Origin of the sequence: Actinoplanes sp. NPDC026619 (genome assembly GCF_040638295.1) — a bacterium.
Taxonomy (GTDB): domain Bacteria; phylum Actinomycetota; class Actinomycetes; order Mycobacteriales; family Micromonosporaceae; genus Actinoplanes.
Genome location: NZ_JBEZYA010000046.1, coordinates 1 through 56,346, shown reverse-complemented (window position 1 = coordinate 56,346; position 56,346 = coordinate 1). Strand labels below are relative to the sequence as shown.

General features: G+C 70.8%; 51 protein-coding genes and 1 pseudogene (1 of these 52 only partly in view). 34 read left to right on the top strand and 18 right to left on the bottom strand.

The features are described 5' to 3' along the window. Nucleotides 1-760 carry the 5' portion of a DUF2855 family protein gene (locus AB0E90_RS48685; protein ID WP_360420135.1) on the bottom strand. The gene continues 308 nt to the left of window position 1, outside the view, so only the first 760 of its 1,068 coding nucleotides appear in the window; its start codon is at nucleotides 758-760; its stop codon lies off the left edge, out of view. 88 nt (nucleotides 761-848) lie between these two features. Between AB0E90_RS48685 and AB0E90_RS48680 the strand changes: the two genes are divergently transcribed. Then, on the top strand, nucleotides 849-1,361 hold the full coding sequence (locus tag AB0E90_RS48680) for a GNAT family protein (protein ID WP_360420133.1): 513 nt from the start codon (nucleotides 849-851) through the stop codon (nucleotides 1,359-1,361). Nucleotides 1,362-1,368: 7 nt separating this feature from the next. Here AB0E90_RS48680 and AB0E90_RS48675 read toward each other — a convergent pair whose 3' ends face one another. After that, nucleotides 1,369-1,581, bottom strand: a complete 213-nt coding sequence (locus tag AB0E90_RS48675) for a hypothetical protein (RefSeq protein WP_360420131.1) — start codon at nucleotides 1,579-1,581, stop codon at nucleotides 1,369-1,371. 223 nt (nucleotides 1,582-1,804) lie between these two features. On the opposite strand from AB0E90_RS48675, the gene AB0E90_RS48670 reads away from it, so the two are divergent. Together AB0E90_RS48670 and pstS are read left to right on the top strand one after the other, a co-directional pair. Further along, a complete protein-coding gene (locus AB0E90_RS48670) occupies nucleotides 1,805-3,115 on the top strand; it encodes a hypothetical protein (RefSeq protein WP_360420129.1) in 1,311 nt (436 codons plus the stop codon). Between the two features lie 6 nt (nucleotides 3,116-3,121). Then, the gene (gene pstS, locus AB0E90_RS48665; RefSeq protein WP_360420127.1) at nucleotides 3,122-4,171 is read left to right on the top strand and encodes a phosphate ABC transporter substrate-binding protein PstS; all 1,050 of its coding nucleotides are present in this window, start codon (nucleotides 3,122-3,124) and stop codon (nucleotides 4,169-4,171) included. Between the two features lie 96 nt (nucleotides 4,172-4,267). On the opposite strand, the gene AB0E90_RS48660 is transcribed toward pstS, so the two are convergent. Then, the gene (locus AB0E90_RS48660; RefSeq protein WP_360420125.1) at nucleotides 4,268-5,008 is read right to left on the bottom strand and encodes a helix-hairpin-helix domain-containing protein; all 741 of its coding nucleotides are present in this window, start codon (nucleotides 5,006-5,008) and stop codon (nucleotides 4,268-4,270) included. A gap of 169 nt (nucleotides 5,009-5,177) precedes the next feature. Beyond that, nucleotides 5,178-5,537 carry a hypothetical protein gene (locus AB0E90_RS48655; RefSeq protein ID WP_360420123.1) on the bottom strand — a complete coding sequence of 120 codons (360 nt, stop codon included), beginning with the start codon at nucleotides 5,535-5,537 and terminating at the stop codon, nucleotides 5,178-5,180. A gap of 167 nt (nucleotides 5,538-5,704) precedes the next feature. Between AB0E90_RS48655 and AB0E90_RS48650 the strand changes: the two genes are divergently transcribed. Next, nucleotides 5,705-6,181 (top strand): transposase, encoded by a 477-nt coding sequence (locus tag AB0E90_RS48650; protein WP_360420121.1) that lies wholly within the window; start codon nucleotides 5,705-5,707, stop codon nucleotides 6,179-6,181. On the opposite strand, the gene AB0E90_RS48645 is transcribed toward AB0E90_RS48650, so the two are convergent. Next, nucleotides 6,134-6,841, bottom strand: a complete 708-nt coding sequence (locus AB0E90_RS48645; RefSeq protein WP_360420119.1) for a helix-turn-helix domain-containing protein — start codon at nucleotides 6,839-6,841, stop codon at nucleotides 6,134-6,136. The genes AB0E90_RS48650 and AB0E90_RS48645 overlap by 48 nt on opposite strands. A gap of 50 nt (nucleotides 6,842-6,891) precedes the next feature. Here AB0E90_RS48645 and AB0E90_RS48640 point away from each other — a divergent pair, with 50 nt between their 5' ends. Then, nucleotides 6,892-7,773 carry an NmrA family NAD(P)-binding protein gene (locus AB0E90_RS48640; RefSeq protein WP_360420117.1) on the top strand — a complete coding sequence of 294 codons (882 nt, stop codon included), beginning with the start codon at nucleotides 6,892-6,894 and terminating at the stop codon, nucleotides 7,771-7,773. A 719-nt stretch (nucleotides 7,774-8,492) separates the two neighbouring features. Beyond that, the gene (locus AB0E90_RS48635) at nucleotides 8,493-8,783 is read left to right on the top strand and encodes a zinc ribbon domain-containing protein (protein ID WP_360420115.1); all 291 of its coding nucleotides are present in this window, start codon (nucleotides 8,493-8,495) and stop codon (nucleotides 8,781-8,783) included. Here the strand turns inward: AB0E90_RS48635 and AB0E90_RS48630 are convergent. Then, nucleotides 8,725-9,102, bottom strand: a complete 378-nt coding sequence (locus tag AB0E90_RS48630; RefSeq protein ID WP_360420113.1) for a YccF domain-containing protein — start codon at nucleotides 9,100-9,102, stop codon at nucleotides 8,725-8,727. The genes AB0E90_RS48635 and AB0E90_RS48630 overlap by 59 nt on opposite strands. A gap of 113 nt (nucleotides 9,103-9,215) precedes the next feature. On the opposite strand from AB0E90_RS48630, the gene AB0E90_RS48625 reads away from it, so the two are divergent. Both AB0E90_RS48625 and AB0E90_RS48620 read left to right on the top strand, forming a co-directional pair. Then, nucleotides 9,216-13,253 (top strand): bifunctional nitrate reductase/sulfite reductase flavoprotein subunit alpha, encoded by a 4,038-nt coding sequence (locus AB0E90_RS48625; RefSeq protein ID WP_360420111.1) that lies wholly within the window; start codon nucleotides 9,216-9,218, stop codon nucleotides 13,251-13,253. Between the two features lie 92 nt (nucleotides 13,254-13,345). Next, entirely contained in the window at nucleotides 13,346-13,891 is a 546-nt protein-coding gene (locus AB0E90_RS48620; RefSeq protein WP_360420109.1) for a hypothetical protein, read from the top strand. Between the two features lie 13 nt (nucleotides 13,892-13,904). On the opposite strand, the gene AB0E90_RS48615 is transcribed toward AB0E90_RS48620, so the two are convergent. Then, a complete protein-coding gene (locus AB0E90_RS48615; protein ID WP_360420107.1) occupies nucleotides 13,905-14,132 on the bottom strand; it encodes a hypothetical protein in 228 nt (75 codons plus the stop codon). A 31-nt stretch (nucleotides 14,133-14,163) separates the two neighbouring features. Here AB0E90_RS48615 and AB0E90_RS48610 point away from each other — a divergent pair, with 31 nt between their 5' ends. After that, nucleotides 14,164-15,561: an endo-1,4-beta-xylanase gene (locus AB0E90_RS48610; protein WP_360420105.1), complete on the top strand. Its 1,398-nt coding sequence runs from the start codon at nucleotides 14,164-14,166 to the stop codon at nucleotides 15,559-15,561. 68 nt (nucleotides 15,562-15,629) lie between these two features. Beyond that, nucleotides 15,630-16,982, top strand: a complete 1,353-nt coding sequence (locus AB0E90_RS48605; RefSeq protein WP_360420103.1) for a PHB depolymerase family esterase — start codon at nucleotides 15,630-15,632, stop codon at nucleotides 16,980-16,982. Between the two features lie 2,035 nt (nucleotides 16,983-19,017). Here AB0E90_RS48605 and AB0E90_RS48600 read toward each other — a convergent pair. After that, nucleotides 19,018-19,974, bottom strand: a complete 957-nt coding sequence (locus AB0E90_RS48600; protein ID WP_360420101.1) for an alpha/beta hydrolase — start codon at nucleotides 19,972-19,974, stop codon at nucleotides 19,018-19,020. Nucleotides 19,975-20,082: 108 nt separating this feature from the next. Between AB0E90_RS48600 and AB0E90_RS48595 the strand changes: the two genes are divergently transcribed. Together AB0E90_RS48595 and AB0E90_RS48590 are read left to right on the top strand one after the other, a co-directional pair. Beyond that, nucleotides 20,083-20,427: a hypothetical protein gene (locus tag AB0E90_RS48595; RefSeq protein ID WP_360420099.1), complete on the top strand. Its 345-nt coding sequence runs from the start codon at nucleotides 20,083-20,085 to the stop codon at nucleotides 20,425-20,427. A gap of 197 nt (nucleotides 20,428-20,624) precedes the next feature. Beyond that, entirely contained in the window at nucleotides 20,625-21,629 is a 1,005-nt protein-coding gene (locus tag AB0E90_RS48590) for an SGNH/GDSL hydrolase family protein (protein ID WP_360420097.1), read from the top strand. 10 nt (nucleotides 21,630-21,639) lie between these two features. Here the strand turns inward: AB0E90_RS48590 and AB0E90_RS48585 are convergent, their stop codons facing one another. From AB0E90_RS48585 to AB0E90_RS48575, 3 genes are all read right to left on the bottom strand, one after another. After that, the gene (locus AB0E90_RS48585) at nucleotides 21,640-22,749 is read right to left on the bottom strand and encodes a hypothetical protein (RefSeq protein ID WP_360420094.1); all 1,110 of its coding nucleotides are present in this window, start codon (nucleotides 22,747-22,749) and stop codon (nucleotides 21,640-21,642) included. 111 nt (nucleotides 22,750-22,860) lie between these two features. Then, the gene (locus AB0E90_RS48580) at nucleotides 22,861-23,619 is read right to left on the bottom strand and encodes a TIGR03943 family protein (protein ID WP_360420091.1); all 759 of its coding nucleotides are present in this window, start codon (nucleotides 23,617-23,619) and stop codon (nucleotides 22,861-22,863) included. Next, nucleotides 23,616-24,578, bottom strand: a complete 963-nt coding sequence (locus AB0E90_RS48575) for a permease (protein WP_360420158.1) — start codon at nucleotides 24,576-24,578, stop codon at nucleotides 23,616-23,618. The genes AB0E90_RS48580 and AB0E90_RS48575 overlap by 4 nt, the downstream gene beginning before the upstream one ends. Nucleotides 24,579-24,764: 186 nt before the next feature. Here AB0E90_RS48575 and AB0E90_RS48570 point away from each other — a divergent pair, with 186 nt between their 5' ends. After that, nucleotides 24,765-25,910 carry a YibE/F family protein gene (locus AB0E90_RS48570; RefSeq protein WP_360420088.1) on the top strand — a complete coding sequence of 382 codons (1,146 nt, stop codon included), beginning with the start codon at nucleotides 24,765-24,767 and terminating at the stop codon, nucleotides 25,908-25,910. Here AB0E90_RS48570 and AB0E90_RS48565 read toward each other — a convergent pair. Further along, nucleotides 25,843-27,000: a 4-hydroxybenzoate 3-monooxygenase gene (locus tag AB0E90_RS48565; protein WP_360420085.1), complete on the bottom strand. Its 1,158-nt coding sequence runs from the start codon at nucleotides 26,998-27,000 to the stop codon at nucleotides 25,843-25,845. The two genes, AB0E90_RS48570 and AB0E90_RS48565, sit on opposite strands and share 68 nt — an antisense overlap. 40 nt (nucleotides 27,001-27,040) lie before the next feature. After that, nucleotides 27,041-27,784 carry an IclR family transcriptional regulator gene (locus tag AB0E90_RS48560; protein ID WP_360420082.1) on the bottom strand — a complete coding sequence of 248 codons (744 nt, stop codon included), beginning with the start codon at nucleotides 27,782-27,784 and terminating at the stop codon, nucleotides 27,041-27,043. Nucleotides 27,785-27,858: 74 nt separating this feature from the next. Here AB0E90_RS48560 and pcaH point away from each other — a divergent pair, with 74 nt between their 5' ends. The 10 genes and pseudogenes from pcaH to AB0E90_RS48510 all read left to right on the top strand — a co-directional run bounded on the left by pcaH (nucleotide 27,859) and on the right by AB0E90_RS48510 (nucleotide 37,280). Continuing rightward, nucleotides 27,859-28,596, top strand: a complete 738-nt coding sequence (gene pcaH / locus AB0E90_RS48555) for a protocatechuate 3,4-dioxygenase subunit beta (protein ID WP_360420156.1) — start codon at nucleotides 27,859-27,861, stop codon at nucleotides 28,594-28,596. Between the two features lie 85 nt (nucleotides 28,597-28,681). Next, nucleotides 28,682-29,236 carry a protocatechuate 3,4-dioxygenase subunit alpha gene (gene pcaG, locus AB0E90_RS48550; protein WP_360420079.1) on the top strand — a complete coding sequence of 185 codons (555 nt, stop codon included), beginning with the start codon at nucleotides 28,682-28,684 and terminating at the stop codon, nucleotides 29,234-29,236. Continuing rightward, nucleotides 29,233-30,402, top strand: coding sequence for a lyase family protein (locus AB0E90_RS48545; RefSeq protein WP_360420076.1), 1,170 nt, complete (start codon nucleotides 29,233-29,235; stop codon nucleotides 30,400-30,402). The genes pcaG and AB0E90_RS48545 overlap by 4 nt, the downstream gene beginning before the upstream one ends. A gap of 49 nt (nucleotides 30,403-30,451) precedes the next feature. After that, nucleotides 30,452-31,150 (top strand): annotated as a pseudogene (locus tag AB0E90_RS48540) (alpha/beta fold hydrolase); the annotation flags it as partial. 240 nt (nucleotides 31,151-31,390) lie between these two features. Then, complete coding sequence (gene pcaC, locus AB0E90_RS48535; protein ID WP_360420154.1) at nucleotides 31,391-31,735, top strand: 4-carboxymuconolactone decarboxylase; 345 nt, start codon at nucleotides 31,391-31,393, stop codon at nucleotides 31,733-31,735. Nucleotides 31,736-31,909: 174 nt separating this feature from the next. After that, entirely contained in the window at nucleotides 31,910-33,544 is a 1,635-nt protein-coding gene (locus AB0E90_RS48530) for an ABC transporter substrate-binding protein (protein WP_360420073.1), read from the top strand. Next, nucleotides 33,541-34,488 carry an ABC transporter permease gene (locus AB0E90_RS48525; protein WP_360420070.1) on the top strand — a complete coding sequence of 316 codons (948 nt, stop codon included), beginning with the start codon at nucleotides 33,541-33,543 and terminating at the stop codon, nucleotides 34,486-34,488. The genes AB0E90_RS48530 and AB0E90_RS48525 overlap by 4 nt, the downstream gene beginning before the upstream one ends. Before the next feature lie 40 nt (nucleotides 34,489-34,528). Further along, nucleotides 34,529-35,368 (top strand): ABC transporter permease, encoded by an 840-nt coding sequence (locus AB0E90_RS48520; protein ID WP_360420067.1) that lies wholly within the window; start codon nucleotides 34,529-34,531, stop codon nucleotides 35,366-35,368. Beyond that, a complete protein-coding gene (locus AB0E90_RS48515) occupies nucleotides 35,365-36,513 on the top strand; it encodes an oligopeptide/dipeptide ABC transporter ATP-binding protein (protein WP_360420064.1) in 1,149 nt (382 codons plus the stop codon). The genes AB0E90_RS48520 and AB0E90_RS48515 overlap by 4 nt, the downstream gene beginning before the upstream one ends. Continuing rightward, complete coding sequence (locus AB0E90_RS48510) at nucleotides 36,510-37,280, top strand: ATP-binding cassette domain-containing protein (protein ID WP_360420062.1); 771 nt, start codon at nucleotides 36,510-36,512, stop codon at nucleotides 37,278-37,280. Before AB0E90_RS48515 ends, AB0E90_RS48510 begins: the two co-directional genes overlap by 4 nt. Before the next feature lies 1 nt (nucleotide 37,281). On the opposite strand, the gene AB0E90_RS48505 is transcribed toward AB0E90_RS48510, so the two are convergent. Next, nucleotides 37,282-37,860, bottom strand: coding sequence for a TetR family transcriptional regulator (locus AB0E90_RS48505; RefSeq protein WP_360420059.1), 579 nt, complete (start codon nucleotides 37,858-37,860; stop codon nucleotides 37,282-37,284). Nucleotides 37,861-37,930: 70 nt separating this feature from the next. Between AB0E90_RS48505 and AB0E90_RS48500 the strand changes: the two genes are divergently transcribed. The 4 genes from AB0E90_RS48500 (at nucleotide 37,931) to AB0E90_RS48485 (ending at nucleotide 42,720) form a co-directional block, all read left to right on the top strand. After that, a complete protein-coding gene (locus tag AB0E90_RS48500) occupies nucleotides 37,931-38,380 on the top strand; it encodes a DUF3237 domain-containing protein (RefSeq protein ID WP_360420056.1) in 450 nt (149 codons plus the stop codon). 1 nt (nucleotide 38,381) lies between these two features. After that, nucleotides 38,382-40,001 (top strand): CocE/NonD family hydrolase, encoded by a 1,620-nt coding sequence (locus AB0E90_RS48495; RefSeq protein ID WP_360420053.1) that lies wholly within the window; start codon nucleotides 38,382-38,384, stop codon nucleotides 39,999-40,001. A gap of 10 nt (nucleotides 40,002-40,011) precedes the next feature. Further along, nucleotides 40,012-41,421, top strand: a complete 1,410-nt coding sequence (locus tag AB0E90_RS48490; RefSeq protein WP_360420050.1) for an amidase family protein — start codon at nucleotides 40,012-40,014, stop codon at nucleotides 41,419-41,421. A 63-nt stretch (nucleotides 41,422-41,484) separates the two neighbouring features. Continuing rightward, entirely contained in the window at nucleotides 41,485-42,720 is a 1,236-nt protein-coding gene (locus AB0E90_RS48485; protein WP_360420048.1) for a family 1 glycosylhydrolase, read from the top strand. A 14-nt stretch (nucleotides 42,721-42,734) separates the two neighbouring features. Here the strand turns inward: AB0E90_RS48485 and AB0E90_RS48480 are convergent, their stop codons facing one another. The 3 genes from AB0E90_RS48480 to AB0E90_RS48470 all read right to left on the bottom strand — a co-directional run bounded on the left by AB0E90_RS48480 (nucleotide 42,735) and on the right by AB0E90_RS48470 (nucleotide 47,205). Then, nucleotides 42,735-44,855 carry a transglycosylase domain-containing protein gene (locus tag AB0E90_RS48480; protein WP_360420045.1) on the bottom strand — a complete coding sequence of 707 codons (2,121 nt, stop codon included), beginning with the start codon at nucleotides 44,853-44,855 and terminating at the stop codon, nucleotides 42,735-42,737. Between the two features lie 118 nt (nucleotides 44,856-44,973). After that, nucleotides 44,974-46,176 carry an MFS transporter gene (locus AB0E90_RS48475; RefSeq protein ID WP_360420042.1) on the bottom strand — a complete coding sequence of 401 codons (1,203 nt, stop codon included), beginning with the start codon at nucleotides 46,174-46,176 and terminating at the stop codon, nucleotides 44,974-44,976. Between the two features lie 96 nt (nucleotides 46,177-46,272). Continuing rightward, nucleotides 46,273-47,205, bottom strand: coding sequence for a LysR family transcriptional regulator (locus tag AB0E90_RS48470; RefSeq protein WP_360420040.1), 933 nt, complete (start codon nucleotides 47,203-47,205; stop codon nucleotides 46,273-46,275). A gap of 115 nt (nucleotides 47,206-47,320) precedes the next feature. On the opposite strand from AB0E90_RS48470, the gene AB0E90_RS48465 reads away from it, so the two are divergent. The 6 genes from AB0E90_RS48465 (at nucleotide 47,321) to AB0E90_RS48440 (ending at nucleotide 53,668) form a co-directional block, all read left to right on the top strand. After that, the gene (locus tag AB0E90_RS48465) at nucleotides 47,321-48,451 is read left to right on the top strand and encodes an FAD-dependent monooxygenase (RefSeq protein WP_360420037.1); all 1,131 of its coding nucleotides are present in this window, start codon (nucleotides 47,321-47,323) and stop codon (nucleotides 48,449-48,451) included. 10 nt (nucleotides 48,452-48,461) lie between these two features. Then, complete coding sequence (locus AB0E90_RS48460) at nucleotides 48,462-49,400, top strand: VOC family protein (protein ID WP_360420034.1); 939 nt, start codon at nucleotides 48,462-48,464, stop codon at nucleotides 49,398-49,400. Beyond that, nucleotides 49,400-50,311, top strand: a complete 912-nt coding sequence (locus AB0E90_RS48455; RefSeq protein WP_360420031.1) for a fumarylacetoacetate hydrolase family protein — start codon at nucleotides 49,400-49,402, stop codon at nucleotides 50,309-50,311. Before AB0E90_RS48460 ends, AB0E90_RS48455 begins: the two co-directional genes overlap by 1 nt. A 5-nt stretch (nucleotides 50,312-50,316) precedes the next feature. After that, nucleotides 50,317-51,462, top strand: a complete 1,146-nt coding sequence (locus AB0E90_RS48450) for an alpha/beta fold hydrolase (protein ID WP_360420029.1) — start codon at nucleotides 50,317-50,319, stop codon at nucleotides 51,460-51,462. After that, nucleotides 51,459-52,424 (top strand): cyclase family protein, encoded by a 966-nt coding sequence (locus AB0E90_RS48445; protein ID WP_360420026.1) that lies wholly within the window; start codon nucleotides 51,459-51,461, stop codon nucleotides 52,422-52,424. The genes AB0E90_RS48450 and AB0E90_RS48445 overlap by 4 nt, the downstream gene beginning before the upstream one ends. 125 nt (nucleotides 52,425-52,549) lie before the next feature. Then, on the top strand, nucleotides 52,550-53,668 hold the full coding sequence (locus AB0E90_RS48440; RefSeq protein ID WP_360420024.1) for a phosphatase PAP2 family protein: 1,119 nt from the start codon (nucleotides 52,550-52,552) through the stop codon (nucleotides 53,666-53,668). A gap of 18 nt (nucleotides 53,669-53,686) precedes the next feature. Here AB0E90_RS48440 and AB0E90_RS48435 read toward each other — a convergent pair whose 3' ends face one another. Beyond that, a complete protein-coding gene (locus AB0E90_RS48435; RefSeq protein WP_360420022.1) occupies nucleotides 53,687-55,264 on the bottom strand; it encodes an amidohydrolase family protein in 1,578 nt (525 codons plus the stop codon). A 115-nt stretch (nucleotides 55,265-55,379) separates the two neighbouring features. Between AB0E90_RS48435 and AB0E90_RS48430 the strand changes: the two genes are divergently transcribed. Then, complete coding sequence (locus AB0E90_RS48430; RefSeq protein WP_360420020.1) at nucleotides 55,380-56,066, top strand: TetR/AcrR family transcriptional regulator; 687 nt, start codon at nucleotides 55,380-55,382, stop codon at nucleotides 56,064-56,066. Nucleotides 56,067-56,346: the final 280 nt, after the last annotated feature.

The following is a 56,346-nucleotide window of genomic DNA, read 5'->3' as shown; positions in this document are numbered from 1 at the left end:
CGGCGCGGGTGGCGGGCGCGCCGGACAGGTCGAGGTAGGCGGTCGGCTCGGCCGCCAGTTCGCCGATCCGGTCGTACGGCAGGACCTCGTCGTAGCAGCCCAGCGCCCGCGTGAAGTCGACGTTGCCGGGGGAGGCGAGCCCGATCAGCCGGGGTCCGCGGCCGTGCAGCTCGAACGCGGCGGCGTACGCGGTCTTGCTCGACGCCGACGAGAGCAGCACCGACCGAGCGCCGTAGAAGTCGTTGTCGATCACCTGGTCGGCGAGCATGAACGAGGTGAAGAACAGCGGCCGGAAGAGGATCAGCAGGTCCTCCTGGTCGGTCCGGTAGGCCGGATCACCGGTGGTGGAGCGGTACGAGTTGTACGGCGAGGGCAGGTCGGCGCGGTGCGGGGTGGCATCGCGGAAGCCGGTTCGGTCGACCCGGGCCGGCTGGACGACCAGGTGCATGGCCGGCGGCAGGTAGCCGTACACCCGCTGCCCCTCCTCGACGCCGGGCACGTCCGACGTGACCACCTCGGCGAAGCCCCACAGCGGCACGAGCCCCCACGCCGGCCCGATCCCGCGCGGCTCGCCCGGGAAGAACTGCCAGTAGCGCATCGACTCGCCGAGCACGGCATAGGTCACGTTGTTGGCGGTGAGCCCGACCCGATCGACGCGCAGCAGCGCCTCGCCCGCGCCGATCTCCGGCACCGGCCCGTTGACCAGGGTGGTCCGGCCGATTTCGTCCCGCGCCACGGCGAACGTCCAGGAATTAGGCATGTGGTGACGCTAGATAGGGTGGTCGGGGCCGAACAAGTGCACTGCCAGTGCAAAATTTCACGAACTGACAAAGAGGCAAAATCAACTGATGGATGACGTACGCCTCCGGCCCCTGCTGTTCGATGACTGGCGGGCCGTGCACGGGTGGGCCAAGCTGCCCGAGTCCTCCCGCTACCAGGGATGGGGGCCGAACACCGAGGCGGAGACCCAATCGTTCGTACGGGAGGCGTCGGCGCTCTGGCACAGCCGCCCGCAGACCAGCTTCCCGCACGCGATCCTGGCCGGCGACGACGTCATCGGCATCGCCGACCTGCACGTCCGCAGCGCGGTCGCGGGTGAGATCGGCTACGGCATCCACCCCGGCCGGTGGGGCCACGGCGCGGCCACCGCAGCCGCCCTCGAACTGCTGCGGCAGGCGTTCGGCGCGCACGGGCTGCACCGGGTGTACGCCACCTGCGACCCGCGCAACCTCGCCTCGGCCCGGGTCCTGGTCAAGATCGGGATGAGGTACGAGGGACGGATGCGCGAGACGATGCGGATCGACGACGGCTGGCGCGACTCCGACCTCTACGCCATCCTCGAGCAGGAGTGGCGTTCCTAGGCTTGTTTCAAAAACGGCCGTCGTCGCCGAGTGCGCGGGTGAGCGACGCGGCGTAATCCTCGGCGAGCGTGATGCTCTCCACCGCGATCGCCATCCGGCCGCCCGGGGTGATCCGGCCGCCCGGGCGCAGGCGCTCGCGGATCTGGAGCATCGCGGACAGATGATCGTCCAGCTGGTTCAGCACGAAGACCGACAGATCAGGTTCCGTGTCAAGCGTCATCTGGTCCGGCTCCCCACCTGGCTCTTGTGTCCTGATCCATCTTCGGTCAAGACTCCGGCCCCGGCGGAGGGAAACCGGTTTTCCGTCGGCGTCCGGCCCCTGACCAGGCTCGTCGCCGATCAGCGGGCCTGATTTATTTAACGCCGAATGGACGCCCGGTTAACTGCCGGAATTCCATTCTCCGGGTGGTCAAAGAATTGCACGTGTGCATTACCTTGGCGGCGTGCCCGCAGTTCTCGAGGCGACTCGTTCCTTTACCCGCCGGGCCACCCGGCCCGAAACTCCCGCCCGGCTGCGCCTGTGGGTCGCGGCCACGATCGCCACCGCCGCTACCCTGCTCCTGACGCTCAGCCTGCTCATGGCCCGGGCGCAGGAGCAGGTCCGGATCATCGGCGACGAGGCCGCGCCGCAGGCCGCCACCGCCGCCGACCTCTACTTCGCACTCAGCGACCTGGACGCCCAGGTCGCCCGGATGGTGCTGACCGCCGGCGACGACGACCTGGCCGGCAGCCAGATCGACGCGCTCGGCACCTACCAGGAGCGCAGCCGTCAGGTCGACGCCGACGTGCAGCAGGCGCTGGCCACCGCGACCGACCGGGCCGCCGTCGCCGAGCTGGCCACCCACCTGGCGGTCTACCGCGAGCGGGTCTGGCAGACCCTCACCGCCGGTGACGCCGCCGCCGGCTATTACACCCAGGCCACCAACGTGCTGCACCTCGACCTGCTGCCGGCCGCGCAGGACCTGCGCGACCGCAGCACGGAACGGCTTTCCGACGCGTACGCCCGGAAAAGCGCCACCGAAGCGTGGGCCGTGACCCTGGCCGTCGTGCTCGGCGCCGCGCTGGTGATCCTGCTGTTCGCCCTGCAGGTGTGGCTGGCCCGCCGGTTCCGGCGGGTCCTCAGCCCGGCCCTGCTCGCCGCGACCGTGCTGACCGCCGCCGTGGTCGTCCCGGCCGTCGCCGTGCTGCTCACGCAGAGCGCCACACTGTCCGCTGCCCGCGACGACAGCCTGGCGCCGTTCCTGGCGCTGTCGCAGGCGCGGGCGATCAGCTACGACGCGGCCGCCGACACCAGCCGTTTCCTGATCAGCGACAACCTGGCCTACTACGACGACGACTTCCAGCGGAAGTCGGCGTGCCTGGTCACCGGCTCGGCCTGCGACGTCCCGGGTGGCCTACCGGCGGTGACCGGTGGCCCGGACGTCAGCCCCTTCGGCCGCGACCAGGTGCTGACCCGCTGGCAGGCCTACCAGAAGGACCACGAGCGGATCGTCGGCCTGGCCCGCGGCGGGAAGAACGAGGAGGCGGTCGGCGCCCTGACCGGCATCCGCCGCGGCGACGCGTCGTTCGACTTCGCCTACTTCGACGCCGCCGTCGACGACATCGCGTCCGCCCGCTCGGCCGCCTTCGGCCAGGCGCTGCGCGACTCGAAGACCCTGCTCGCCGGGTGGTCCTGGATCCCGGTCGCCGGGCTCGGCCTGGTGATCGTGCTGATCCCGCCGGCCGTCCGCCGCCGCTTCGCCGAGTACCGCTGAGGGGCCATGATGAAGCTTCGCGCGCTGGGACTGATCGCTCTGCTCGCGCTGGCCGGCTGCGACTCGCCCCGGTCCGAGGCGGCGCCGGCGATCGGGTGCGCCGGCGGGGAGATCGCCGGGCAGGGGTCGTCGGCGCAGGCCAACGCGGTCAGCGCCTGGATCCGGAACTACCAGGTGAGCTGCGCCGACGCCACGGTCGAATACGCCAGCGTCGGTTCCGGGGCCGGGCTGGCCGCGTTCATCGGCGGGACCGGCGACTTCGCCGGGACCGACTCGCCGCTGTCCACCGAAGATCGGCCCAAGGCCGACGCGCGCTGCGCGGGCGGCCCGGCGATCCACCTGCCGATGGTGGCCGGGCCGATCGCGCTGGCCTACAACGTGGCCGGGGCCGGCGACCTGCGGCTGGCGCCGGACACCGTCGCGCGGATCTTCACCGGACGGATCACCTCGTGGAACGACCCGGAGATCGCCCGCGACAACCCGGGGGAGTCACTGCCGGCGACGCCGATCCGCACCGTCCACCGATCCGACAGCTCCGGCACCACCGACAACTTCACGAAATTCCTGGCGGCGACCGCCGCGGCCGACTGGCCGCACGGCTCCGGCAGCGCGTGGCCGGCGCCCGGCGGGCTCGCGCAGAAGGGCAGCAACCGGGTGGTGTCCACGATCGAGCGGTCGGACGGCGCGATCGGCTACGTGGAAGCCTCCTACGCCCGCTTCCACCACCTGCCGACCGCCGCCGTCGGCAACGCGGCGGGGGAGTTCGTCGCGCTGACCGACGCGGCGGCCGGCCGGATGGTCGGCGGCGCGAAGATCACCGGCACCGGCGGCGACCTCCAGCTGGCGATCGACTACCGCAGCGGCACGACCGGCGCCTATCCGCTCGTCCTGGTGACCTACGAGGTGGTCTGCAAGACCGGAGCAAAACCCCTGGTCAAAAGCTTCCTGGCGTACGCGTCGAGCCCGGCCGGGCAACAGGCGGCGACCCGTCTCGGCTACGCCCCGCTGCCCGACGCCCTGCGTGACCGGGTCGCCCAGGCGGTCGCCGCGCTCTGAATCACCCGTCCGAGGCTCGGCAAACCACCGAACGAGCGATGCCCGGCGGGTTGACCACCGGGCATCGCTCGTTCGGCCGTCGGCCGGGAAGAACCGTCAGACGTCGAGACCGACGAGCAGCTTGGCCCGCTCCGGCCAGGTCGGCAGGGTCGGCGCGATGCGCAGGCCGGCGCCGCTGATCGCGGCCTTGAGGGTGACCACATCGGAGTCGGCCAGCTGGCGGAACGTGGTGATGCCGGCGGCCGCGAGGGCCATCGCCATCTTCGGGCCGATGCCGGTGATCTTGGTGAGGTCGTCCGGCTCGGCGATCGCGACGGCAACCGGGGCCGGGGCGGCCTCGACCTGCTCGGGCTCGGCAGCTCCGGGAACCTCGGCGGCGGCGACCAGCTCCGGCTCGGCGACCACGGCCACCGGCTCGGCGGCGACCGCGATCGGCACCGGGGCGGCCTCGATCGTCGGCTCCTCGGCAACGCCGGGAACCTCGGCGGCGACCGGCTCGGGCTCGGCGGCGACCGGCGCCGGCTCCTCCTCGACGGCCAGCTCCTCGGCGGCGGCCGGCGTCGCGGTGACGGGCTCCTCGGTGGCCGGCTCTTCGACGGCGACCGGCTCCTCGACCACGACGGCCTGCTCGGCGATCGCGGCCTCGGTCTCGGCGGGGGTGGACTCGGCGACCGGCTCGGCCTCCGTCGTCTCGACGGCGGGGGCGGCCAAAACGGCCTCGGGCGTAGCAGGGACCGGGGTGGTGGACTGCGTGTCGGCGGTTCGGCGTCCGCGCAGGAGCCAACCGCCGAGCGCGCCGATCACGAGCCCGGCGACGAAAAAGAGAAACGAAGCCATGACGGGCCTCCGGGACAATGAGTGCTGCGGATGTAGCGCGCATGTTTGCACATCCGCTTGTTTGCGCACCATGAGGGTCGCGGCCCGGCGCGTCACAATTCGGTGCCGCGCTCACCTGCCGTCATCCCGCGATTACCGGGTGCCCGATTCGGCGACCGTAAGCTCCCGTTTAGACCAGCCCGTCGAGCTCGGCGGGCGCTCGCATCCGCCATGCGTCGGTAATGAGTTCTTCCAGACGCGCGACCGCCAGCTGGGAAAGCCGGGCCATGACCAGCGGAAGGCCGTCGTATCCGGGCGTCGTGAAGAACAATTCCGGCTCGCCGAGCACCAGTGCCTGTTTTTCCGCCTCGTCACCGACAAAGAGCACCGCGATGTCGGTGCGGATCACCCGCGGCTGTCCCGGCCGACGCTCCGGATAGGACCACACGAATCCTTTGTTGCCCACCCGGAAGTCGAAGCCGTCGCTCTCGAGTTCCACCACCTGCGGCAGCGCGAGCGCCAGCCGCCGCACGTCCCCGGCGTCCGCCATCGGAAAAGGCTACCGGGTTGCGGCCAATGCCCCGCCCGTCAGGGCGGGGGCGGAGGCCCGCGCGGGATGACGGCCAGGTCCGAGCGTGTCCTGGACCGGGTGGTTCTGCTGCTCTATGTGTTGACGCGTGACGCTCAGTGATGCGCCGGCTTCGTTACGACTTCCGGGTGATCACCGAGGCGAAAGCGACCGCGGAGCGGGCGTGGCTGGGCGAGGTTTCCTCGGTCGTGTTGCAGCAGTCCCTCGCGGATTTGAATAACGCGTACCGCAACTTCTTCGCCTCGGTCACCGGCAAGCGCAAGGGCCGTAAAGTGTCTCCGCCCCGGTTCCGGTCCCGTAAGGACAACCGGCAGGCGATCCGGTTCACGAAGAACTCCCCGTTCAAGGTGCCGGACAACGGTCGGCTGCGGCTGCCGAAGATCGGAGACTTGCATGTGCGCTGGTCGCGGAGGCTACCGTCCGAGGCCAGTTCGGTCACGGTGATCAGGGACGCGGTGCCGAGTCCAATCGCGTGGCAGCGGGCCCGAACCATCAAAACCAACCCCGACCACACCCAATTTCCGGTACGGGGTACAGCCGCGAAGTCGTTCCCCAGCTCAGTTCATGAGGCGACGGCGTCGAGCACGCTGGCGGCATGCGGGTGAGCAGTAGACGGCTGGCCGTCCCGCCTTCTTGACGCGCAGCGGGCTGCCGCAAGCCGCGCACGTTTCGGGATGCTCGGCGTCACGTAATCCGACACCTTTCGTGACACCGGGCCGCCGCAGGCTGTCGAGCACCTGCCAGACGAGACGCGTGCCGCGGGCCGGGCTCGGGTGGGCCGAACGCAGCGTCGCGCCGCCCGCGATCAGTGCGTTCAGGTCGTCGACACGCAGGTTCACATCGACCGAACCAGCATGCTTCGCGTTGTGCAGCAAGCGATCCAGCGCCTCGCCGAACCTCCGTGCCGCCGCGGCGAAGGTAGCGTGCGGCCAGCTTCGGTCAGCCACCAGAGCGTCGCAGAGATGCTTTCCCCGGGCGCATTTCTCGATCACCTCGAAGAGAAAGCCGAACAGCGCGTCGTCGGGCGTGGCCTGGGCGGCCCACCGGTCGGCCGCCGACACCAGGTCGTCCAGGTGCTGCGCGAAGACCGCCTCGACCAGGACTGTCTTGCTCGGAAAGTGCCGGTAGACGGTGCCCGCGCCGACACCGGCGCGCTGGGCGACCCGCCCGAGCGGAACGTCCAGTCCCTCGGCGGCGAAGAGTTGAGCGGCGGCACGCAGCACGAGCTTGCGATTCTCGAGGGCGTCGGCACGTGTGGCGGTCATGTCACGCAACTCTTGTCGGCCACTCGGAAACGGGTGGAGCATTCCGCATCATGACAGTATCCACCACAGTCTTGGTCACCGGCGCTACCGGCAGGCAGGGCGGTGCGGTCGCTCGGCGCCTGCTCGCCGAGGGGCGGCCGGTGCGCGTGCTCGTACGCGACGAAACGACGGCATCCGCCGCGGCACTCGCCATGGCCGGCGCTGAGCTCGTGCCCGGCGACTTCGACGATCCGGCGAGCCTGTCGCCCGCCCTCAAGGACGTCGCAGCCGTGTTCGCCATGCCACCGACCGCCATCAGCCCGTCCGGGCCCGACACCGAACGCGAGGTCAGGCGGGGACGGGCACTGATCGACGCCGCCGCCGCGGCCGGAGTCGAGCAGGTCGTCTTCAGCACCGTGGCATCAGGATCGGCGGCGAAGGTACGCATCGAGCGGCACCTCTTCGACACCATCGCGCTTCCGACGGTTCTGCGCCCGGTGCGGTTCATGACCAACTACATCAGTGCCGGGGTGCTGGGTGTCGACGGCATCTCCGGCGGTGCGCACCGCCACCTCTTTCCCCCGGACAAGCCCATGCAGGTCGTAGCGCTGGAGGACATCGCCGACTTCACGGCGCTGGCACTTGCGGCACCGGAGCGGTTCGCCGGCCGCACGCTGGAACTGGCCGGCGACCAGCCGACTCCCGTCGAAGCCGCCGCGGCGATCAGTGAAGCTACCGGCATCCCGGTCCGCTACGAGCAGATCACCGACGACGAGGCCGAGGCGCTCGGGCCGGTCATCGCCCAGACCAAAAAACGCTGGCAGGCCGGCCACCGATGGCACGCCGACATCGAAACGCTACGCGTCATCCACCCCCGGCTACGAACGCTCACCGACTGGCTCAACGATTCCGGCGCTGCGGCGATCCGCGCCCACCTCCTGACCACCCGCTGACGCGCAGCCCGGCGTGACCACGGCCACGCTGGTGGCCACACGCCCTTCCCACGGTCGCCTCGGCACACGCACGTGCCGGGGCGACCGGCGATGGACGCAGGTGGTCCACGCCCGGTTCGTGGAGCGGCGCATCCGCAGAGTCACTCTCTTGCCGCCGATAACGCCCAAACCTCAGGGGGCACGCGTCGCGGGCGACTGCTCTGCCATGGTGCGGCGAGCGGTTGCGGGTACGCGTGATCGTTGATCATCATTTTTCCTGGTCACGCGTCAAAATCGACAGTGCCGAGCACAGGTAGCGGGTCGATCGAGGTCTGCCGGCTTCCGGTTTCACTACCGACCTCCCCTCACGTGAGCAGGGCCGTCGGCCTAAGACCGGAGGCGCTTCGCGTACATAACAGGTGGGTGGAGCCGTCGGGGTGATACGCGCGGCTGCCGATTTTTCCTTCGCCGGTCACCGCGTAGATCACGAACCGGGCAGGCACAGCAAAGCTGGCCGGTGTGGACCAGTTCTGCTGGTCACGTCGGTCTTCAGCACGAGTTTGCAGGGTAAGGGCCGGGCATGACCGGCGCGGGAGAAGAGGATGTCGCTCAGAGGGCAATCCGTGCGCTTTACAGTAGTGACGTTTCGGGTTTGAGCTTGAGTTAGAACTGCTGTTCGCGGGTCATTCGGCGGGGGCGGTGAGGGTGAACTGCCCGGCATCGGTCTCGGTCAGGCCAAGATGGCGTTGAACATCCGAGCGTGGGACTGCCCCTGCGGCAGTCACCACGATCGGGACGTCGACGCTGCTATCAACATCAAGGCCGCCGGACAGGCGGACTTCAACGACCGTGGAGCGCAGGTAGGACCAGGACTCGTCCCGGCACCGCGCAAGGAAGCGGTAACCCGCCCGGACGTTGCGTGCTCGACGCGCAGCGTGGAAGGAATCTCCGTCCGTAAGGACCGAGAGGATGTCAAGACAGGTCGGCGATCTCCCGGCCGAGGGGCCAGAAAGCGGCCGGGACCAGCTTGAAGTTGGCGATGCCGAACGGGATGCCGATGATCGTCACGCACTGGGCGACGCCGGCGGTGAGGTGGGCCAGCGCCAGCCACCAGCCGGCGAGCACCACCCAGAGCACGTTCGCGACGCCGGACGGGACGCCCGCGCCGGGCCGGCTGACGATGGTGCGGCCGAACGGCCACAGCGAGTAGACCGCCAGCCGCAGCGAGGCGACGCCGAACGGGATGGTCACGACCAAAGCGAAGCAGATCAGGGCGGCGATGCCGTACCCGATCGCGAGGATGAGGCCGCTGCCGAAGATGAACCAGAGGACGTTGAGGATCAAGCGCACCTCCTCATCATGACCGACCCTCACAATCGCTCCGGGCGCATGGTGAGACGCGGGTAACCCGGCGCGCACAATCGATTGACGACCGCGAAACCGGCTCCGCCTAGGTTGACGAAATGCAGGTCAGAACGGTGTGCGGCTATTGCGGCGTGGGCTGCGGCATGGTGCTGGACATCGAGCGCGGCCCGGACGGCCGGCGGCGGGCGGTCAAGGCGCGTGGTGACAAGGACCACCCGGCCAACTTCGGGCGCCTGTGCACGAAGGGCGCGACCAGCGCGGACATGCTCGCCGCGCCGGGCCGGCTCGGCACCGCGCTGATCCGCGGCGAGCGCGCGGCCGCGCCCAGGGAAACCCCGGTTGAGCAGGCCATCGCCGAGGCCGGGCGGCGGCTGCGCGAGATCATCGAGCGGTACGGGCCGGACGCCGTCGCCCTCTACGTGTCCGGGCAGATGACGCTGGAGGCCCAGTACCTGTCGAACAAGCTGGCCAAGGGGTTCATCGGCACCAACCAGATCGAGTCCAACTCGCGGCTGTGCATGGCCAGCGCCGGCACCGGCTACAAGCTGTCGCTGGGCGCGGACGGGCCGCCCGGCTCCTACGACGATCTCGATCACGCCGATGTGTTCTTCGTGATCGGCGCGAACATGGCCGACTGCCACCCGATCCTGTTCCTGCGGATGATGGAGCGGGTCAAGGCGGGCGCGAAGCTGATCGTGGTCGACCCCCGGCGCACCGCCACCGCCGACAAGGCCGATCTCTATCTGCCGATCCGCCCCGGCACCGACCTGGCCCTGCTCAACGGGCTGTTGCACCTGCTGGCCGCCGACGGCCGCATCGACGAGGGCTTCATCACCGCGTACACCAGCGGGTGGGAAGCGATGCCGGATCTCCTGGCCGAATACCCGCCCGAGGCGGTAGCCGAGGTGACCGGGCTTCCCGAGGCCGGCATCCGGCAGGCGGCCGAGTGGATCGGCGCGGCCGGCAACTGGGTGTCGCTGTGGACGATGGGGCTGAACCAGAGCACCCACGGCACCTGGAACACCAACGCGATCTGCAACCTGCACCTGGCCACCGGCGCGATCTGCCGCACCGGCAGCGGCCCGCTGTCGCTGACCGGCCAGCCGAACGCGATGGGCGGCCGGGAGATGGGCTACATGGGCCCGGGGCTGCCCGGACAGCGGTCGGTGCTGGTGCCGGCCGACCGTGATTTCGTGGAGAACGCGTGGGGGCTGTCGCCGGGCACGCTGCGCACCGACGTCGGCAAGGGCACCGTCGAGATGTTCGAGCAGATGGCCGACGGCCGGATCAAGGCCTGCTGGATCATCTGCACGAACCCGGTCGCGTCGGTCGGCAACCGCCGCACGGTCATCGCCGGCCTGGAGGCCGCCGAGCTGGTGATCACCCAGGACGCGTACGCCGAGACCGAGACCAACGCGTATGCGGACATCGTGCTGCCGGCCGCGATGTGGTCGGAGACCGACGGCGTGATGATCAATTCGGAACGGACGCTGACCCTGGTCCACGACGCGGTCGATCCGCCGGGGGAGGCCCTGCCGGACTGGCGGCTGATCGCCCTCGTCGCGCGGGAACTCGGTTACGGCGACGACTTCGACTACGCCTCGGCCGCGGAGATCCTCGAGGAGATCAAGAAATTCGCCAACCCGCAGACGGGGTACGACCTGCGTGGCGTCACCTACGAGCGGCTCGAGGCGGGGCCGGTGCAGTGGCCGGCGCCGCCGGGCGCGGGTGACCGCAACCCGATCCGCTATCGCAACGACGGCGCCCGGGAGCGGGCCGACGGCACCCGCCCATCGCTGATCTTCGCGACTCCGGACGGCCGAGCCGTGTTTCATGCCCGCCCGCATATGCCGGCCGCCGAGCTGCCGGACGACGACTTCCCGTTCGTGCTCAACACCGGCCGGCTGCAGCACCAGTGGCACACGCTGACCAAGACCGGCAAGGTCGGGAAGCTGAACAAGCTCAACCCGGGTCCGTTCGTCGAGATCAACCCGGCGGACGCGGCCGGTCTGGGCCTGACCGAGGGCCAGCCGGTGGAGATCGCGTCGCGCCGCGGCCGGGCGGTGCTCCCGGCGGTGCTCACCGACCGGGTGCAGGTGGGCAACTGCTTCGCCCCGTTCCACTGGAACGACCTGTTCGGCGAGTACGTGAGCGTCAACGCGGTCACCAGCGACGCCGTCGATCCGCTGTCGTTCCAGCCCGAACTGAAGGTGTGCGCGGTGTCGCTGACCCCGGTCGCGGTCCCGGCCGCGCCGCCCACCGTGCCGGTTGCGGCGCCGGTGGGCACCACGGGGCCGCTCGGCGCATTGCACGGGATGCTCGGGCTGCCGGCCGCGCCGGTGCTGGACGACGCGGGGCGGCACTACTTGGCCGGCTACATCGCGGCGCTGGCGGCGCTGCCGGCCGACCCGGTCATCCCGCCGTTGCTGCCGGCGAGCGCGCCGTTCGACCCGGCGACGACGGCTTGGCTGAACGGGCTGCTGGCGGGCTCGTTCGCCGGCCTGCCGGAAACGGGTGGCTTCCCCGCCGTACCGCAAGCGGGCTCCTCCCACGCCGTACCGCCGAAAGAGCCGGCGGCGAAATCGCCTGGCCGGAGTCTGCAGGTTCTCTGGGCGTCGCAGACCGGGAACGCGGAGGAGTTCGCGCAGGCCGTCGGGCGGCGGCTGGCCGAGGCCGGCCGGCCCGCCACGCTGCGCGGGATGGATGAGGCCGCGCTCCTCGACGCCGATGCCGATCTGCTCATCGTGACCAGCACTTTTGGTGACGGGGAGGCGCCCGACAACGGGACCGGGTTCTGGGATTCCCTGGCCGGGCCGGAGGCGCCGCGGCTCGACGGGCGGCGCTATGCGGTGCTGGCGTTCGGCGACTCCAGTTACGACGACTTCTGCGGGCACGGGCGGCGGCTCGACGACCGGCTCGCCGAGCTCGGGGCCGTCCGGATCGCGCCGCGGGTCGACTGCGAACCGGACTTCGACGAGGCCGCCAACGGGTGGCTCGACCAGGTCGTCGTCGCGCTGACCGCGCCGCCCGCGCCACCGCAGCCGACCCGCTCGGCGCCGCTGACCGCCGTGCTCTGCGGGAACGAGCTGCTCAGCGGGGCTGGTTCGGCCAAGGAGGTGCGCCGGTTCACGTTCGACACCGGTGGGCGGCTCGACTACTCGGTGGGGGACGCGCTCGGGATCTGGCCGGCGAACTGCCCGGAGCTGGTGGACGAGTGGCTCGCCGTCACCGGGCTGCGGGCCGATCAGGAGGTGCAGCTCGGCGAGGCCCGCGAGCTGGCCGACGCGCTGCGCCACCATCTCGACATCACCCGGATCACGCCGGACCTGCTGCGGTTCCTGGCCGAGCGCAGCGGCGACGCGTTCCTGCGGACCCTGCTGCGGCCGGACAACAAGGGCGAGCTGGCCAAGTTCACCTGGGGCCGGCAGGCCGCCGACCTGATCGCCGAATATCCGGTGCGGGCCGCCGCGCAGGAGTGGGCGGAGGTGCTCAAACGCCTGCAGCCGCGGCTCTACTCGATCTCGTCGACGCCGCTGACCGACCCGGCCAAGGTCAGCCTGACCGTGTCGGTGGTGCGCTTCGACAACCCACGCGGGGCGGGCCGCAAGGGGGTCTGCTCGACGTTCCTGGCCGACACGGCGGGGGAGGTGCCGGTGTTCGTGCAGCGCTCGCCGCACTTCCGGCCGCCGGCCGACCCGGCCACCCCGATGATCATGGTGGGGCCGGGCACCGGGGTGGCGCCGTTCGTCGCCTTCCTGCGGGAGCGGCAGGCGCGCGGCGCGACCGGGGCGAACTGGCTGTTCTTCGGCGAGCAGCGCCGGGCGACCGATTTCTACTACGAGTCGGAGCTGCTGTCGCTGCAGAGCGCCGGCGTGCTCGACCGGCTCGACCTGGCCTTCTCCCGCGACCAGCGCAGCAAGATCTACGTGCAGGACCGGATGCGGGAGCACGGGGCTCAGCTGTGGGCGTGGCTGCGCGACGGCGCCCACCTCTACGTGTGCGGGGACGCCTCGCGGATGGCTCGCGACGTCGACCGGGCGTTGCGGGACATCGCCGCGGCGCACGGCGGCGTCGACCCGGACGAATACGTCAAGCAGCTGTCCGCCGAGAAGCGTTACGTCCGCGACGTCTACTGATCTTTCGCGGTCATGGCGGGGTTTCGCCCTAAGGGGAGGGACCGGGACCTCACCGATATCGGCTCGGGGAGGTGCGTTCCTAGGCTCGGCCCATGAGATTGATGGCCGCCTCCGCGCCGCTGCTTCTGCTGACCTATGGCGTTCTCCGGTGGATCGACGGGCTCGACGGGCACCGCAAGGGCGGCCCCGCCTGGGACCTCGGGCACCTGGCCTTCTTCGGTTCGATGGCGGTGTTCGCGGTGCTGGCGGTGGCGCTGGTCCGGCGTACGCCCAAGGGTCGTGGCATTGCCGTCGTGGCCGCCGCCGCGGCCGTCTTCGGGGCCGGCTGCTTCCTCTGGGTGATCGCCGGGGACCTGTCCGATCGGTTCCGGCAGGAGTGGCCGCTGCCCGGCGCGCTGGAGATCGCCGGCCCGATGCTGTTCGTGCTCGGCATGGTGGTGCTGCTCAGCCTGCAGGTGGCGGCGGGGCGGGCGCCGGTGTGGAGCCCGGTGCTGCTGTTCGCGGGTTACGCGGCGATCACCGTCGACCTCGACCTGCTGCCGCCTGCCGCGCTGGTGATCCTGGCGGCCGTGGCGCCGCTCGGCCGGGCCGCCGCCACTCCGCCGTTCGCGGTGCCGGTGGTGTCCCGACTGCATTGAAATCTGAAACGGTTCATTGATAGATGTCAACGATGTCATTCGAGAAATCCCGAAACTTCCGGAAATCGCGGATTGGCTTTTTGACCGTTTTTAAACCGGTAAAAGCCTGCGAATCGGGCGCGTGGGAGCGCGACCACGGAAAAGTCGACCGTTGAGATTTCCGGAACCTGGCGTTAATGTTTCGATCGATCCGGATCACTTTCTGCTGTTCGTTCGGTTGAGGCGCCACCGCCGCGACCACCCGTCCCCTCCGCAGCTGGAAGGCCTCGGCAATGAACCGTTCCCCCCGGCGGCGCGTCCTCGCCGCCACCCTCTCCACCACCGCCGCGCTCGTCGTTGCCGGCGGTGCCGTGCTCCTGTCCGCGGGCAACGCCTCCGCGGCCACCACCCTCGGCGCCTCGGCCGAGGCCAGTGGCCGTTACTTCGGCACCGCGGTCGCGGCGTACAAGCTGAGCGACAGCGTGTACTCGACCATCCTCGACCGTGAATTCGACATGGTGACGCCCGAGAACGAGATGAAGTGGGACGCCACCGAGCCGTCCCAGGGCTCGTTCAGCTACACCAGCGCCGACCAGATCGTCAGCCACGCCCAGGCGCACAACCAGCGCATGCGCGGGCACGCCCTGGCCTGGCACTCGCAGCAGCCGTCGTGGGCGCAGTCGCTCGAAGGCACCGCGATCCGCAACGCCATGATCAACCACATCACCAACGTCGCGACCCACTACAAGGGCAAAATCTACTCCTGGGACGTGGTGAACGAGGCGTTCGCCGACGGCAGCGGCGGCGGGCGGCGCGACTCGAACCTGCAGCGCTCCGGCAACGACTGGATCGAGGTGGCGTTCAAGACCGCGCGCGCCGCGGACCCGGCCGCCAAGCTCTGCTACAACGACTACAACACCGACGGGGTCAACGCGAAGTCGACGGCCGTCTACAACATGGTCAAGGACTTCAAGGCCCGCGGGGTGCCGATCGACTGCGTCGGGTTCCAGTCGCACATCAACTCCGGCTCGCCCTACACCGCCGACTACCAGTCCAACCTGCAGCGCTTCGCGGACCTCGGCGTCGACGTGCAGATCACCGAACTGGACATCGCCGGCTCGGGTTCGGCGCAGGCCACCACGTACGCGAACGTGGTGAAGTCCTGTCTCGCGGTGACCCGCTGCAACGGCCTCACGGTGTGGGGCATCCGCGACTCCGACTCGTGGCGCGCTTCGGACACGCCCCTGCTGTTCGACGGCAGCGGCAACAAGAAGGCGGCGTACGACTCGGCTCTCGCGGCCCTGAACGGCGGCGGCACCACGACGTCCCCGACCACTCCGACGTCCCCGACCTCATCGCCGACCTCGTCGCCCTCCACCTCGCCTCCGCCCTCCGGCACGGCCGGCTGCACCGCGACCGTGTCGCTCAACCAGTGGACCGGCGGCTTCGTGGCCACCGTCAAGATCACTGCGGGCTCGGCGAAGATCAGCGGCTGGACCACCGGGGTGACGCTGCCCAGCGGCGCCGCGATCACCAACTCGTGGAACGCGACGGCGACCGGCTCGAGCGGCGCGGTGAGCTTCACCAACGTCGCCTACAACGGCGCGGTCAACGCGGGCGCCAGCACCGAGTTCGGCTTCCAGGGCACCGGCGCCGGCCCGTCCGCGACGCCCACCTGCACCGCCCGATGAGTGGCGGCGGCCGCGGAACCTCCCCCGTCCGGTGTTCCGCGGCCGCGCCCCGGTTTTAAGGACCGTCCATGAAGAAACTCCTCGCCGGCCTCGCCGCGGCCGCGGCGATCGTCCTCGGCGTGACGCTCCCGTCCTCACCCGCGGCCGCCGCCTCGCTCACCGAGATCACCGGCTTCGGCACCAACCCCACCGGCCTCAAGATGCACCTGTACGTGCCGGACCAGCTCGCCACCAACCCGGCGCTGCTGGTGGCCGTGCACTACTGCACCGGCAACGGCCCGGCCTTCTACTCCGGCACCGAGTTCGCCACGCTGGCCAACCAGTACGGCTTCATCGTCATCTACCCGTCCGCCACCCGCTCCGGCAACTGCTTCGACAACTCCAGCGCCGGCGCCCTCACCCACAACGGCAACAGCGACCCGGCCGGCATCGTGTCGATGGTCCGCTACGTGCAGTCGCACTACGGCACCGACGTGAACCGCACGTTCGTCACCGGCGCCTCCTCCGGCGGCATGATGACCAACGTCCTGCTCGGCGACTACCCGGACGTGTTCGCGGCCGGCGCCGCCTTCATGGGCGTCCCGTTCGCCTGCTTCGCCGCCAGCGCCGGCGATCCCACCAACCCGGCCAACCAGGCCGGCTGGAACAGCACCTGTTCCGCCGGCCAGTCGATCAAAACCCCCGCCGAGTGGGGCGACCTGGTCCGCGGCGCCTACCCCGGCTGGACCGGCCGGAAGCCCCGCATGCAGCTCTTCCACGGCACCACCGACACCACGCTCTCCTACCCGAACTTCGGCGAAGAGATCAAGCAGTGGACCAACGTGCAGGGCGTGAGCCAGACCCCGGTCTACACGGACACACCGGTTTCCGGCTGGACCCGCACCCGATACGGCACGAACACGGTGCAGGCCCCGGTCGAGGGCATCAGCGTCGCCGGCGTGGGCCACTCACTGCCGCTCTCCGGCCAGGCGAAGCTGGCCATCTCCTTCTTCGGCCTGGACAGCACGTCGACCACCACCCCGCCGACCACCACCCCCACCACGCCACCGACCACTACCCCGACAACCCCACCGACCACCGCCCCCACGACGATCCCGCCGTCCGGCCTCTGCCGGGTAGCCAACTCGATCAGCGCGTGGAACACCGGCCTGACCAACAACGTGACAGTGACCAACACCGGAAGCACAGCGCTGAGCGGCTGGCGGCTGGCGTTCGCCCTGCCCTCCGGCCAAACCATCACGAACGGCTGGAACGCCACCTACAGCCCCGCGTCCGGCACGGTGACCGCGACAAACGTGTCCTACAACGGCAGCATCCCGGCAGGCAGCTCGGTAACCATCGGCTACCAGGCCACCCACACCGGCAACAGCGGCGCCCCAGCCACCTTCACCCTGAACGGCGGCGCCTGCACCGCCAGCTGACCACCCGAACGTCACTCCCACCCGATCGGAGCCACCGCCCGATCGGCCCGACGTCGCCGCGGAGCCAACCCTCCGCGGCGACGTCACGGCAAACCCCTCTCAGCGCCACCGAGACCCTTGCCCGCCGCCCGCCGCCCGCCGCCCGCCGCCCGCCGGGTTTGTCGGGTTTGCCGGTCCGCGGCAAGGCATCGCCTGACACGCCATTCCGCCGGGATCGGAATCGCGTGGTCCGGCCGCCCCCAGGCGAACTCCACCGATGCCGCGCGTGCGTTTCCGCTAACTGCCAGGAAGCGAGTCGTCAGTATCGCGCGAGACTGGCGAAGAATGTAATTCCGACCTGTCACACCAGGTGGTGGTCGCGCGATCATCCGATCAATTTTCCGATCGACCGCACAGCGCGGCCCGCCGGATTGCGGCGTGCTCTTCGGGGATTCGGCGGCGCAGTTGATGCGCGTCCGGCGCGCACCGTGACGTGACGCCGGCGATGGCCAGTCCGTCCGTAGCGCGTCGGCCGCCGCAGGTAGCGCCGCCATGCCGTCCGCCAGTGCGCAGCGTAAGGCGGCTGCCGGTTTCGGGAAGAACCGCAGGCAGCGACCAGGCCCGGCCCGCGCGCCAGGCGCGAACGGTCGACGCCGTTCGCCGCGCACCACAAATCCGGAGAGGCCGCCCGGCTCAAACCAGCGCGCCGGCACCGCATGGCCGGCTCCGTCCGCTTGGTCGGTGGCGTCTGTGCTGGCTACCTTCGCGTGGCGGGCTCCCGCTTCCGCCGATCTGGCTGCGTTCGGCTGGTCGGTCACCTGCCGCCGACCGGTTGCCGGCGCGTGGCACACGCCGTCCGGCCCGTTGGCCCCCTGCGCTTGGTCCGCGGCCGACGCCCGGCCCGCTGGCTCCGGCTGGTCGGGCGTTTGCGTTTGGCTTGTGGCTGGCGTCTGGTCTTCGTCGTTCGGTTGCTCGGGCGTTGATGCGTGGCCTGCGGGCGACGCCCGGCCCGCCGCCTCGGGCTGGTTGGGCGTTTGCGCTTGGCTTGTGGCTGACGCCTGGCCTTCGCCGTCCGGCCGCTCGGGCGCTGACGCTTGGCCTCCGGCTGGGGCTTGGCCTGCGGCTGGGGCTTGGCCTGCGGCTGGGGCTTGGCCTGCGGCCGACGCCCGGTCCGCTGCCTCCGGCTGGTCGGGCGCCTGCGCTTGGCCTGCGGCAAGCGCGTGGCCTACGCCGTCCGGCGGCTTTGGTCCTGATGCCTGGCCTGCGGCTGACGCCCGGCCCGCTGGCTCCGGCTGGTTGGGCGCTTGCGCGTGGCCTGCGGCTGACGCCCGGCCCGCGGCCTCTGGCTGGTCGGTCGTCTCCGCCCGGCCCTTTGCCGAATCCCGGGCGGCTGTTTCCGTCTGGTTGATCGCTCGCGTCTGGTCCGCTGGGGATGGCTGATTGGCTGACTTGGTCTGGCGGGCAGGCTCGGCCTGAGATGCTTTGTCAGCCTTTCCGGCAATCGCCGCTTGATCGGCGAGGCCGGCTCGGCCGGGCTGTTGCTCAGCTCGCGGCGGCACATCCCCCATGAGCCGGACCGCACATTTTGGCGTGCGCCGCACCGCGGTGGTCTCGCCGTCCCAGATCAGGGGCGGAACCTCCTCGCAGAACTCATGCAGACCCACCTCTCCGCACTCGGCCGAGCAGCCCTGCGAGCGGCACAGCTTCCGCGCGTGGCGCCGTGCAAGCCCCCACCGCCGGTGGCGCGCATGCTCACGGCGAAACTCATCCGCCACCGCCGAATAATTGCGAGCCCTGGTTCGGTCACGCATAGCGGCGAGTTCAGAGTTGTTGAATAACTGGAGCTGCCGCTGTCGCATGAATACATTATTCCGTACCGCAGAGAGCCGCCGCCAATGATTGATAATGCCAATCCTGGAAAGGCTCGGCGACAGTTGTATGACCAATCAAGTGGCTATACGGCCGACCAGGGAGGCGCGGTAAAGGACGAAATGCTTCGAATGGCCGGGAGGACAATTTGCGCCATTTGCCGGATGCTTGCACGCCACGCTTTTGATCAGTGTTCATCGGCGCGACGAATGCCGTCTCGCGCGATATCGCCGCGGGGCATGTCGGGGCCGGTGACGTGCTTGTCGAGGGGTGGGCCGCCCGCCGGCGGGTCGGTGGTGAGGAACGCTTCGATTTGGGCGGCGATGGCGGGCCAGTCGGCTCCGAGCCAGACGAAGTGGCTGAGGGCTTGGCTCTCGATCAGCACGGCGTGCTGGATGGTGCTGGTCAGAGACTCGGCGTGGGCGAACGGGACGCCGGCGTCGGTGCGGGTGGCGATCACCAGCGTCGGCTGGGTGATCTGCGGGGTGATGTCTGGCGTGGGGCGTAGGTCGTTGCGGAAGCCTCGGCCGGAGCGCATCTGGCTGAACAGGGTCAGCAGCATGGTGCGGTCCTCGGTGGTCAATGCGGCGACGACCTCGTCCGCCGGGTGGGTCGACAGGCTGCGCAGCATTGTTCGCAGGACGGGTCGGGGTGCGATCCGGGTGAGTGCGTGCACCGTGGCCCAGGTCAGGCGCTCGGTTGCCGGGCCGAATGCCAGGTGTGCTCCCAGGCGGATCCGGCGGGTGGGGTAGGGGAGCCATCCCACGGCGCTGACCAGGATCAGGCGTTCGACGAGGCCGCTATGCCTGGCGGCCATCGTGGCTGCGGTGGGGCCGCCGCCGGAGATGCCGACTACGGCGGCGACCCGGGTGATGCCAAGGCTGGCACACAGGTCTCGGACCACGTCGGCGTATCGCTCCACGGTGGGGCCGGTGGCCAGCGGCGTTCGGCCGTAGCCGGGGCGCGAGGGGGCCAGCACCGTGCAACCGGCCGCCGCGAAGGCGTCCTCGCCCAGAGCCAGCCCGGCCCGCACATGGCCGCCGTGGAACACCAGAACGACGGCGTCGCCGCGTCGATCCAGCCGGTATTCGAGGCGGCCGGCCGGCAGCTGGATGGTGGCCGTCGGTCGCACGAGGTCGGGCATCCCTGCCTCCCTACGGTGGCGAGCGGCGACGAACTTGGCGGCAGCGTAACCGGTTGTACCGCGTACACCATGAGGTGTATCGATATCGGTGTGACGCGAGGGTGGCCGGTGTTTCCGGTCGCGACCATGGCGGCCACCGTCGTTGCCGCGGTGGTCGTGCTCGCGGCCGGCGGGCCGGAGCGGGTGGGCCTCGCGCTGGGTCTGTTGATCGGGGTTCCGCTGCTGATGGCGATGGGCGGCGGTTCCGATCACGCGCTCCCGGACACGCCGCAGCCGCTCGGGATCAGGCTGATCTCCTACGGGCCGCCGATGTTGCTGTATCTGACGGCGGTGGTGGTCCTGGGATGGCAGGCGATCGCCGGCGGCGTGGTGTGCGCGGTCGCGATGGTCCCGCTCGCCATGGTCATGGGCCGGCGCGTTTGGCAGTTCCGCAGGCGGCTCGGCGCGCACTGACGCCGGCGACTCGCTTTGCACCGACGCCGGCGACTCGCTTTGCACCGATGCCGGCGGTTTGCTGCGCACTGATCGGGTCGGGCGGGGGGAAGCACCCGAGCCGCAACCGTTAGCGACTCGGAGGATCACCCGCGCGGGCCGAACCCGATGGCATGACCTCGACTGCCGCTCGCTCCGTCCGTCCGTCGCGTCCCGGGGTGTGGCGTGCCCGCGCCGGCCTCGGAGCCACGGCCATCGCCGCCGGGTTCGCGCTCGCCGGTGCGCTCCCGGCCGCCGCGGCGCCCACCGGCGCCGACGCGGTCAGCACGGCGGCGGTGGGTTCACCGCTGCGTGTCATGCCGCTCGGTGACTCGATCACGATGGGGATCGGGTCGGCGACGATGAGCTCGTACCGCATCGATCTGCAGAAGCGGCTCGCGGGCGCCGGGATGGACGTGGACTTCGTCGGGTCGCAGCAGCACGGCAGCCCGGCCACCGCCGACCTCGACCACGAGGGTCACTCCGGCTGGACCGTGGCGAAGATCGCCGCGAACGTGGACGGGTGGCTGACCACCTACCAGCCGGACGCGGTGCTCCTGATGATCGGCACGAACGACCTGCGCACCGAGGCCGGCTCGGTCGGTGCGACGGAGCGGTTGTCGGCGCTGGTCGACCAGATCACGGTCGCGGCGCCGGCCACCGAGCTCTTCGTCGCCAAGATCACCGGCACGCGGACCGCCGGCAATGCGCCCCAGCAGAAGCGGACCGACGCCTACAACGCCCGGATCCCCGGCATCGTCGCCGCCAAGGGAGCGCACGTGCACCTGGTGGACCAGAGCACGGTGCGGCGCCTCGACATCCGGGACGGCCTGCACCCCAACGACTTCGGGTTCGCCAAGATGTCGTGGAACTGGTACCAGGCGATGCAGAAGGTCTACCACAAGAGCGGCACGGCGTGGCCGGCCTCCGACGACCCGTTCGCGACCACCAAGGCGAACATGTGCCACCTCGTCGACGGCGACCCGGGCCCGAAGTGGGTCGCGTTCTTCGACTGCCGCTGGTGGTACAAGAACCTGGTCCCGACCACCATCAACGGCAAAACCACGAAGGTCTGGACCTGGCAGACCAAGAGGTACGTCTCCGAGTCGTACCGGGTCAACGTCAACGGCCACTGGGAGGACCGGACCCGCCGGGTCAGCAAGTGGTTCTCCGGAGTGATCTGAGCCGGCCCGCTCAGGTGGTGCGCAGGTCGAGGACGTGCCAGCGGACGTCGTCCTCGTTGCCGCCGGTCGACCACCACAGCAGCCCGCCGCCGGTGAAGGCGCCGTCCACCGCCGGGGAGACCTCGATGGTGCGGCTGGTCGACGCGTCGTAGACGAGCAGCGTGGTCGTGCCGGTCAGGTCGGCGTCCGGGCCGGGCTCGGCGAGGATCTCGAACCGGTCGAGCACGGCCACGTCGTCCACCGCGGCCTGCACGTCGCCGCCGGCCATCCGCCGCCGGGCCGAACCGTCCGGGTGCATGAGGTCGATGCGGGCCAGCCCGTCGCCGCTCATCACCATCACCCGGCACCAGACCGGTGAGCAGGTGGCGGTCTCCGGGCCCGAGGTGACCACCTCGGCGTCCCAGTGTTTCTCGAGGTTGCGCAGCCGCCGCTCGTTCTCGTCGACGAGCCATGGCCAGGCCGACAGCGACCAGTTTCCGGGCACGCTCTGCACCCCGACCGGTCCGCCGCTCAGCGCGACGGAGCGGATGTCGGTGTTCGCCCCGCCGGCGGCCGCCCAGCGCACGACGCCGCCGGAGATGGCCAGGTCCCACTGGTTGCCGAAGAAGATCGCGTTCCCGGTGTCGGCGGTCAGCAGGGTCGCCGGCCCGCCCCGGCGGCTCGCGTGCCAGATCCGCACCCGGGGCTGCCCGTCGGTGGATTCGGTCCAGACGATGTCGTCGCCGTCCACGGCGATCGCCTCGAACTGCGGGTTGTCGTCGAGCGGCAGCTTCCGCAGCTCCCGGAACCCGGCCGCGTCCCGCACGCCGAGCCGCACCGACCGGGCGTCGTTCGTCGGCGCGGTGCCGACCGCGGTGGCGGTGTCGAGGAACCGCAGCGGGCTGAACAGCGGCCCGTCCGGCATGGCCGGGTCGAAGTCGGCGCGCACCACCTTCGGCCAGGCGGCGGCCGCGGTCAGCCGGGCCGGCGGTGGCTTCGGCCCGCCGCCGGGCGGACCGGCGATGAGCAGGGCGCCCCCGGCAACCAGCGCGACCACGAGACTGACCGATGCGGCGATGCCGAACCGCCGCCGCCCGCCGGTTTCGCCGACAGCGGCCGTGCCCTCCGAGACCAGAGTCATGCCCTGTTCAACCGATTTCCGCCCGTTTTGGCGTCGGCCTCGCACCACCCGGCGCCGCCGTGTTCTCGCCGGTTCGGTGTGCTCCGGCTGGGCGTCGCCCGGTGCGCATGGTCATGCGTACGGCTGCTTGGGCTGGGGGATCTCCTGCCAGGTCTTCACCTCGAAGTACGCCACGTCGACGTCGTTGACCGGGTCCTTCGCGCGCTTGGCGCTGTAGGCCCCGATCACCTCGACCCAGGTGTTCGGGGGAACCGCGGGCAGCGCCTGACCGGCCAGCCCGACCTTGATCGGGCGGCCGTCGGCGGCGCAGCAGGTGAGCACGATCCGGGCCAGCATCGGCGACCCGTCCGGCGCGGGCGTGACGAAGCCGGTCATCCGCAGGCTGCGCCCGGCCAGGCTCTTCCCGTCGTCGAAAAGCGCCCGCGACGCGTAGTCGAGCAGGCTCAGGCTCGCCGGATCGCCGGCCGGCAGCGGCGGGTAGTCCGAATCGGACACCGGCGCCGCCGACACGCTGCCGGACTTGCCCGCCGCGAACGAACCGAGAGCGGGCGGCGCCACCAGCAGCAGCCCGAGCACCGGCAGAATCAGCAGCCACCCGACCCGCGGCTCATGAGCATGGTCGTGGCCGTGGTCGTCGTGGCTCTCCGCGGCCTCGCCGGCCTCCGACGCGATGCCGCCCTCCGGAGCGTCACCGGCGCGCAGCGACTGCCACAGCGTCATCACCGCGGTCGCCACCAGGAGGATGCCCGCCGCGATGAGGAATGGCCGCAGCCCTTCCTTCACGTAGCGCAGGTAGAGGTCGGTGAGGGAGGCGCGCAGGATCGCCCCGCCGAAAAGGAACAGGACCACGGCCTGCGTCAGGCGGCTCATAGCAGCACCAGCCCGGCGCCGGTGCCGATCAGGATCGCGGCCGCGAACGTGGCCGGGGCGAACCGCACCACGAAGCGGCGGCCGAACATGCCGGCCTGCATGGCGATCAGCTTCAGGTCGACCATCGGGCCCACCACCAGGAACACCAGGCGGGACGTCAGCGAGAACTGGGACAGCGACGCGGCCACGAAGGCGTCGGCCTCGCTGCAGATGGACAGCAGCACGGCCAGGATCGCCAGGGCCAGGATCGACAGCACCGGGTTCTCGGCCAGGACCTGCAGCCAGCTCGGCGGGACGACCACGTTGATGGTGGCGGCGGCCGCGGCGCCCAGCACGAGGTAGCCGCCGGCGTGCATGACGTCGTGCCGGACCGACGACCAGAACGCGTGCAGTTTCGACTCGCCGTCGAGGTCGGGGCGGTGCGGGAGGCGGATCCACTCGGTCTTGCCAAGGCGCAGCCACAGCCAGCCCATCGCGACCGCCACCACGAGGCTGGCCCCGCCCCGGGCGATCACCATCTCCGGCTTGCCCGGGAAGGCGACCGCGGTGGCGGCCAGCACGATCGGGTTGATCGCCGGCGCGGCCAGCAGGAACGCCAGGGCGGCGGCGGGTGTCACGCCGCGCCGGATCAGCGAGCCGGCGATCGGCACGCTGCCGCACTCGCAGCCGGGCAGCACCACCCCGGCCAGACTGGCGGCCGGGACGGCGAGGGCCGGATGGCGGGGGAGCGCCTTGGCCCAGAACGAGCGGGGCACGAAGACTGCGATCACCGCGGAGAGAACCACCCCGAAGACCAGGAACGGGACCGCCTGTACGAGGACCGACACGAACACCGTCGTCCAGGTCTGCAGGCGTTCGCCGGAGACGAGGCCGGCCAGCACACTGCGGAAGACGACCAGCAGCACCAGCAGACCGGCGAGCACCTCGAGCGACCCGATCCGCCGCGCCTTCTTCGGCAACGGGGGCGGCGGCGACGGGTCCCAGCCGGTCTCGGCGTCGCTGAGGTGCTGAACGCTCACGGATCACTCCAGAAGTGGGGGCCGCGGACCACGATAGACGCCCGCCGGGCCACCCACGAGATTGGCTGGAGCTGCGCATATGTCTACTTGTGAATAGGAACGGCACGCGGCTACCGTCGCCACGTTGTGAGTCACTCGCACGGCGTACCGGCCGGACCTGCCGATCCCCGCGCCCGGCGGATCCTGGCCGCCGTGCTGATCCCCGCCGCGATCGCCACCCTCGTCGCGATGCTGGTGCTCTGGCCGGGCCGGGTCCGGCTGGAGACCGGCGGTGATCCGGGCGTCCGGGTGAACGGCACCGTCACCGCGATCACCGGCGCCAAGGCGACCGTGCGGCTCGACGACAAGACCGAGACCACGGTCGACCTGCCGGCCGGCCCGGGCGCGCCGGTGCTGGCAAAGGGCGACGACGTGGTGCTGCTGCACGAGGCGGACTACGTGGTGGTGGACCACCAGCGGACGTCGCCGATGATCTGGCTGCTCGTCGCGACCGTGCTGTCGGTGCTGGCGTTCGGGCGGCGGCTCGGGCTGACCGCCCTGGCCGGGCTGGCGGTGAGCTTCGGGGTCCTGCTGTTCTTCATCATCCCGGCGATCCTGCAGGGCGAGGCGCCGCTGCTGGTCGCGGTGGTGGGTGCCTCGGCGATCATGTTCGCGGCGCTCTATCTCACCCACGGCGTCAACGTGCACACGTCGGTGGCGATCGCCGGCACGCTGGCCAGCCTGGTGCTGACCGGGCTGCTCGGGGTCGGCTTCACGGCCGCGCTGCATCTGACCGGGGTGGCCGGCGACGAGGACGCGTTCCTGGCCGCGACCCGCACCGGCCTCGACATGCGTGGCCTGCTGCTGGCCGGGATCGTGATCGGCGCGCTCGGGGTGCTCGACGACGTGACGGTCACCCAGGCCGCCACGGTCGCCGAGCTGGCCGGGCACGGTGACGTGCGCCGGCGGGACCTCTACCGGGCGGCGAGCCGGGTCGGCCGGGCGCACGTCGCTTCCGCGGTGAACACGCTTGTCCTCGCGTACGCAGGCGCCTCTCTTCCGATTTTGCTCCTGCTGGCTGCCGGCAGCCAGCCGGTGAGTCAGGTGCTCACCGGCGAGCTCCTGGCCCAGGAGATCCTGCGCAGCGCGGTCGGCACGATCGGCCTGGTCGCCTCGGTCCCGATCACCACCGCCCTCGCGGTCGTGACGGCCAGCAGCGGAGGGGTCAGAATCCGATCGGCAGGCCGGCGTAGTTCTCCGCCAGACCGGTCGCCCCGGCACTCGAGGTCGTGACCCAGCGCAACTGCGACAACTGGAGCTGGGCGTCGAACGGGTCGCCGCTGGTGTGCAGCATCGTCGTCATCCACCAGGAGAAGTGGGTGCACCGCCAGACGCGGCGCAGGGCGTCGTCGGAGTACGCGTCGGCCAACGCCGGATCGCCGGAGCGCAGCATGGCGACCAGGGCCTGGCTGAGCAGGGTGACGTCGGCGATCGCCAGGTTGAGGCCCTTGGCGCCGGTCGGCGGCACGATGTGCGCGGCGTCGCCGGCCAGGAAGACCCGCCCGTGCCGCATCGGCGTCTGCACGTAACTGCGCATCGGCAGCACGCTCTTGTCGGTGATCGGGCCGGGGTTGAGCTTCCAGCCGTCCTGGCCGTGCCCGAGGCGGGTGGCCAGCTCCTCCCAGATCCGCTCATCCGACCACGAGGCCGGGTCGGTGCCGTTCGGGACCTGTAGATAGAGCCGGCTCACGGTAGGGGAACGCATGGAATGAAGAGCAAAACCGTTCTGGTGCCAGGCGTAGATCAGCTCATCGGTGGACGGGGCGACATCGGCCAGAATTCCGAGCCAGGAGTACGGATACACGCGCTCGAAATGCTCGGCCGGCACCGCCTGACGGCTCGGCCCGAACGACCCGTCGCAGCCGGCGATCACCTCGGCGTCGAGCCGCTGAGTCGCACCCGCCGAGTCGATGTAGGTCACGTAGGGGCGGTCGGTCTCCACGTCATGGAGGGCAACGTCGGTCACCTCGTACCGGACATCGGCCGTGCCCGCCGCGACCAGGTCCTTCTGCACCTCGGTCTGCCCGTAGACCCAGACCGTGCGGCCGGTCAGGTCGACGAAATCGAGGTGGTGCCGCTCGCCGGCGAAGTTGAGGTAGATGCCGCGGTGCTCGTCGCCCTCCGCGCGCAAGCGGTCGCCCAGCCCCACCTCGGTGAGCAGATCGACGCTGGACTGCTCGAGGATGCCGGCCCGGATGCGGGACGCGACGTAATCCTGCGAACGGGTCTCGAGGACCACCGATTCGACGCCCCCGCGGGCGAGCAGATGGGACAACAGAAGGCCCGCCGGGCCGGCGCCGATGATGGCGACCTGGGTACGCATGCCTCCAGACAACCCGCCCGTGCCCCGCTCCGGCAAGGCTCTATTTCCATTGGCCGGAAGACAGGACCCGGCTGATACCCTGCGTCGCGACCTGCAGCGCCGACACCAGGCGGGCGCGTTCCCGGCGCAGGTCGGGCACGACCATGCCGAGCGCCGCGACCACCTCGCCGGCCGGCCCGCGCACCGGCACCGCCACCGAGCAGGCGCCGAGGCTCATCTCCTCGCCGGTGGTGGCAAACCCCTCGGCGCGCACTCTCCGGAGCTGTTCCAACAGCCGGGCGGGCTGCGTGATGGTGTACGGCGTGACCCGGTTCAGCCGCCCGAGCACCTCCAGGCGCACGTGTTCCGGCGCGTAGGCGAGCAGCACCTTGCCCACCCCGGTGGCGTGCATCGGCAGCCGTGACCCGACCTTGCTGACCACCGGCACCGACACGTGCCCGGAGAGCCGGTCGACATACAGCACCTCGCACCCGTCCCGCACCGCCAGATGCACGGTGGCGAGGGTGGCGCCGTAGAGGTCGTGCAGGAACGGCGAGGCGGCCTGCCGCAGCCCGGCCTGCACCGGCGCGAGCAGCCCGAGGTCCCACACCCGCCGGCCGATGACGTAATCGCCCGATTCGAGCCGGGCGAGCGCACCCCACTTGTGCAGCTCGCCGACGAGCCGATGGGCGGTGGCCAGGGGCATGCCGGCCCGCCGGGCCAGGCTGCTGAGGGAGAGCGCCCGATGGTCCGGGTCGAACGCCCCGAGCAGATCGAGGGCCCGCGAGGTGACGCTCGCCGACATGGCCGTCCTTCCGTCCAATGGAAGGCAAGTATCGCGCCCGCAGCCCGCGGGGGAATAGCGTCGGTTTCGTGACGATCACCCAGGCGGACATCGACCGCGAGATCCTGGCCGGTCAGGCGGGCCCGCACGAGGACCAGCCGCGCCTCGACTACCCGCCGTACCGCAGCAGCATCCTGCGCCACCCCACCAAGGCGCTGCACCCGATCGACCCGGAGGGCGTCGAGCTGTGGGCCCCGGTCTTCGGGCACACCGACGTGGCCGAGGCCGAGGCCGACCTGACCATCCAGCACTCGGGCGAGCCGCAGGGCTCCCGGATCGTGGTGGCCGGCCGGGTCGTCGACGGCGACGGCCTCCCGGTGGCCCACCAACTGGTGGAGATCTGGCAGGCGAACGCGGCGGGCCGCTACGCCCACCTGCGCGACCAGCACCCGGCGCCGCTCGACCCGAACTTCTCCGGGCAGGGCCGCTGCCTCACCGACGCCGACGGCTACTACCGGTTCCAGACGATCCAGCCGGGGCCGTACCCGTGGCGCAACCACCTCAACGCGTGGCGGCCGGCGCACATCCACTTCTCACTGTTCGGCACGGATTTCACGCAGCGCCTGATCACCCAGATGTATTTTCCGGGCGACCCGCTGTTCGGCCTGGACCCGATCTTCCAGTCGGTGACCGACCCGAAGGCGCGGGAGATGCTGATCGCGAAGTACGACCATGACCTGACGTCGCCGGAATACAGCCTCGGCTACCGTTGGGACATCGTGCTCACCGGCAGCCACCGCACCCCGCTCGACACCGATGAGGCACCGGCATGACCGCCTGCACCGAGCTGCAGTTCCGTGAGTTGCCCGCTCAGGCCGCAGGCGAGGGCCAGAAGGGCATGCCTAAGGAGGGCACAGTATGAGCGCCGCCCCGGGCCAGACCGTAGGGCCCTTCTTCCACCTCGGGCTTCCGTACGAGCGGGGCCATGAGCTGGTGCCGCCGGGCCGCGCGGACGCGATCCGGCTGCACGGCCGGGTGTTCGACGGCAGCGGCGTGCCGGTGCCGGACGCGATGATCGAGATCTGGCAGCCCGGCCCCGACGGCCAGGTGCTGCAGGAGCCCGGCTCGATCCGGCGCGACGGCTGGACGTTCACCGGTTTCGGCCGCGCCGCCACCGACCCCGAGGGCCACTACTGGTTCTCGACGCTCGAGCCCGGCCCCTCGTCGCCCGGCAAGCCGGCCTTCTTCGCGGTGGCGGTGTTCGCCCGCGGCCTGCTCGACCGCCTGTTCACCCGCGCCTACCTCTCTGATCCGCAGGGCGCCGACGCTCTGCTCGACTCGGTCGCCGCCGACCGCCGCGACACGCTGATCGCCACCCGCGACGACGTCGGCTACGTCTTCGACATCCACCTGCAGGGCCCCAAGGAGACGGTCTTCCTGAGCTTCCCGAGGCACCGCGGCATCTGGGCATGACCGGCGGGCTGCTGTGGCCGGGCGAGCACCGCGCCGGTGAACTCTTCAGCGACGAGGCGGTCGTCGTGGCGATGGTTCGCGTCGAGGAGGCGTGGCTGGGGGCCGTCACCGGCGCCGGCCACGACCTCTCCGGCCTGGTCGGGCCGGCCGACCTGCCTCGCCTGGCCCGTGACGCCGAGGGCGGCGGCAACCCGGTCATCCCGCTGGTCAAGCTGCTGCGCAAACGTGCCGGCCCGGCCGTCGCCGAGGCCCTGCACACCGGCCTGACCAGCCAGGACGTCCTGGACACCGCCATCGTCCTCAACCTCGTCGCGGCCATCGCCCGGATCAAGGCGGACCTGTCGGTGCAGATCGGCGAGGTGGCCTACCTCGCCGAACGGCACCGCGCGACCCGGATGGCCGGGCGCACCCTCACCCAGCACGCCATCCCGATCACCTTCGGGCTCAAGGCGGCCGGCTGGCTGCACGGCCTGCTCGACGCCCGCGACATCCTCGACGGCGCGGCCGAGCTGCCGATCCAGATCGGCGGGGCGGCCGGCAGCCTGGCCGCGCCCACCGTCCTGGCCGGCTCCCCGGAACGCGCCCTCGCCCTCGTCGCCGCCGCGGCCGCCGACCTCGGCCTGCCGGTCCGCGCGCCCTGGCACACCACCCGGGCCCCGCTGACCCGGGCCGCCGACGCGTTCGTCACCTGCACCGACGCCTGGGGCAAGATCGCCAACGACGTGCTCCTCGGCAGCCGCCCCGAGCTGGGCGAACTGTCCGAACCGGCGGTCGAGGGCCGGGGCGGCTCGTCGGCGATGCCGCAGAAACAGAACCCGGTCCTGTCCGTCCTGATCCGCCGGGCCGCCCTCACCGCGCCGCAGCTGGCCGCCACCCTGCACCTGGCCGCGGCCGAGGCGGTCGACGAGCGCCCGGACGGCTCCTGGCACGTCGAGTGGCCCACCCTGCGCACGCTGGCCCGCCGCACCGTCGTGGCCGCGTCGCAGACCGCCGAGCTCCTGGCCGGCCTGCAGGTCGACGCCGAGCGGATGGCCGCCACCCTGGCCGCGGCCCGCCCCGGCATCGACGCCGAGCGCGCCAAGATGGGCGACGACGGCCCCTACCTGGGCGCCACCGACCAGATCATCGACGGCGCCCTCGAACGAGCCCAGGGCAAACCGTGCTGACCGCTGTCGCCCGCCGCGACACGGCCGGCGAAGCCGCGGAGGGGAAGCCATGCTGACCGCAGTCACCCTGGTCGATGCGCCCGATCGGCCGCTGCTGCTGCTCGGGCCGTCGCTCGGCACCTCGATCGAGACCCTCTGGGGGCGTTGTGCGGCGCTGCTGCACGGCAACTACCACGTGGTCGGCTGGGAACTGCCGGGTCACGGCCGTGGCGCGCCGGCAACGGACGACTTCGACCTGGCCGGCCTCGCCACGGAGGTGCTCGAGCTGGCCGACCGGGTGCGGCCGGGCGCCACCTTCCGATACGCCGGGGACAGCGTCGGCGGAGCGGTCGGCCTGCAACTGTTGCTGGACGCGCCGGCCCGGGTCGAGTCGGCGGTGCTGCTCTGCACGGCCGCGAAGATCGGCGAGAGCGACGGCTGGTTGCAGCGGGCCGAGACGGTCCTCGCGGCGGGCACCGAGGCGGTGGTGGCGGGTTCGATCGAGCGCTGGTTCGGGCCCGGTTTCACCGAGCGTGAGCCGGCCGCGGCCGAAGCGCTGCTCGACGTGCTGCGCGGCACCGACGCGGAAAGCTATGCCCTGGTGTGTGTGGCTCTGGCGATGTTCGACGTCCGGGACCGGCTCGGCGAGATCATCGCGCCGGTTCTGGCGATCGCCGGGGCCGAGGACCAGCCCACCCCGCCGGACGGCCTGAAGTTCATCGCCGAACGCGTGCGGAATGGCCGGTTCGCCGCACTCGACGGCGTCGCCCACCTGGCGCCGGCCGAACAGCCGGCCACGGTGGCGTCGCTGATCGACGAGCATTTCGCCCGGGGACGGCAGAGACCGTCCGCCGGCTCGACCCGGAGCAGTCGGATAGTGCGGCGCTCCCCGGCCGACCGGGCGATCCGGTCGGCTCGGCAGATGCTCGCGCAGGGGCCGCCGGCTGAACCTTTGCCGGCGGAGAGCCGTCCGGGGGAGCGCACGCTCGACGAGACCCGGGCGGCCGGCATGACGGTGCGCCGCGCGGTCCTGGGCGACGAGCACGTCGACCGGGCGGTCGCCGGGACGACCCCGTTCACGCAGGATTTTCAGGACCTCATCACGGCGTACGCCTGGGGGGAGATCTGGACCCGCCCGGGCCTGGACCGCCGCAGTCGCTCGATGATCACCCTGACCGCGCTGATCGCTCTCGGCCACCACGACGAGCTCGCCATGCACGTGCGCGCCGCGCGGACCAACGGCCTCACCGACGACGAGATCATGGAAGTGCTGCTGCAGTCGGCGATCTACTGCGGCGTGCCGGCCGCGAACACCGCGTTCCGCATCGCGCAGCGGGTGCTTGCCGAGCTGTAGACCCGCATCGACGGGCCGGGCCGTCGCCCGGCCCTTTGTCATGCCCTGCTGACGAAGTACCGTCGCACCTGCTCAACACCGTTTCTAGGACTTCCGTTAACGATTAACTTCCAGGATTGACAAACAACTCCCCGGCGGGAAGCCTGAGACCGTCACCACAGCAGGGGAGCGACAGTGAAACCGAAATCAGGGATATTTCCGTCTTTGTTGGCCGCGACGCTGATCGTCGCCGGCTGCAGCTCAGGCGGCGGGAGCACGTCCGCCTCGGCCGGCGAAGCGATCACGCTGACCAGCACCACGCCCGCGGCCACCGGCGACATCGACAAGGTCACCTGGGCGCTGCCGAGCGGCGAGCCGACCTCGCTCGACCCCGCCAAGACCGGCGACTACTCGGCGAACTCGGTCGAGACCAACCTCTGCGAGAGCCTGCTGCGCCTGCAGCCCGACTTCTCCACCGCTCCCGGCCTGGCCAAGTCGGTGACCCAGAAGGACGCGACCACGGTCGTCATCACCCTGCAGGACGGCGTCACGTTCTGGGACGGCGCGGCGATGACCGCCGACGACGTGGTCTACAGCCTCGAGCGCAACCGGGACCCGAAGCTCGCCTCCTACAGCGCACACGTCTTCGCCAACGTCGCGAGCATCGGCAAGACCGGCCCGCTCGAGGTGACGGTCAAATTCCGTACGCCCGATGTGCAGTTCATCCCCGACCTGGCCGGCGTGCCCGGCGCGATCATCGAGAAGGCCTTCGCGTCGAAGGCGGGGGAGAAGTTCGGCACCCCGACCGGCGGCCTGATGTGCACCGGCCCGTTCCAGCTCGGCGCCTGGCAGACCGGGCAGAAGATCGAGCTGAAGCGCTACGACGGCTACTGGGGCACCAAGGCCAAGGCCGCCACCTTCGACTTCGTCTTCATCACCGACGACTCGACGCTGACCAGCACGCTGCTCGCCGGCGAGGTCGACGGCGTCTACGAGGCGCCGGTCGGCAGCCTGGCCGCCCTGCGCAAGACCACCGCCGGCAAGCTCTACTTCGGTCCCAGCACCGAGACGGTCAGCCTCGGCCCGGTCGCCGCCGACGGCCCGGCCGCCGACGCCCGCATCCGGCAGGCCCTCGACCTCGCCATCGACAAGAACACGATCATCACGAGCGTCCTCAAGGGCGCCGGCACCCCGCTCAAGACCTTCACCCCGCCGCTGGTCTGGCAGGGCAGCACGGCCAAGAACATTTACGACGAGGGGTACGCCGCCCTGCCCGACACGAGCAAGGCCGACCTCGACGCCGCGAAGAAACTCGTGGCCGCGGCCGCCCCGAGCCGCACCACCCTGGTCGTGGCGGTCCCGGCCGGCAACCAGGCGCTGCTGCAGACCGCCACCATCACCCAGGCGGCCGCCCAGCAGATCGGCCTGACCGTCACGATCAAACAGATGCAGCCGGGTGAGTACGCCGGCATGTTCTACGACCCGTCGCTGCGGGCCGGCATCGACTTCGTCGCGACCACCGGCTACCTCGAGGTGCCCGGCGCGCTCTACTACGCGCCCGGCTTCGTGATCAAGGGCGCCCAGTTCAACTGGACCGGCTACGACGACCCGGCGGTCACCCAGAAGGTCGTCGCCGCGGTGTCGGCCACCGACCCGGCCGAGTCGGCCAGGCAGTTCGTGGCCGCGCAGGCGATCTTCGGACCGGCGAAGCTGCAGATCACCCTGGCCGAGCAGTACAACCGCCTGTTCCTCGGCAAGCGCATCACCGGCGCCCCGGCCAGCTTCTCCTACATCAGTACGGCCTGGGCCGCCCAAGTCGGGGCAGCATGATCGGCTTTGTCGGGCGCAAGCTCGCCGGGATGCTGGGCACGGTTCTCGTCGCCAGCTTCGTCATCTACGGGGCGCTCTACCTCGCGCCCGGTGATCCGGCCAGCCTGCTCGCCGGGGGCCACGAGATGACACCGCAGGCGCTGGCCGCGATCCGGGCCCAGTACCACCTGGACGACCCGTTCCTGGTGCAGTACTGGCGGTGGCTCTCCGGCGTGCTGACCGGGCATCTCGGCGACTCGCTGGTGTTCAGGGAACCGGTCGGGCAGCTGATCGGAGCTCGTCTGCTCACCACGGTGGTGCTGGTGGCGTACGCATCAATCCTGATCTTGGGGGTTGGTGTCCTGTCCGGGATCGTGGCGGCCGTCGGTGGCCGGATCGCCGACGCGGCCGTCACCGTGACCACGACGGTGCTGATGGCCGCGCCCGCGTTCGTCGCCGCCATCGTGCTGATCTGGATCTTCGCGACGAAGCTGTCGTGGTTCCCGGTCTACGGCTCAGGCACCGGTTTCGGCGACCGGATCCACCACCTCACGCTGCCGGCCCTCGCGCTCAGCGCCGGCTACCTCGCCTACGTCTCCCGGATCACCCGGGCCGAGGTGCGCGCTTCGTTCGGTTCGGAGCACGCGGTCGCGGCCCGGGCCCGGGGCATCCGGCGCGGCCTCGTCCTGCGCCGGCACGTGCTGCGCAACGCGGCCGGCCCGGTGCTCGCGGTCTCCGGCATCACCGTGGCCGGCCTGTTCGCCGGCACCGCCATCGCCGAACAGGCCTTCGGCGTCAGCGGCCTCGGATCACTGCTCGTGCAGAGCGCGGCCCGCCAGGACCTGGTCGTCGTGCAGGTGCTCGCGCTGCTCCTGGTCGTCGCGTTCGTCGTGGTCAACATGCTCGTCGACGTGGCCAACGCGCTGCTGGACCCACGTCTGCTCCGTTCTGGGGAGGGCGGATGACGCTCGCTCTTGCTGCGCTGTTTCGTTCTGGGGAGGCCGTATGACGCTCGCTCTTGCTGCGCCGCTGGGGCTTCCCGCCCGGCGGCTGGCCTCGCTCGGCTGGGCCTCGTCGCTCGCCTCCGCGGTCTGCGTGCTGATCGTCCTGGTTGCGGTCTTTGCGCCCTGGATCGTTCCGCACGACCCCAACGCGGTCGATCCGCTCAATGCCTACGCCGGTTTCTCGGCGGCGCACCCGCTCGGCACCGACGACCTCGGCCGGGACCTGTTGTCCCGGCTCATCGCCGGGTCGCGTACCAGCCCGGCCGGCCCGCTCCTGGTGATCCTCCTGTCCGGTGTGGCCGGCACCGCCCTCGCCGTGTCGGCCGCGTGGATCGGTGGCTGGTTCGACGCGGCCGTGTCCCGGGTGCTCGACATCCTGTTCGCGTTCCCCGGGCTGGTCCTGGCTATCACCGTGACCGCGCTGTTCGGCGCCGGCTTCGTCGCGCCGGTGGTGGCGTTGTCCCTGGCCTACGTGCCGATCCTGGCCCGGGTGATGCGGGCTGCGGCGCTGCGCGAACGAGCGCTGCCCTACGTGGAGGCGCTCCGGGTGCAAGGTTTCTCCGGCTGGCACATCTGCCGCCGCCACCTGCTGCCGAACCTGGCGCCACTGCTGGTGGTGCAGGCCGCGATCAGCTTCGGGTACGCCATGATCGACCTCGCGTCGATCTCGTTCCTCGGCCTCGGGTTGCAGCCGCCGGCTGCCGATTGGGGCTTGATGATCGCCAATGGACAGCCGTCGATCCTGGCTGGGTTCCCGCAGCAGTCGATCGCGGCGGCGGCGGCGGTGGTTGTCACGGTGGTCGCGTTCACGGTGGTCGCGGAACGGATGGCCGCCCGATGAGCGCAACGTCAGACCGCCGGGCCCACGTGTTGGGGCCGACGATCGTTAGTGGGGCGAACGTTAGTGCGGCGAACGTTAGTGGGGCGAACGTTAGTGCCGCGAACGTTAGTGGGGCGAACGTTAGTGCCGCGAACGTTAGTGGGACGAACGTTAGTGGGACGAACGTTAGTGCGACTAACGTTCGGGAGGCGAACGGTCGGGATGTCCTTCTCGAGTTCGAGGGGCTTCGCGTTGAGGTGCCTACGCCGGTTGGGCCGCGGCCGGTTCTGCGGTCGGTGTCGCTGGCGATCGCCGCCGGTGAGGCCGTCGGGCTTGTCGGCGAGAGCGGCTCCGGCAAGTCGATGACCGCGAGGTCCGTGCTCGGCATGCTGCCCGCCGGGGCGACCCGCTCCGGCGCGGTGAGATTCCGGGGCGCCGAAATCGGTGGCCTCGACGCAGCCGGCCTGCGTCGCCTGCGGTCGCGTGACGTCGCCATGGTTTTCCAGGACCCGCGGGCGACCGTCAACCCGGTGCGCACCGTCGGCGACTTCCTCACCGAGGTGCTGCGCGAACGCGGCCTGTCGCGGCCCGCCGCGCTGGCGAAGGCCGGCGGGATCCTCGAGGACATCGGCGTCGACCACCTCCGGCGCCGGTTGAAGCAGCGCCCCTACGAACTCTCCGGCGGCCTGCTGCAACGGGTCGTGATCGCCGCCGCCCTGGCCGGCGAGCCGGACCTGATCCTGGCCGACGAGCCGACCACCGCCCTCGATGTCACCACCCAGGAGGAGGTGGTGGCGATCCTCGACGAGCAACGGCGGCAGCGGGGGACCGCGCTGCTGTTCATCTCCCACGACCTGGAGCTGGCGACGGCCGTGTGCGACCGGATCGCGGTCATGTACGCGGGCGAGATCGTCGAGATCCTCCCGGCCGCGCAGCTGCACGAGGCGGCGCGGCATCCGTACACGAAGGCGCTGCTGCGGGCCCGCCCCGGCTCGGTGCCACCGGGGGAGCGGCTGCAGACCGTGCCCGGCGTCCCACAGTCGGCCATCGACGCGCCCCCGGGCTGCGTGTTCGCCGATCGTTGCCCGGTTGCCGAGAGCATCTGCCGCACGGTCGTCCCGGCGCTGGTCGGCGGCGTCGCTTGTCACCTGGAGGGGGTGTCGTGATTCTCGAGGTGAACGACCTGCGCAAAGTGTTCCACCGTGACGAAGTCGCGGTGGACGGGGTGAGCTTCGCCGTTCCGGTCGGCGGCTCCCTCGCGATCGTCGGTGAGTCCGGCTCGGGCAAGACGACCTGCGCCCGGATTGTCGCCGGCCTGGAGCACGCGACTTCTGGAACGATCCAGCTCGGCGACTTGTCGCCTAAATCGGGCAGGAAGGAGAAAGCGCGCGTCGTCCAGATGGTCTTCCAGGACCCGTACCAGTCGCTGGATCGTCGTCAGACGGTCTCGAGCTGTCTCGGCGAGATCCTCGACTTCCACAGCGATCTCGACAAGTCGCAGCGAGCCGAGAAGATCAAGGACCTGCTCGATCTGGTCGGGCTGGATCAGCGCTACGCCACCGCGCTGCCGAAGCAGCTCTCCGGCGGCCAGCGCCAGCGGGTGGCCATCGCGCGGGCCCTCGCCCCGTTGCCCCGCCTGCTGATCCTCGACGAGGCGGTGGCCGCGCTGGACGTCTCCATCCAGGCCCAGATCCTGAATCTGCTGGTGGATGCGCGGGCGGCGACGGGCGTCGGCTACCTGTTCATCACCCACGACCTGTCGGTGGTGCGGCACGTCTGCGACGACGTCATCGTCATGCGCCGCGGCCAGGTCGTCGAACGCGGCCCGGTCGAGAAGGTCCTCGGCGACCCCACCCACGACTACACGAAGAAGCTGGTCGGCTCGATCCCGCGCCCCGGCTGGGTGCCGGCGAGGGGCAGCACCCGTGACTGACCTACAACTGATCGAGCAGCGCCTCGGCCGCCGTCCGGACCAGGCCGCCGCTCGCGATCGGCAGCTGGAGCTCGGCCATCGTCGAGTTGCCGAGGGCCAGGCACCACAACCCGTACGCCGCGGAACGCCGCTTCACCGCCGGCGCGTCCGGGTACTCGGCGGCGATCGCGTCGTCGATCGTGTCCACCGCGCCCAGGTACTGCGCCTGCATGATCGCGCGGATCCGCTCGTCGGTGATGCCGGCCGTGATCAGCTCGCGGATCACCGTGTCGTCGTCGCTGATCGGCAGGAAGCCGGACCCGAACAGGTAGTCCATCACGATCGGCAGCTTCGCCGGGCCGTCGGCCTTGGCGACCGCGCCGGTGAACTCGGACTCGTAGCCGGTGTAGAGCCACGACGCGAACGACCGCAGCAAATCGTCCCGGTTGCCGACGTAGTGCCGCACGTGACTGCGGCTCAGCCCGGACTCCTCGGCGACACGTTCCAGAGTCGTACCGGCCAGGCCGTTCTTGCGCAGGCAGCGGCCGGTGGCCTGCATGATCTGCTCGGTCCGCTCGGTAGCCATGCTCGGGCGACCCATGCCTGCTCCTGTCTTTGCGGTTAAGAAGAACTCTAATTGATTGTCATTGCGACGAAGAACGGAGTCACCCATGAACCTCCCCGACCCCCGACTGGCGTTCGCCTTCGAGGCCCGGGTCGACGTCGCGGAGTCGCTGGACGTCGGCGGGGGCCTCATGTTCACCCCGATCACGGGCGGGACGGTGGCCGGGCCGCGGCTCAACGGCGTGGTCCTCTCCGGCGGCGGCGACTGGTCCACCACCCGCGGCACGACCACCGAACTGGACGCGCGCTACCTGCTGCGAGCCGACGACGGCACGGTCATCGACATCGTCAACCGCGGCTTCTGGCGGGCCGATCCGGACATCGAGCGCCGCGTCGACGCCGGCGAGGACATCCCGGAGACCGAGTACTACTACCGCACCAGCCCGGTCTTCCGCACCGACGCGGAACAGCACCACTGGCTGACCGAGTCGGTCTTCGTCGGGCTGGCCCGCGGCGAGGCCGGCCAGGTGTGCATCCGCTTCTTCGAGGTGCTCTGAGATGACGATCGAGATCCACCGCACCGGCCCCGGGCCGCTCTCTCCGGACGCCACCCAGCACATGGTGCGGATGCGCGACGGTGTCCGGCTCGCGACCGATGTATATCTGCCGGCCGACACATCTACACCGGGCCCGACGATCCTGACCCGGCTGCCGTACGACAAGACCGGCGAGTACACGTTCATGCCGAAGGTCGCCGCCTGGTTCACCGCCCACGGCTACCGGATGGTCGTGCAGGACGTACGCGGAAAGTTCCGCTCCGAGGGGGAGACGCTGCTGTTCGTCAACGAGACGTACGACGGCTACGACACCATCGAGTGGATCACCCATCAGGACTGGTCCGACGGCGTCGTCGGGATGTGGGGCGACTCGTACTACGGCTACACCCAGTGGGCCGCCGCGTCGTCCGCGCACCGCGCGCTCAAGGCCATGGTCCCGCGGGTCACCGGCACCCGCCTCGGCGAGCTGCCGATTCCGGTCCCGGGCCGGCGCACCCACGACGTGGAGATGTCCGTTCACCGCTTCTACCCGCTGTCGATGTTCCACGACCGCGACATGCTCGAGTGGGAACTCGACTGGTCGCGGCGCCCCCTCGCGGCCGCGGTCGAGGAGTTCTTCCAGGCCGTGGGTTCTAGAAGTGCCTCCTACGACTTATGGTTCCCGCACCCGGTGAGTTTGCGAAGGTTCCCGGCCGGCAGCCCGTTCGATGCCCCCGCAGTTCCAGTACTCCTGACCCTCGGGTGGTGGGACAACTGCGCACCCTGGCAGTGGTCCGACTATCGCGAGCTAGAACAGCGGCCGGCATGGTTGCAGAACACCTTCCTGCTGCTGGAAGCCATCGACCACGAGAACAACAGCCATTTCGACCCGCACGCGACCCGCGACGAGTCCTGGATGAACCGCTATCTCGGACCGGCGGCCGAGTTCTTCGACGTCTTCCTCCGCGGCGAGGCCGCGACGATCCCCAAGGTCCGCTGGCAACTCGCGAACTCCGGCGACCCCACCTTGCGCGAGGCGACGGCCTGGCCCCCTTCAGCTGTACGCGAGAAGCAGTTTCATCCCCATCCCGATCGCACCCTGCTGCTCGATCCCGCCGGGGCGCCCACTGAACAGGGCTGGGTCCACGACGCGGCATCGCCGGTGCCCTCCCCGGCCCACGACCCGTTCTCCTTCCTGGCCGAAACCCCCGACGAGCGCGACCTCGCCGCCCGCGCCGACGTCCTGTCGTTCACCACCGCCCCCGTCACCAACCCGCTGGACCTGGTCGGCCCGATCGCGGTAACCGCCACCGTCGGCTCGGACGGCCCCGAGATGGACCTGTTCGCCCGCCTCGCCGACGTCGCACCGGACGGCTCGTCCCACCTGATCGCCCGCGGCCAGCAGACGATCCTCGACCCCGGCCGCGACTTCGAGGTGGAGATCGACCTGGGCCACGTCGGCTACCGCCTGCTACCCGGGCACGCGCTGCGCCTGACCCTGGCCAGCAGCGACGCCCCCGAGTTCATCCCCGCCCCCGGCACCGGCGAGCACCGCTGGCTGGCCGCCACCACCGAGCCCAACCACCAGCACGTCCGGCTGGGCGGCCCGAGCGGCTGCCGACTGACCATCACCGTCCTCTGAGAGGCCCCGCATGTCCTCCTACACCGAGCTCTCCGCCACCGAGATCGCCGAAGCGATCCGCACCGGCGTGGTCTCCGCCCTCGCCGTCACCGAGGCCCACCTGGCCCGCATCGCCGAGGTCAACCCGGCGGTGAACGCCGCCACCGTGGTCCTGGCCGACCGGGCCCGCGAGGCGGCGGCCGCCCAGGACGCCCGGATCGCCGCCGGCGAGCAGGCCGGCCCGCTCGCCGGCGTGCCCATCTCGGTCAAGGAGAACATCGACCTGACCTGGTCGGCGACCACCTCGGGCCTGCCGTGGGCCACCGAGCACCTCCCGCCGGCCCACGCGAGCTTCGTGACCAAGCTCCTCGACGCCGGAGCGATCCCGGTCGCCCGGGGCAACATGCCCGACATCGGGCTGCGCTGGGACACCGACAACGACCTGTACGGCCGCACCTTCAACCCGTGGGACCGCGGCCGGGTGCCCGGCGGGTCGAGCGGCGGCGATGCGGTGATCGTGGCGACCGGCATGGCCGCGGCCGGCCTCGGCAACGACTACGGCGGCTCGCTGCGCCTGCCCGCCCACGCGGCCGGCATCGTGGCCCTGCGCCCGTCGGCCGGCCGGGTGCCCGCCCCCACCCGGCAGATCACCCCGGTCGACCTGTCCCTGCAGGCGTTCGCCGTGAACGGCCCGCTGGCCCGTACCGTCGCCGATCTTGACCTGCTCTTCGGGGTGATGCACGGCGCCGACGACGTCGACCCGTGGAGCGTGACCGTGCCGCACCCGTCGTCCTACGACGGCCCGCGCCGGGTCGCGGTGACCGCCGACCCGGCCGGCTGGGGTGTCGAGCCGCAGGTGGCCGCGGCCGTCCGTGCCGCCGCCGACGCGCTGGCCGCGGCCGGCTGGCAGGTCGAGGAGGCCGAGCCGCCGCAGGTGGACCGCTGCGCCACCCTCTGGCGGCAGATCTCCGCCTCCGAGATGGGCCCCGGCCTGCTCACCCCCGGCGTGTTCCCGGGTCCGCTGTCGGCCGGCACCGTGAAGTACTTCGCCGACAACGTGGCCGGCGTGGAACTGCTCGACACGGCGCCCGCCTACGCCGCCGCCTGGGCCGAGCGGCACGCCCTGGCCGCGCTGTGGCGGCAGTTCCACACCCGCTACCCGGTCGTGCTCGGCCCGGTCACCACCGCGGCGATGCCGGCGATCGGCTGGGACCTCACCGGCCCCGAGGCGACCACCGAGCAGTGGCGCCAGCACCGCCTCCTGGTCACCGCGAACTTCCTCGGCCTGCCCGCAGTCGCGGTGCCGACCGGCCTCGCCGACGGCCGCCCCCAGGGCGTCCAGGTGATCTCCCGTTTGCACGGCGAGCACATCGCCCTGGCCGCCGCCCGCGACATCGAGGCCGCCCGCGGCGCCCTGACTCCGATCGACCCGCGCCCCTGAACCGGGTGGCGGCCGGCCCGCGCGGGGACGGCCGCCACCCCCTTTCTCTGCTTGAATGATCGGATGCTGCGGACCTTTCCGGCCGGCTTCCTCTGGGGCACCGCCAGCGCCGGCCACCAGATCGAGGGCGACAACACCACCAGCGACACCTGGTTCGCCGAGCGGGTGACACCGACGGTGTTCCAGGAGCCGTCCGGCCAGGCCTGCGACGGCTACCGGCTCTGGCGCGAGGACGTCGATCTCGCCGCCGGGCTGGGCGTCTCGGCCTACCGCTTCTCGGTGGAGTGGTCCCGGGTCGAGCCGGCCGAGGGAGAGTTCTCAGCCGACGCGCTCGTCCACTACGGGGCCATCGCCGACCGGTGCGCCGAGCACGGCATGGCCGCGGTGGTGACGTTCAACCACATGACGTCGCCGCACTGGTTCGCCGCCCGCGGCGGCTGGCTCGACCCCGAGGCGCCTTCGTACTTTGCTCGTTACTGCGATCGGGTCATGGCCGCGTTCGGTGACCGGATCGCCATCGCGGTCACGCTGAACGAGCCGAACCTGCCCAGCCTGCTGAGCTGGCTCGCCATCCCCGACGTCGTGCACGACCTGGAACGCGCCACCCTCGAAGCCGCGGCCGCCGCCGCCGGCGTCCCGCGTTACCGGCTGACCAACGTCATCCTCCCGGAGGACATGGACGCGATGGGCGACGGCATGACCGCCGGCCACCGCGCCGCCCGCGCCGCGATCAAGGCCCGCCGCCCCGACCTGCCGGTCGGCTTCTCCCTGGCCGTCGTCGACGACCAGGTGATCGGCGACGACCCGGCGGTGCGCGACCGCAAACGCGCCGAGGTGTACGCGAGGTGGCTCGACCTGGCCCGCGAGGACGACTACATCGGCGTGCAGAACTACGAGCGGCTCTACTACGACGCCAAGGGCGAGGTCGACGAGTCCGGCGCCCCGGCCGGCGCGGCCCCGCTGTCCAGCGTGGACCCGCGCTCACTGGGCGAGGCGGTCCGCTACGCCCACGCCGCCACCGGCGTCCCGGTCCTGGTGACCGAGCACGGCTTCAACACCGAGGACGACACCCGCCGCGTCGAGTTCATCGAGGCGTCCCTGGCCGGCCTGGCCCAGGCCGTCCACGACGGCGTCCCGGTCCGCGGCTACTTCCACTGGACCCTGATGGACAACTTCGAGTGGGTCTTCGGCTACGGCCCGAAACTGGGCCTGCATGCGGTCGACCGGAAGACCTTCGCCCGCACGCCGAAGCCCAGCGCCGCCGCCTTCGCGGCAATCGCCCGCGCGAACGGCGTGTGACCGGCCGGTCATCTTCAGGGGCGGGGGAACTGCACGCTCGGCTTGTCGCGCATGTAGTCGGCCACCGTGTTCCAGACCGCTGGGTTGACCGTGCCGTGGTCCATGTGCTGGGTGGTCTGCGGCCAGTCGGTGTCGGCGAGGTAGCCGGCCACCACGATTGTGGTGGTGCCGAGGATCAGGGCGGCGGTCTTGGAGCTGTCGGTGGTGCCGGTCTTGCCGAAGACCGGGTGGCCCACGACGCCGCGTGACTGCGGCGCGGTGCCGCCCCCGCCGCAGCTGCCGGTCTGGGCCGCGTCGCCGACCGGGCAGCGGGCCGCGTCGACGGCCTGGCGGGCCACCTCGGTCGTGACCACCTGCTTGCAGCTGGACGCGCCGACGTCGATCTTCCCGCCGTCCTGGTCGAGGATCTGGTTGATCGGCGTCGGCGTGCAGTACTGGCCGTCGGCGGCCAGCGTGGCGTACGCGTTGGCCAGGTCCAGCGGGGTCGACTCGGAGACGCCCAGGGTGAACGCGCCCCACTGCTCGGCGTTGCCCGGCTCGGCCAGCAGCGCGTCGCCGGACGAGCGGAACTGGATGCCGAAGTCCCGCGCCGTCTGGACCACGTTCTGTGCGCCGACCTGCTCCTCCAGCGGCACGAAGTACGTGTTCACCGAGTGCCCGAACGCCGACCACATGTTGTAGGTGCCGGCCTCGCTCTCACCCGCGTTGCCCGGGCAGTAGAAGTGTGTGCCGGGGCAGGCGGCCGGGCTGTTCGACTGGACGATGTAATGCGTCTTCGCCAGCTTCTCCGCCTTGATCGTCTTGGTCAGCGGGATGCCCTGCTTCAACGCGGTGACCATGGTGAACATCTTGAAGGTCGAGCCGGCCTGATAACCGTCGACGTCGCTGATGATCGGGTTGGTGGTGTTGGGGTAGGTGCCCTTGAGGTGCTTGGCGGCCTTCTTCGGGTCGGACGAGATGTGGTTGTTCGACTCGTCCAGGCTGTAGGTGCGGTTCGCCGCGAGGGCCAGCACCTGGCCGGTGCCGGGCTGCACCGCGGCCAGCATCAGGGCGTCCTTATTCTTCTTCGAGATCTGCTGGTCGATCCGCTTGTAGGCGGCCGCGGTGGCATCGAGGTCCATGCTCGTGACGATGCGGTAGCCGCCGTCGTTGAGCCGCCGCTGCCGGTCGTAGGTGGTCGAGCCGAACGCCTCCTGCTTCAGCCACCAACGGGTGAAGTAGTCGCAGAAGAAGCCCCACTGGTTCTTGCTGACCGACGTGCAGCCGTTGCCGACCTTCTTGACCGTGCGCGGGATCTTCTCCTTCAGCGCGGCCTGCTCCTGCGCCGGGGTGATCGCGCCGGTGGTCACCATGCCGTCGAGCACGTACTTGCGGCGGTCGACCGCCTGCGGGTAACCCGTCGCGGTGGCCGGGTTGAAGCTGGTCGGCGCCTTCACCAGGCCGGTCAGTAGGGCCGCCTCGGCGACGTCCAGGTCCTTCGGGTTCTTGTTGAAGTAGATCTGGCTGGCCGCGTAGATGCCGTACGCGCCGTTGCCGAACGGGGCGATGTTCAGGTAACGCTCGAGGATCTGCTTCTTGCTGAGCTGCTTCTCGAGCTGCAACGCGTACTTCATCTCGGTGATCTTGCGTTTCGGGGTGTCCTGCGACGCGGCGACGACGTCCTTCGGGTCGGTCGCCGAATACTCCAGCGACAGCCGGATGTACTGCATGGTGAGGGTGGACGCGCCCTGCTTGCTGCCGCCGCTCGAGTCGCTGACCAGCGCCCGCAGCGTGCCCTTGAGGTCGACGCCGTTGTGGTGGTAGAAGTTGCGGTCCTCGGCGGCGACGATCGCGTTCTGCACGTTGACCGAGATCTGCGCCAGCGGCACGTCGCTGCGGAACTCGTCGTACATGACCGCTATCTGCGTCTTGCCGTCGGAGGCGTAGATCCGGGTGATCTGCGGCGAACTGAAGTCGGTCAGCCGGCTCGGCAACGCGTCGTACGCACTCTGGCCGGCCTTGACCGTCAGGCCGGACAGCGCCGCCGCGGGAAACGCCGCGCCCGCCAGCACCACGCCGGTCAGCAGGCCGCAGAGCAGCAGGCCGGCCGAGTTGGCGAAGATGTTGTGGTCGCGCGGGCGGAACCAGGATTTCACCCCGGCAGGCTAAGCGACGAAAACCAGAACTTCCTGTGGGGTGCCCTGATTCGACCGTCATCTTGCCGATGTCGCCCGGCCGGGGGAGGGCCGGGCGACGGACGGAGGAGGGGCCTGTTCAGTCGGTCACGTTCAGCGGGGCCGCGGTGCGCGGGACCACCAGCAGGGAGATGACGGCCAGGGCGGCGGCGACCGCGGCCAGCACGGACAGGGCCGGCTGCAGGTCGCCGGTGGCGCCCTTGAATGCGGCCACCAGCAGCGGCGACGCGAACTCGCCGACGAACAGGAAGCCGGTCCACAGGCCGGTGCCGCGGCCGCGCTGCTCGAAGCGCAGCCGGTTGGTCGCCCAGGTCAGCAGGACCGGCAGGAGCAGGCCGGTGCCGGCGCCGGTCACCATGGCGCCGATCGTCACCAGCGGCACGCCGGGGGCGACGCCGACCACGAGCAAGCCGACCGCGGCCAGGCCGAACGCGATCGGCAGCAGGGTGCGCGGGCGCCGGCCGGAGAGACGGGCGAACGACGCCGAGCCGGCCGCGGTGGCCAGCGACATCGCGGCGCTGACGCCGCCGATCGCGGCGCTCGAGGTGACGCCCAGGTCGTCGAGGACGAAGGACAGCTGGACGATCAGGGCGTAGAAGACGACGCCGCCGAAGAGCGTGATCAGGCTCGGGGTCAACAGCTCCCGCCAGGGCAGCGGCGGCAGCTTCTCGGTGCGGCGGCCGGCGGCGGGCTGCCACAACATCTTCGCCATCGGTACGGCGAGTAGCAGTGCCACGGCGTACACCCAGAAGGGGGTGCGCCAGCCGGCGGCGCCGAGCGCTCCGCCCAGCGCGAGGAAAACCGTGGCCGCGATGGTTGCGGCAAGGGTTTGCAGGCCGAGGTAGCGGCTGCGCTTCGGGCCGGACCAGTAGTCGGCGATCAGGGTGGTGCAGCAGGTCATGATGGCGGCCTCGCACAGGCCGACGACGGCGCGGCTGGCGATGATCGGGCCGAGCGAGCTGAGGTAGAGCGGCGCGGTGCCGGCGACGGCGTAGACGATCAGCGCGGCGATCAGCAGGCGTTTGCGGTCGAGGGCGTCGATGACGACCCCGGCGAACGGCGCGGTCAGGCCGACGATCAGCGCGGGCACGGTGAGCACGATCGGCACGAGCACGTCGGCGCCGGACACGCCGGCGAAATGGTCTTCCATCTTCGGCAGCACGGGTGCGATCAGCACGGCGCCGAGCACGGCCAGGCAGCTGCCGGCCAGCAACAGGGCCAGCTGAGCCGGCCCGGCCTCGCGGACCGGTGCCGTGGGCGGGGTGTCGAGCTGTGACGACATGGTGGGGTGGCCCTTCGACGGTGGAGACCCAGGTCACACCGGACTATCGGGGCCGTGCGCGGTCATCCGGAAGACGGCATTCGGCTATGGCGGCCATCACTGCGGCTTATGGCGGAGCTCCTGGCCGACCGTTTCGAGCACGCTGCGCAGCCAGGTGTGGGCCGGGTCGTTGCGGTAGATCGGGTGCCACCAGAACGCCTCGGCCAGCGGGACCACGTCGAACGGGCACGGCAGGATGCGTACGCCGGCCGGGCCGGCCAGCCTTCGGGCCAGGCGCTCCTGCAGCAGCGCGACCCGGCGGGTGCCGGCCACCAGGAACGGCATCGGCAGGAAGCCGTCGGCGACCACCTCGACCCGGGGTTCGATGCCGAGCAGCCGCAGTTGCTGGGTGGCCGGCGCGAACGCGGTGCGCAGGTTGTAGAGCACCACCCACGGCAGCGTGGCCAGGTGTTCGAGGGTCAGCGTGTCGCCGACGTCAGGGTTGTCCGGCGACACGATGCAGACCCACCGATCCTCGTAGAGGTCGAGGCAGGGGAAGTCGGTCAGAAAGCCGTGCGGGAGCAGCAGGCCGTCGGCGCTGCGCAGGGTGTCGGGGGCATGGTCCACGGTGTACGGCGTGGTCTGCTGCAACCGTAGCCGCACCCCCGGCGCCGCCGCTCCCAGCCGCCGCGCGAGCAGCGGCCCGACCTCGGTGGCGGCGTAGTCCGAGGTGATGATGGTGAATTCCCGCTCGACCGTGGTCGGGTCGAACGCGGGGGTCACGTCGAACACCCGGCGCACCCCGGCCAGCGCCGGCCCGGTCAGCGCGAGCAACTGCCCGGCGAGCGGCGTCAGCTCGTAGCGGTTGCCGGCCCGGGTCAGCAGCTGGTCACCGAAGTGGCGGCGCAGCCGGGCGAGGGCGGCGCTCACCGCCGGCTGGCTGACACCGAGGGCCTCGGCCGAGCGGGTCACGTTCCGCTCGCGGAGCAGCGCATCCAGGGTGACCAGCAGATTGAGATCCAGGTTGGCGAGTATCCGGTCGCTCGGCACGGCCGGAAGTATAAGCACGGCTGATGGCCCGCATCAGTAGTTAGCCCTTTCCTGATGGCCGGACGGCCCGGGACAGTGGTGGCAGTCACATCCCGGCAACAGAGGGGTAATGATCGTGCCAGCCGTACGAAATGTTCTCGTGGTCGGTGGCGGGGCTGCGGGCGCCGCCGTCGCAACGCTGCTCGCCGAGGGCGGGGTCGCGGTCGACCTGATCGACATCAAGCCCGACATCAGCGCCCTCGGTTCCGGGATCACCCTGCAGGGCAACGCCCTGCGAATCCTGCGTCAGCTCGGCGTGTGGGACGAGATCAGCGAGCAGGGGTACGCGTTCGACACGCTCGGCCTGCGCGCGCCCGACCCGAACGGCACGCTCGTCGCCGAGCTGAACGACATCCGCACCGGTGGCCCGGACCTGCCGGCGACGCTCGGGATGTACCGCCCCGACCTGGCCCGGATCATGGTGGCGCGGGCCGAGGCGGCCGGCGTGAAGGTCCGCTTCGGCACCACCTACACGGCGCTGGACCAGGACTCGACCGGCGTCTCGGTCACCTTCGCGGACGGTACGGCGGGGGAGTACGACCTGGTCGTCGGGGCCGACGGGATCCGCTCGTGGACCCGGCGCACGCTCGGCATCCCGCTCGAGACCGTGAACGTCGGGATGGGCATCTGGCGGGCCTTCACCTCGCGGCCGGACAGCGTGACCCGCACCGACCTCTACTACGGCGGGCCCTCGTACATCGCCGGCTACTGCCCCACCGGCGAGGACACCCTCTACGCCTACCTGGTCGAGGACGCCCAGGACCGCAGCACGCTGACGCCGGAGGAGTCGCTGGCCGTCATGCGGCGGCTCGCCGAGGCGTACCACGGGCCGTGGGACGACATCCGCGAGACGCTGACCGACCCGTCCCGGATCAACTACACGTGGTTCGAGAGTCACGTGCTCGACGGCCCCTGGAATCGGGGCCGGGTGGTGCTGATCGGCGACGCCGCGCACGCCTGCCCGCCCACCCTGGCTCAGGGCGCCGCTCAGGCCTTCGAGGACGCGTCCGTCCTGGCCGAGCTGCTGCTGCGGGAGTCGGCGCTCAGCGACGACCTGTGGCAGGAGTTCACCGGCCGCCGTCTGGAACGCGCTAAAACCGTTGTAGAAGGCTCGCTCCAGCTTTGTCGATGGCTGCTCGCTCACGAGCGCGGCGACGTGCCCGGCCTGATGGGCCGCATCTCCCACCTGCTGATGAACCCCGCTTAGAGGATCCGCCATGAACGAGCGACTGATCACCCACCTGCGACACGTCGACCTGGCCGTGCCGGACTACGACAAGCAGTTGGAGTTCTACACCACCATGTGGGGGCTGACCCCCTCGGTGACCGACGAGGGCATCGCGTTCCTCGCCGCGGCCGGCTCGCCCGAGCAGTACTCGGTGCGGCTGCGCCAAGCCGCCGAGAAGCGGCTCGACCTGATCGCCTTCGGCGCCGCCACCCCGGCCGACGTCGACGCTCTCGCCGAACGGCTCGGCGCCGACGGAGTCAAGCTGGTCGGCGAGCCGGGCAAGATGCAGACTCCGGGCGGCGGTTACGGTTTCCGGTTCTTCGACTGCGACGGCCGTACGGTCGAGGTGTCCGCCGATGTCGAAGTGCGGCAGCACCGCCGGGTCGAGGAGGGCGAGGCCGTCCCGGTCAAGCTCTCGCACGTGGTGATCAACTCGCCGAACCCGGAGCAGACGGTCGCCTTCTACGAGAAGCACCTGGCGTTCGCGCTGTCCGACACCCTGATGCACCCGCGGATGGGCTCGATGATGTGGTTCCTGCGCACCAACCGCTGGCACCACAGCCTCGCCATCGCCCGCGGCCCGCACGTGGCGCTGCACCACGCGTCGTTCGAGATGCGCGGCATCGACGAATACATGCGCGGCACCGGCCGGCTGCTGCGCGGCGGCGTCGAGAAGGTGTGGGGGCCGGGACGGCACATGGCCGGCAACAACACGTTCTCCTACTTCCTCGACCCGCACGGCAACACGATCGAGTACACCACCGAGCTGGAGCAGCTCGACGAGGACAGCTGGCACCCGCACCTCTACGACTTCAGTGACCCGATGGTGTCCGACCAGTGGGGCACCGCGAACCCGATGACCGAGTTCGTGGCCAAGCAGTCGTTCAACGACCCCGACCGCGGCATCTTCGTCGCTCCTCCGGTCTGATGCGGATCGCCACCTTCCGGCACGGCTCGGCGACGGCGGCCGGCGTCGTGCGCGATGACGTCGTGCAGCCGTTCGCCGACGGGCTCACCGCCCGCCAGGTCGTGGAGCGCGGGACGGCCGAGTCGCTGGCGCTGCTCCCCGGCGTGCCGCTGGCGGAGGTGCGGTTGCTCGCGCCGCTGCGGCCGGCGTCGATCCGCGACTTCGTCGCGTTCGAGGAGCACGTCGCGGGGGTCCGGCGCAGCATCGACGGCCGCGGCGGTGTGCCCGATGCCTGGTACGACGCCCCGACCTTCTACTTCACCAACCCGCACACGCTCAGCGGCCCGGACGCGTCGGTGGCGTTCCCGGCGTCGTCGGTGGCGCGCGACTTCGAGCTGGAGGTCGCGGCGATCGTCGGGCCGGACCAGAAGATCTTCGGCTACACGATCTTCAACGACTGGTCGGCCCGCGATCTGCAGAGCCGGGAGATGCAGGTCAACCTGGGCCCGGCCAAGGGCAAGGACTTCGCGAGCAGCCTCGGGCCGTGGATCGTCACCGCCGACGAGCTGGAGATCTATAAGGATGCCGACGGCTTTCTGGAACTCGAGTGCACGGCGTCGGTGAACGGCGCCGAGGTCGGCCGGGATCTGCTGTCCCACATGGGCTGGACGTTCGAAACGATGATCGCGTACGCCGCCCGGGACAGCCGGGTCGTCGCCGGTGACGTGCTCGGCTCCGGCACGGTCGGCCACGGCGGCTGCCTCGCCGAGCTGTGGGGCCGCTCCGGCAAGCAGGAACCGCCCCCGTTGCGCGACAACGACGTGGTCACCCTCACCGTGCAGGGCATCGGGAGCCTCACCAACCGGGTCACCTCGGCGCCGCCCGCGGCGCCCGTCCCGCCCGTCCGCCGCCGCGCCAACACCGAAAGGTAGAGCCGATGTTCGAGTATTTTCCCGGCAACTACGTCTGGAACCTCAGCGTGGTGGCCGCGCTGAACAGCGGCGGGCTGATCGACGAGGTGGACCGGGCGTGCCGGCCCATTCGCGAACTCGCCGCCCAGGGTTCCGACGTCGGCACCAGGCAGCTGATGGCGTCGTTCACCGCCGTGGTAGATGACCTGGAGCAGCAAGCCAGAACTGCTGCTGAGAAAGGGCATAACAATGCCGCCGGTCAGATGTACTTCCGGGCCACGAACTACCTGACCCAGGCCGAGCGGATGCAGAGCGCCCACGACCCCGGTCGCAGGGCCATCTACCAGCGCTGTCTCGACCTCATGCAGAAGACGTTCGACCTGATCGACCCCGAGACCACCCGGGTCGCGATCCCGTTCGAGGGCACGACGCTCCCGGCCTACTTCAAGTCGGCCGGCCCCGGCGCACCCTGCGTGATCATGTTCAACGGTCTCGACTCGACCAAGGAACACATGTATGTGTCGAGCTTCCCGCACGAGCTGGCCGCCCGCGGCATCTCCACGCTGATGGTCGACTGCCCCGGGAGCGGCGAGGCGCTGCGCTTCGGCGGCCTCACGGCCCGGGTGGAGAGCGAGGACTGGGCCGCCGCCTGCGTCGACTACCTGCTCGCCCGCGGCGACGTCGACGCGGCCCGGATCGGGCTGGTCGGCTGGTCGCTGGGCGGCTACTACGCGCCCCGGGCCGCCGCCTTCGAGAAGCGCCTGGCCCTCTGCGTCGCCTGGGGCGCCAACCACAACTGGGGCGAGGTGCAGCTGCGACGCCTCGAGCGCGAGGGCGAGAACCCGGTGCCGCACTACTGGGACCACGTGATGTGGGTGTGGGGCGAGACCGACCTCGACACGTTCCTCAAGAAAGCCGCGAACGTGCACCTGGACGGCGCCGTCGAGAACATCACCGTGCCGTTCCTGATCGCGCACGGCGAGAACGACCGGCAGATCCCCCTGAAGTACGCCCACCGCTCCTATCAGCAGGCGGTCAACAGCCCGCGGCGGGAGTTGCGCGTCTTCACCCCGGCGGAGGGCGGCGCCGAGCACATCGGCCTCGACCACCTGCCGCACGTGAGCGTCTTCATCGCCGACTGGATCGCCGACACGTTCGGGACGCAGGCATGATCGACCGTACCGATCCGGAGGGCGCGATCGCCGCCGCCGCCAAACGATGCAACAACTGGGGCCGGTGGGGCGCGGACGACGTACACGGCACCATGAATTTCCTGACCGACGCCAAGCGGGTGGAAGCCGCCGGGCTGATCCGCCGCGGGGTGTCCTTCTCGCTCGCGCAGTCCTTCGACATGGACGGGCCGCAGAAGGGCTGGCGGCGCCGCACCAACCCGGTGCACACCATGCTCGACACCGGCACCGACGCGGCGGCCGGCATCCAGGGCTTCCCGCACGGCCTCGGCGGCGCCGACGACGTGATCGCCATGCCGCTGCAGTGCTCGACCCAGTGGGACGGGCTCGGGCACATCTTCGACCACGGCTACGCCTGGAACGGCCGCAAGGCCGCCGAGACCGTGACCAGCCTCGGCGACGGATTCACCGGCATCGAGACGGTGGCCGGCGTGATCGCCGGACGCGGGGTGCTGCTCGACGTCGGCCGGGCGTTCGGCGCCGACGGCGAGCTGCCCGACGGGTTCGCCATCACCGCCGATCACCTGGCCGAGACGATCGCCCGGCAGGGGCCGTCGTCGCAGGTGGGGACGGGCGACATCGTGCTCGTCCGGACCGGGCAGTTGGCGCGGTGCCGGCGCGAGGGCTGGGGCGACTACGCCGGCGGCGCGGCGCCCGGCCTGTCCTTCACCACCGCGGACTGGCTGCACACCACCGAGATCGCCGCCATCGCCACCGACACCTGGGGTTTCGAGGTGCGGCCCAACGAGTTCGACGTCGCGTTCCAGCCGCTGCACCAGGTCGCGATCCCGAACATCGGCCTGTTCCTCGGCGAGATGTGGGACCCGGACGCGCTCGCCGCCGACTGCGCCGAGGACGGCATCTACGACTTCTGGCTGACCGCCGCGCCGCTGCCGATCACCGGGGCGGTCGGCTCGCCGATCAACCCCCTGGCGGTCAAATGAGCGCGCAACCTGTGTGCGTGCTGAGAGGGTGACCCACTTCTCAGCGATCAAGTTTGCTCACTGAGCAATTTCGGGCCGATGCTGGAGGTCGGACCAGAGGCGGTCCCGCCCGACGGAGGTGCCCGATGAAGCAGACCCGGCTGCACCTCCCGGCCTGGTGGACCGGGCGATCCCCGGCCCGGCGCGCGATCCGCGAGGTCGCGTTCGTGGCGGTGCTGTTCCTCGCGTACAAACTGGGTCGTCTCCTGGTCGAAGGCCACGTCGGCGAGTCGTTCGCCAACGCGCAGACCGTCTGGGATTTCGAGCGCCTGATCCACCTGCCCAGCGAGGCGTCCCTGCAGGCCGCCGTGGTCGGGCACACCTGGCTGATCCGCGCCGCGAACTGCTTCTACGCGTACGTCCATTTCCCGGCGACCGCCGCCGCCCTGATCTGGCTCTACCTGCGCCGCCCCGAGATCTACCTGTGGTTCCGCCGCTCGCTGGCGTCCCTGACCGCCCTCGCCCTGGTTACGCACGCCCTGTTCCCGCTGGCCCCGCCGCGGATGCTGGCGATCGCCGGCTTGATCGACACCGGCAAGGTCTACGGCCCATCGGTGTACGGGTCACCGACCACCGACACCCTCAGCAACCAGTACGCCGCCATGCCGTCCCTGCACGTCGGCTGGGCCCTGGCGGTGGCGATCGCGCTGATCGCCGCGAGCCGCTCCCGCTGGCGCTGGCTGTGGCTGGCCCACCCGATCACCACGCTGCTGGTGGTGGTCGTGACCGGCAACCACTACTGGCTCGACGCGATCGCCGCGGTCGCCCTCCTGTCCCTGGTCCTGGCCGTGATCACCCCGCTGTCCTCGGCCACGGCGGCCGCCACCCCACCGGTGCCGGCGCCACGTGCCCCATCCCGGCCCGCGCCCGTCCCCGAGCCGGTGCTGGCGCTCGCCGGGCACCCGCTGCTGTCCCCGTGCGCTCAGCTGGCGGTCCTGGTCCCGGGCGCCTCGCTGACCGCCTTCCTCCCCGAGCTCCTGGACCGGCCACCGGCGCCGGCCATCCCGCGGCAGCGAGCGATCCCGGTGGAGACCTCGCCCGCCCTGAGCGCCCGGATCCTGCGGTCCACGCCGCGGCCGGCCGAGCCGGACTGCGTGCCGTCGAAACGGCTCGAGGGCGAGGCGCTGAGCCGCCCGCCGGCTTCCCCGGCCACCAACCGCCCCGGCCCCAGCGCACCACGTTCCCGCACCGCGCCCCACCGCTGACCGGGCGGAACCACAAGTTCAGCGTTCGTGAACCGCCTTGCCGTCCACGAAGGTCAGGGCCACCTCGGCGTCGCCGATCTCGGCCGCCGGCGCGGCGAAGATGTCGCGGTCCAGCACGACGAGATCGGCCCGGAAGCCCGGCCGGATGCGGCCGGTGTCGTCCAGGTGATTCACGAACGCCGACCCCGAGGTGTACGCCGCCAGCGCCGTCCCCAGCTCCAGCGCCTGCGCCGGCAGGAACGCCTCGTACTCCTCCCGGTGGTGCGCCCGGTTGACCGCCACGTGAATGCCCTGCAGCGGATCGGGCGTGCTCACCGGCCAGTCGCTGCCGCCGGCCAGCCGCGCCCCGGCCCGGTGCAGGTCACCGAACGGATATTGCCACCCGGCGAGCGCCGGCTCCAGGAACGGGATGGTGAGCTCGTCCATCTGCGGCTCGTGCGACGCCCAGTAGGGCTGCATGTTCGCCACCGCGCCGAGCCGCGCGAACCGCGGCACATCCTGCGGATGCACCACCTGCAGATGCGCCAGATGCGGCCGGGTGTCACTCGGCCCGTTGGCCCGCCGGGCCGCCTCGACCGCGTCGAGCGCATTGCGCACCGCCTGGTCACCCAGGGCGTGGAAGTGCGGCTGAAAACCAAGGGCATCAAGCTTGCTGACGTACGCCGGGAGCAGCTCCGGATCGATGAAGGACAACCCGCGGTTGGCCGTCGCGCAGCCGCAGGAATCACGGTAGGGCTCGGTCATCGCCGCCGTGAAGTTCTCCGCGATCCCGTCGAGCATCAGCTTGACCGAACCGCAGCGCAGCCGCCCGACGGTGAGCTTCTCCCGCTTGGCAACCAGCTCGTCGACCTGCTCCGCGCCCTGGTCGCGGTCCCACCAGAGGGCCCCGACGACGGTCGCGGTGAGCGTGCCGGTGCCGGCCGCCTGAAGGTAAGCGTCGGAGATGTCGTCGTAGCCGTTGGTCGCGCACACCATGGCGTCCTGCCAGGCCGTGATGCCGAGGGCGTGCAGCAGTTGTTGCGCCCGCATCAGCCCGGAGTAGCGCTCCGCGGCCGTGGTGGCCGGCACCGTGACCAGGTCCATAGCGCCCTCCTGCAGCGCCCCGACCGGCTCGCCGTCCGCGTCCCGGTCGATCCGCCCGCTGGCCGGGTCGGGCGTGTCCCGGGTGATGCCGGCCAGCTCGAGGGCGCGGCTGTTGACCCAGGCGGCGTGGTGGTCGCGGTTCATCAGGTAGACCGGCCGGTCCCCGACGACCCGGTCGATCAGATCCTTGCGGGGCACGCCGCCGTCGAAGCTCTCCATCGACCAGCCGCCGCCGACGATCCACTCGGCCTCCGGATGCTCGGCCGCGAACTCGCCGATCCGGCGCAGGTATTCGTCGACCTCCGTGGTGCCGGTCAGGTCGCACTGTCCGAGCTCGACCCCGCCCATCACCGCGTGGATGTGCGCGTCCTGGAAACCGGGGAGCAGCAGGCGCCCCCGGAGGTCGACGATGTCGGTGCCGGGGCCGACCAGATCGCGCACGTCCCCGACGCCGACGATGCGCCCGGCCTGGACCGCCACCGAATCGGCGCTCAGCTCGCTGCCGGTGAACACCGATCCACCGTGAAACACAAGGTCAGCATGCATGAGTCCGCACTCCGTCCGTCGGGGGCTTTAACCTCAGCATCGTCGCCATGCGCCGTCAACTCCGTTGACATAAGATGACCCGATGGCTGCTGAACGACTCGGCGCGCAGCGGCGGCGCCGGCCCACCCGGTCGGGCACCGTGCTCAGCCACGACGTGATCGTGGCGACCGCGATCCGCCTGATCGACCTGCACGGCGCCGACGGCCTCAGCGTGCGCCGGCTCGGCACCGCGCTGGGCGCGGACCCGTCGGCGCTCTACCGCTACTTCAAAGGCACCGACGATCTCGTACGGGCGGTGGCCGACGAACTGATCGGCCGGGCTCTGACCGGATTCGTGCCGGGGGAGGAGTGGCGGGCGGCGCTCACCGAGATGGGCCGGCGGGTCTACGCGGCCTGTCTGGCCCGGCCACGCACCGCGGTGCTGACCGCGGCGCGGGTGACCGGGCGGGCCCACGAGATCGGCACGGTCGAGGTCGGGCTCGGCATTCTGCGCCGCGCCGGCTTCGGCGACGACGAGGCGGCTCGCAACTATCACGCCTTCATCGACCTCACCCTGGGCTACGCGATGCTCGACGCCGCTGCGGTGGCCGGTTCGGCAGACACACGGGCCTGGGCGGAGGTCTACGCAGAGTTGCCGGCCGCTACGCATCCGAACATCGCGGCCTGCGCGGCCGAGCTCGAGCGGTCGATGTCGGGGTCCGCATATGCCGTTGCGCAGGGGTTTTTCCTGGATGGACTCACTCTGGAGTTGGAACGCGGGAAAAAGTAGGGGGGCCGATTTGGCGCTCCGGGAAGCACGCTGTAATGTTCTACGAGCCGCCAGGGAGACGGGCGAGCGAGCGGAAAACTTCGGTTCGACGCAGCGGCCGTCCTGGAGGACCCCGAGGAATTGCCACGGTGAAACACCGTGTAATGTTCTGCGGGTCGAACGAAAGCCCCGAGGGCGGTTTAACACGGGTGCGGTTGTTCTTTGAGAACTCAACAGGGTGCTAGATAAGCCAGTGCCAAAAGTTTTATCCCTGGCCAAGCTTTAGGGTTTGGCTGGAATT

Bases quoted from the DNA above. Each gene is read 5' to 3' on its own strand.
- pcaG (WP_360420079.1), top strand. From the start codon at position 28,682: ATGAGCGCCGCCCCGGGCCAGACCGTAGGGCCCTTCTTCCACCTCGGG.
- AB0E90_RS48660 (WP_360420125.1), bottom strand. From the start codon at position 5,008: ATGGCTTCGTTTCTCTTTTTCGTCGCCGGGCTCGTGATCGGCGCGCTC.
- AB0E90_RS48560 (WP_360420082.1), bottom strand. From the start codon at position 27,784: ATGTCGGCGAGCGTCACCTCGCGGGCCCTCGATCTGCTCGGGGCGTTC.
- AB0E90_RS48675 (WP_360420131.1), bottom strand. From the start codon at position 1,581: ATGACGCTTGACACGGAACCTGATCTGTCGGTCTTCGTGCTGAACCAG.
- AB0E90_RS48490 (WP_360420050.1), top strand. From the start codon at position 40,012: ATGTCCTCCTACACCGAGCTCTCCGCCACCGAGATCGCCGAAGCGATC.
- AB0E90_RS48545 (WP_360420076.1), top strand. From the start codon at position 29,233: ATGACCGGCGGGCTGCTGTGGCCGGGCGAGCACCGCGCCGGTGAACTC.
- AB0E90_RS48635 (WP_360420115.1), top strand. From the start codon at position 8,493: ATGGCGTTGAACATCCGAGCGTGGGACTGCCCCTGCGGCAGTCACCAC.
- AB0E90_RS48460 (WP_360420034.1), top strand. From the start codon at position 48,462: ATGAACGAGCGACTGATCACCCACCTGCGACACGTCGACCTGGCCGTG.
- AB0E90_RS48625 (WP_360420111.1), top strand. From the start codon at position 9,216: ATGCAGGTCAGAACGGTGTGCGGCTATTGCGGCGTGGGCTGCGGCATG.
- pcaC (WP_360420154.1), top strand. From the start codon at position 31,391: ATGACGGTGCGCCGCGCGGTCCTGGGCGACGAGCACGTCGACCGGGCG.
- AB0E90_RS48440 (WP_360420024.1), top strand. From the start codon at position 52,550: ATGAAGCAGACCCGGCTGCACCTCCCGGCCTGGTGGACCGGGCGATCC.
- AB0E90_RS48565 (WP_360420085.1), bottom strand. From the start codon at position 27,000: ATGCGTACCCAGGTCGCCATCATCGGCGCCGGCCCGGCGGGCCTTCTG.
- AB0E90_RS48505 (WP_360420059.1), bottom strand. From the start codon at position 37,860: ATGGGTCGCCCGAGCATGGCTACCGAGCGGACCGAGCAGATCATGCAG.
- AB0E90_RS48455 (WP_360420031.1), top strand. From the start codon at position 49,400: ATGCGGATCGCCACCTTCCGGCACGGCTCGGCGACGGCGGCCGGCGTC.
- AB0E90_RS48645 (WP_360420119.1), bottom strand. From the start codon at position 6,841: ATGACCGCCACACGTGCCGACGCCCTCGAGAATCGCAAGCTCGTGCTG.
- AB0E90_RS48680 (WP_360420133.1), top strand. From the start codon at position 849: ATGGATGACGTACGCCTCCGGCCCCTGCTGTTCGATGACTGGCGGGCC.
- AB0E90_RS48525 (WP_360420070.1), top strand. From the start codon at position 33,541: ATGATCGGCTTTGTCGGGCGCAAGCTCGCCGGGATGCTGGGCACGGTT.
- AB0E90_RS48495 (WP_360420053.1), top strand. From the start codon at position 38,382: ATGACGATCGAGATCCACCGCACCGGCCCCGGGCCGCTCTCTCCGGAC.
- AB0E90_RS48515 (WP_360420064.1), top strand. From the start codon at position 35,365: ATGAGCGCAACGTCAGACCGCCGGGCCCACGTGTTGGGGCCGACGATC.
- AB0E90_RS48610 (WP_360420105.1), top strand. From the start codon at position 14,164: ATGAACCGTTCCCCCCGGCGGCGCGTCCTCGCCGCCACCCTCTCCACC.
- AB0E90_RS48640 (WP_360420117.1), top strand. From the start codon at position 6,892: ATGACAGTATCCACCACAGTCTTGGTCACCGGCGCTACCGGCAGGCAG.
- AB0E90_RS48445 (WP_360420026.1), top strand. From the start codon at position 51,459: ATGATCGACCGTACCGATCCGGAGGGCGCGATCGCCGCCGCCGCCAAA.
- AB0E90_RS48655 (WP_360420123.1), bottom strand. From the start codon at position 5,537: ATGGCGGACGCCGGGGACGTGCGGCGGCTGGCGCTCGCGCTGCCGCAG.
- AB0E90_RS48450 (WP_360420029.1), top strand. From the start codon at position 50,317: ATGTTCGAGTATTTTCCCGGCAACTACGTCTGGAACCTCAGCGTGGTG.
- AB0E90_RS48485 (WP_360420048.1), top strand. From the start codon at position 41,485: ATGCTGCGGACCTTTCCGGCCGGCTTCCTCTGGGGCACCGCCAGCGCC.
- AB0E90_RS48520 (WP_360420067.1), top strand. From the start codon at position 34,529: ATGACGCTCGCTCTTGCTGCGCCGCTGGGGCTTCCCGCCCGGCGGCTG.
- AB0E90_RS48585 (WP_360420094.1), bottom strand. From the start codon at position 22,749: ATGACTCTGGTCTCGGAGGGCACGGCCGCTGTCGGCGAAACCGGCGGG.
- AB0E90_RS48500 (WP_360420056.1), top strand. From the start codon at position 37,931: ATGAACCTCCCCGACCCCCGACTGGCGTTCGCCTTCGAGGCCCGGGTC.
- AB0E90_RS48430 (WP_360420020.1), top strand. From the start codon at position 55,380: ATGGCTGCTGAACGACTCGGCGCGCAGCGGCGGCGCCGGCCCACCCGG.
- AB0E90_RS48580 (WP_360420091.1), bottom strand. From the start codon at position 23,619: ATGAGCCGCCTGACGCAGGCCGTGGTCCTGTTCCTTTTCGGCGGGGCG.
- pstS (WP_360420127.1), top strand. From the start codon at position 3,122: ATGATGAAGCTTCGCGCGCTGGGACTGATCGCTCTGCTCGCGCTGGCC.
- AB0E90_RS48605 (WP_360420103.1), top strand. From the start codon at position 15,630: ATGAAGAAACTCCTCGCCGGCCTCGCCGCGGCCGCGGCGATCGTCCTC.
- AB0E90_RS48475 (WP_360420042.1), bottom strand. From the start codon at position 46,176: ATGTCGTCACAGCTCGACACCCCGCCCACGGCACCGGTCCGCGAGGCC.
- AB0E90_RS48600 (WP_360420101.1), bottom strand. From the start codon at position 19,974: ATGCCCGACCTCGTGCGACCGACGGCCACCATCCAGCTGCCGGCCGGC.
- AB0E90_RS48620 (WP_360420109.1), top strand. From the start codon at position 13,346: ATGAGATTGATGGCCGCCTCCGCGCCGCTGCTTCTGCTGACCTATGGC.